Here is a 57,671-nt window from a genome sequence, read left to right on the forward strand (position 1 = left end):
CAGCGCCGCCGGGCCGTCGAAACGGACACCAGGCGGCAAGGCTCACCGACGGTCGCACACTACTCGACCAAGCCCGGACGGCCCGCCACCGGGGGGCCGCAGCCGGTCGGAAAGCAAACTCCCGGACAACCGGACGATACCGTTCGGAGTGTGGATTACACAGGCGATCCGGCCGCGGAGCCGATATACCTCGACGCCGCGAGCGCGGCACCGCTGCATCCGGTGGCCCGCGAGGCTCTTCTCGCGTCGCTGACCGACGGCTGGGCGGATCCCTCGCGCCTCTACGCGGCCGGGCGGCGGGCCCAGCAACTACACGAGGCGGCCACCGGGGTGGTCGCCGAGATCCTGGGGGTACGGGCGGACGAGCTCACCTTCTGGCCGTCGGGCACCTCCGCCGCGCAAGCCGCTGTCCTCGGCGGACTCGCCGGCCGGCAGCGGGCCGGCCGCACCCTGGTGCACTCGGCGATCGAGCACTCGGCCGTGCTGCACGCCGCCCGCACCACCGAGGCGGCCGAGGTCGGCGTGGACCGGCTCGGCCGGCTCGACCTGGACGCCTGGGGCCGGGCCGTGTCCGCGCCGGGTGTGGCCCTGGCGAGCCTGATCAGCGCCAGCCACGAGGTCGGCACGGTGCAGCCGGTGGACGCCGCGGCCGAGCTCTGCGCCGAGGCCGGCGTGCCGTTGTTCGTGGACGCGGCCCAGACGGTCGGGCGGTCGCCCGTACCCCAGGGTTGGTCGCTGCTCAGCGCGAGCGCCCACAAGTGGGGTGGCCCGCCCGGGGTCGGTGTCCTGGTGGTCCGCAAAGGTGTGCGGTGGATCTCACCGCTCCCCCAAGATGATCTTTATCGCCCTCGCCCGGCGGGGGCGCCGGACCTGCCGGCGATCGTCGCCGCGGCGGCCGCCCTGCGTGCCGTCGTGTCGCAGGCGCAGGCCGAGGCGGTGCGGCTGGGCGCGCTGGTGGACCGGATCCGGGACCGGGTCGCCGCCACCGTGCCGGATGTGGAGATCGTCGGTGACCCGGTGCGGCGGCTGCCGCACCTGGTCACGTTCAGCTGCCTCTACGTGGACGGCGAGGCCCTGCTGCACGCCCTGGACCGGCACGGGTTCGCCGTCTCGTCCGGCTCCTCCTGCACGTCGTCCACGCTGCGGCCCAGTCACGTGCTGGAGGCGATGGGGGTGCTCAGCCACGGCAACGTCCGGGTCTCGCTGCACCGGGACACCACGCCGGAACACGTGGAGCGATTCCTCGCGGTGCTGCCCGGTCTGGTCGCGGACATCCGGAAGGAGGCCGGCCTGTGATCACGCTGGACTGCCTGGGCCAGCGCTGCCCGCTACCGGTGATCAAGCTGGCGAAGGCGATACCCGGCGTGCCGGTGGGTGCGGTCGTCCGGGTGCTCGCGGACGACCCGGCCGCAGCCAACGACATCCCCGCGTGGTGCCGCATGAAAGGGCACGAGTTCGTCGCCGGCCACGGCCATCAGTTCGACGTCAGGCGGGTGGGCTGAGGTACGACACGACCTGCGGGACGGGGTCCTTCGCGAGGAAGGTGTCGACGACCAGGCGGGGACCCAGGTAGGGCTCGTACTCCGCCTGGCGCTCCAGCACCCGGACCCAGTCGGGGACGCCCTCGTGGTCGCGGGTCGCGTAGCGGGCCTCGACCCGGCGCCGGTGCTCGGCGTCGTCGCCGCACATCACCTCGACCACGCGCAGCGGCACCTCCATCCGGTCGGCCAGGTCCACCCAGAGCTGGCGGGCCGACCGGACCGGGTTCACCGCGTCGATGATCACACTCTGACCGATTTTGAGCTGCTCCTCGGCGAGCGCGGCCACCACGCCGTAGGCGGCGAACCCGGGCCGGTGCTCCTGCACGCCGTAGCGCTGGAGCGTGAAGTCGACCGTGTCGACCGCGAGCACCGACGCCCGGAGCTCGGCGGCGACCTGCCCGGCGAGGGTGCTCTTGCCGACGCCGGGCAACCCGGCGAAGACCGCTAGAACCATGGTGCTTTTCCTACGTTCTACTCGGGCAGGTGCGGCGTGATCTCGGCCGCGGCTTCCTCGCCGTACGCTGCCGCGAAGCGCTCGGTGAAGTCGGGCGTCCGGATGTCGTACTCCTGGGTGCCGACGGTCTCCAGCACCAGGGCCGCGACGAGCGAGCCGACCTGCGCCGACCGCTCCAGGCCCAGACCCCAGGAGACACCGGCGAAGAAGCCGGCCCGGAAACCGTCGCCGACGCCCGTCGGGTCCTCGCCGGTCACGTCCGGGACGACCGGCACGTGAATCCGCTCGATCGACTTGCCGGTGATCTCCACGCCGTCCTTGCCGAGCGTGGTGACCCGGATCTTCACCTCGTCCAGCACCTGGTCGGAGGTGAGGCCGGCCTTGGTCTCCAGCAGCGACCGCTCGTACTCATTGGTCATCAGGTATTCGGCGCCGCGGATCAGGCTCAGCACGTCGGAGCCGTCCATCCGGGCGAGCTGCTGCGAGGGGTCGGCGACGAACGCGTACCCCCGGGCCCGGCACTCCTGCGAGTGGCGGATCATCGCGGCCGGGTCGTTCGCCCCGACCAGCACCAGGTCGAGGCCGCCGGCCCGCTGGTTCACCGGCGCCAGCTCGATGTTGCGGGCCTCGGCCATCGCCCCGGCGTAGAAGGAGGCGATCTGGTTGAGCTCGTCGTCGGTGGTGCAGACGAACCGGGCGGTGTGTGCGACGTCGCTGACGTGCACCGAGTCGCAGTCCACCCCGTGCCGCTCCAGCCACGACCGGTAGTCGGCGAAGTCGGCACCGACCGCACCGACCAGGATCGGCCGCAGGCCCAGCTTGCCCATCCCGAAGGCGATGTTCGGTGCCACTCCGCCGCGCCGCACCACCAGGTCGTCGACGAGGAAGGAGAGCGACACCTTGTGCAGCTGGTCGGCGATGAGCTGGTCGGCGAACTTGCCGGGGAAGTGCATCAGATGGTCGGTGGCGATCGAGCCGGTGACGGCGATCTTCATTTCGGCCCTCGAGGATAGGAAACAGGGGGCTGTTACGCCCTGAGACTACCGGCCGAGGAAGCACAACAGGCCGCCCCGTGGACGGGACGGCCTGTTGGTCGAGCGTTTTCGATCAGTGGAACGAGTCGCCGCAGGCGCAGGAGTTCTGCGCGTTCGGGTTGTCGATCGTGAAGCCCTGCGCGTCGATGCGGTCCGCGAAGTCGATCGTCGCGCCCGCCAGGTAAGGAGCGGACATCCGGTCCACGACTACCTCGACACCGCCGAAGTCGTTCACGACGTCGCCGTCGAGGGAACGCTCGTCGAAGAAGAGCTGGTAACGCAGGCCGGAGCAGCCACCGGGCTGTACGGCGATGCGCAGGCGCAGGTCGTCGCGCCCTTCCTGCTCGATCAGGGCCTTGACCTTCACCGCGGCGACGTCGGTGAGGGTGACGCCGGTCGGGGCGGTCGCCTCGGTCGACTCGGTGTGCGCTTCAGTGGTCACTAGGTATCTCCCTGCCAGGTGCGGTCACATGTGCCGTACAGGCCAACGCTAACCCCATTCGCCAGGATTCCCAATCTCGGGCATCACAGATCACCGGCTCCACTGCTCCGCCAAGCGTCCGGAAAGTTCGCGCAGGCCGCGCGCCGGTTCGGCGAGGGCCCGCTCGACCGACCCGAAGTGCTCGACGAGGGTGTAGGTCTCGGTCACCCCCGCCGCCGCGGCCTCCCGGTGCCCGGTCTCGTTGCGACCGGCCAGCACCACGCAGGGCAGCCCGCGGTCCCGGGCGCCGGCCGCGATCCCGGCGACCACCTTCCCGCGCAGCGACTGGTGGTCGAACGAGCCCTCCCCGGTGATCACCAGGTCGGCCGCGTCCAGCTCGGCGTCCAGGCCGATCAGATTCGTGACCAGGTTGATACCCGAGGTCACCCGGCCACCCAGCGCGATGAGTGCGGCACCCAGCCCGCCGGCCGCGCCCCCGCCCGGCTCGGTGGTCAGCCCGGTACGCCCGAACGCGGTCTCCAGCACACCGGCGAAGTGCTCCAGCGCCGCGTCCAGGCGCAGCACGTCCTCCCGGGAGGCGCCCTTCTGCGGGCCGAAGACGTTGCTGGCGCCGTGCAGGCCGGTCAGCGGGTTGTCGACGTCCGTCGCGGCGACCAGGCCGACCTGCCGCAGCCGGGGCTCACCGGCCAGTCCGGCCGCGGTGATCAGCGGGCCACCGCCGTAGGGCAGGGCGTACCCGGCCGCGTCGACCGGACCGGCGCCGAGCGCGGCGAGCATGCCGGCGCCCGCGTCGTTCACCGCCGACCCGCCCAGCCCGACCACGACCTCGGCCGCGCCGGACTCCACGGCGGCGGTCAGCAGCAGGCCCAGGCCGTACGAGGTGGTCACCCGGGGGTCACGTTCGGCCGCGCTGAGCAGGTGCAGACCGCACGCCTGGGCGCTCTCCACGTACGCGGTGGTGCCGGCGAGGAGGATCTCCCCCGCCGCGGGCCGGCCGAGCGGGTCGACCGTGGCGACCGGGATGCGCCGGCCGTCCAGCGCGGTCGCGAGCACTTCGACGAAACCCGGGCCGCCGTCGGCGAGCGGGCGGCGGACGAGAACGTCATCGGGGACGGACCAGCCCTCGGCGACAGCATCGGCGACGGCGGGAGCGGAAAGGGTGCCGGCGAACTTGTCCGGACAGATCAGTACGCGCACCCCGCGAGTGTGGCAGCACACCCCGTCAGCCCGCAGCCACCGAACCGGCGCTGTGCGAATATGGCTGGCGTGACGTCGACCTGGACCGAACCCTCGAACACCCCGCTGGCCCTGCTCCTGCTCGGTAAGGGCACCGACCCGGCGAGCGAGCGCGGCGTGGACTGCCCCGGCGACCTGCCCGCACCCAGCGACCCCGGCCTGGTCGCCCGGGCCCGTGCGGCCAAGGAGAAGCTCGGCGAACGGGTGTTCGTTCTCGGTCACCACTACCAGCGTGACGAAGTGATCCAGTTCGCCGACGTCACCGGTGACTCGTTCAAGCTGGCCCAGCAGGCCGCCGCCCGCCCGGACGCCGAGTTCATCGTCTTCTGCGGTGTGCACTTCATGGCCGAGAGCGCCGACATCCTCACCACGCCCGACCAGAAGGTCGTGCTGCCCGACCTGGCCGCCGGCTGCTCGATGGCCGACATGGCCGTCCTCGGGCAGGTGGAGACCGCCTGGGAGCACTTCCAGGACCTCGGGATCGCCGACGAGATCGTCCCCGTGACGTACATGAACTCCTCGGCGGACATCAAGGGCTTCGTCGGCCGCAACTCCGGCGTGGTCTGCACCTCGTCGAACGCCAAGCGCGCGCTCACCTGGTCGTTCGAGCAGGGTTCGAAGGTCTTCTTCCTGCCCGACCAGCACCTGGGCCGCAACACCGCGGTGCTCGAGATGGGCTTCGACCTCGACGACTGCGTGCTCTACGACCCGCACAAGCCCCAGGGCGGCCTGACCGACCAGGAGCTGCGCGACGCCCGCATGATCCTCTGGCGCGGGCACTGCTCGGTGCACGGCCGCTTCACCCTCGACAGCGTGCGTGAGGTGCGCGAACGCGTCCCCGGCGTGAACGTGCTGGTGCACCCGGAGTGCCGCCACGACGTGGTGCGCGCCGCCGACTACGTCGGCTCCACCGAATACATCATCAAGGCCCTGGAGGCCGCGCCGGCCGGTTCGGCGTGGGCGGTCGGGACCGAGCTCAATCTGGTACGGCGACTCGCGCTCGCCCACCCCGACAAGCAGATCATGTTCCTCGACCGGGCCGTCTGCTACTGCTCGACGATGAACCGCATCGACCTGCCGCACCTCGTCTGGGCGCTCGAGGAACTGGTCGCCGGGCGCGTCCCGAACCAGATCACGGTGGACGAGAAGACCGCTCGCGAAGCACGCGTCGCCCTCGACAAGATGCTCGCTCTTCCGTGACTGTCGGTAACCAGTTGAATCCACCCGCGCGGTGGACTGCTTAAGGTTGCCTTAGTCAACGGCGATCAACGGCGTTTCGTGTGCCTCTACGACTGGCGTAGTTGTCACTCAGCGCTATGCTTCCCCGGTTGCAGAATCGGGTACCCCCGCCCTCGCTCTGCCCCCTCGTACACCGGGCGTCCTTGTCGCCCGCCGGCTGGAGGTTACGTTGACCGACGATGTCCTGATCGTGCACGGTGGAACGCCGTTGCAGGGTCAGATCCGCGTCCGTGGCGCCAAGAACCTCGTTTCCAAGGCGATGGTCGCCGCCCTCCTGGGCGAGTCACCGAGCCACCTTTTCGACGTACCGCGAATCCGTGACGTCGAGGTCGTCCGCGGCCTGCTCGAACTGCACGGTGTGAAGGTCAGCGACGGCGCCGAGGACGGCGAGATCGTGATGGACCCCACCAACGTGGAGAGCGCCAGCACCGACGAGATCAACGTGCACGCCGGCTCCAGCCGCATCCCGATCCTGCTCTGCGGGCCGCTGCTGCACCGCCTCGGTCACGCGTTCATCCCGGACCTCGGCGGCTGCCACATCGGGCCGCGCCCGATCGACTTCCACATCCAGGCGCTGCGCGAGTTCGGCGCGGTCGTCGACAAGAGCCCCGAAGGCATGCACCTCAGTGCCCCGAACGGCCTGCACGGCGCCAAGCTGGAACTGCCCTACCCGAGCGTCGGCGCCACCGAGCAGGTGCTGCTCACCGCGGTCCGCGCCGAAGGCGTCACCGAGCTGCGCAACGCCGCCATCGAGCCGGAGATCATCGACCTGATCTGCATCCTGCAGAAGATGGGCGCGATCATCACGGTGCACACCGACCGGGTCATCGAGATCCAGGGCGTGCCCCGGCTGCACGGCTACAGCCACAAGCCGATCCCGGACCGGATCGAGGCGGCCAGCTGGGCGGCCGCCGCGCTCGCCACCCGCGGCGAGATCGAGGTCGTCGGCGCCCGCCAGGCCGACATGATGACGTTCCTGAACGTCTTCCGGTCCATCGGCGGCGAACTGCAGATCACCGACGACCGGGTGGCCCGGCCGGGCGTGACCGGCGCCGAGGGCGGCATCAAGTTCTGGCACCCGGGCGGCGAACTGAACGCCGTCGCGCTGGAGACCGACGTGCACCCCGGCTTCATGACCGACTGGCAGCAGCCGCTGGTCGTGGCCCTGACCCAGGCCCACGGCATTTCGATCATGCACGAGACGGTGTACGAGCAGCGACTCGGTTACACCCAGGCGCTCAACCAGATGGGCGCCACCATCCAGGTCTACCGGGACTGCCTCGGTGGCACACCCTGCCGCTTCGGCCGCCGCAACTTCATGCACTCCGCGGTCATCGCCGGCCCCTCCAAGCTGCACGCCGCCGACCTGGTCATCCCCGATCTGCGCGCCGGCTTCGCGCACCTGATCGCCGCCCTGGCCGCCGAAGGCACCTCGCGGGTCTACGGCGTCAACCTGATCAACCGCGGCTACGAGGACTTCGAGGGCAAACTGGCCGCTCTCGGCGCCCACGTCGAACGACCCTGAGCTGCAGCTTAGTCACGATCAACGGCGCGGTGTGTGACACACCGCGCCGTTTGGCTACGCTGCTGTCGTGTCCCCGCTGTTTCGCCGCAAGCCAGCCGACGTCGCCCCCACCCAGGTCGTGGAGGAGGTGAGCGCCACCGAGCCCCGGCCCAAGAACTACACGCCCAGCAAGAAAGAGCTGGGTGTGGTCACGCCGAAGCGGGTGGCACCCGGGCGCCGGGTGCAGGACAAGGCACCGGAGAACCGCAAAGAGGCCTACAAGCAGATGCGCGAGCGTCAGCGGGCCGAGCGGGCCGAGGCCAACGAGGGCATGCGCAACGGCGACGAGCGCTACCTGCTCGCCCGCGACCGCGGCCCGGAGCGCGCCCTGGTCCGCGACATCGTCGACTCCCGCCGCACGGTCGGCTCCTGGTTCATCGCCGGCGCCGTCGTCGTCCTGATCGGCTCCTCGGTGCCCAACCGCGCCATCCAGAACCTCAGCACCCTGATCTGGGCCGGCCTGGCCCTGGCCGTCCTGGTCGACAGCATCCTGATCGCCCGCAAGATCAAAAAACTGGTCCGCGAACGCTTCCCGCAGACCACACAGCGGATGGGCTCCCTCTACCTGTACGGCATCATGCGCGGCCTCACCTTCCGCCGCATGCGGATCCCCAAGTCAAAGGTCGAGTACGGCGACAAGATCTGACCCGCCGACTCCCCCGCTCTCCCCGGCAGCGCCGCCCTCGTGCGGCGCTGCCGGCGTCTCAGCCCCGCACAGCTCCGACCCAGCCGGCCTCACATCGCTGGCAGCGCGTCCGCCCTTGGCACTCCCGGCGACTCCTCGCGCTACCGCGGGCGCTCCTGTCCCTCCCGGGCCTGTTCGACACCGGTGGCCCCCAACGCTGCCAAACCTGGCAGCGCCGCTTCCCGTCGCTGCCAGACCGGGTAGCGCCGCTTCCCGTCGCTGCCAAACCGGGCAGCGCAGCTGACGCTTCCGGCGCTGCCAAACCGGGCAGCGCAGCTGACGCTTCCGGCGCTGCACGGCGCTGCTTGGCGCTGCCGGCGCTCGAAGCGGCTGCCGGAGTTCCACTCTCCGGCGCCACCCCTCCTTCCCAGGCCCGGCTGTCGCTGGCGGTTGCCCGAGAGCGCTCTCCAGCAACCACCGGTGACAGCCGGACCCGGTCGGCTGTCACTCACGGTCGCTCCGACCACCTCTGAGGCAGCCACCCGTGACAGCCGCACCCGCCCAGCCGTCACCCACGGTCGCTCCAACCACCTCTGAGGCAGCCACCCGTGACAGCCACACCCGCCCAGCCGTCACCCACGGTCGCTCCAACCACCTCTGAGGCAGCCACCCGTGACAGCCACACCCGCCCAGCCGTCACCCACGGTCGCTCCAACCACCGCTGAGGCAGCCACCCGTGACAGCCACACCCGCCCAGCCGTCACCCACGGTCGCTCCAACCACCTCTGAGGCAGCCACCCGTGACAGCCGGACCCGGCCGCCTTGATGACGACGATGCGGATGATGTCGCACCCAGCCGGTGATCCGGGGCACTGAGCGGAGAAGGTAAGCCCCGTTGGATTGCAGTGCGGCAAACGCTCAGGGAAGGCCGGCAAGGCGCAGCAGGGCCGTCACGCCAGCAGCGGCGACCACGACCACCACGAAGGGCGCCTTACGCCAGGCCAGCAGGCCGCCCACCAGGACACCTGCGGGGCGGGCCACGCCGGCGAAGTCGCTGCCCGCCATCAGGGCGGCGGTGGCAGCCAGGGCTGTGAGCAGGGCGGCAGCCGCCATGGGGAGTAGGCGTTGCAACTGGTCGGAGAGTTCGAGGCGGTCCCGCAGGAGTACGCCGCTGAGCCTGGTGGCGTAGGTGCCGGCCGCCAGGGCCAGGATCGCCGCGATCAGCATGCGGGCCGCCAGGTGTCCGGGACAGGACGGTCCGAACGCAGGCCGGGGCGAGGGCGCAAAAAGCCGGACCGGAGTCGAGGAACCGGGGAACCGGAATCGAGACGAGGAGACAAGGAGCCCGAACCGGGGCGAAGGGGCAAGGAATCGGAGCCGGGACGAGGAGACAAGGAGCCGGACCCACGATGAGCAGGCAAGGAGCCGGGACCGGGATGAGCAGGCGAGGAGCCGGAGGCGGGACGAGCAGGCTGGGAGCCGGGGCGGCCGGGGCGCAGGGGGCCGCCGGGGCGGAACAGCACGAGCAAGCCCAGCAATGCGCAGAGTACCGGCAGGCCGGCGGGCAGGACTGGGGTCAGCGCGACGGCGAGGGCGGCGCCGGTCAGGGCTACCAGCCGGGTCTCGCGGTCGCGCAGGGCGGGGAGGATCAGGGCGATCAGGCCGGCCGGGAAGGCGGCGTCCAGGCCGAGCGTGTCCGGGTTGCCGACGGCTCCGCCGAGGGCGACGCCGAGGACGGTGCCGATGTTCCAGCTGATGAAGAGGGTGGTGCCGACCAGCCAGTAGACGCGGCGGCGCCGGGCCGGGTCGGTTTCGGCCAGGGTGAAGGCCACGGTTTCGTCGGTCATCAGGTGGCTGCCGAGGAGGCGGTCCCGCAGGCGGGTGCCGAGGGTGCCGGACACGGCCAGGCCGAACGGCAGGTGACGGGCGTTGAGCAGCAGGCCGGCGAGGACTGCCGCGACCGGGTTGCCGGCGGCGAACAGACCGACCGCGAGGAACTGGGCGCCCCCGGCGAAGACGACCAGGGACATCAGGACGGGGGTCCAGGGTGGCAGCCCGTACGCGATCGCGATGGCACCGAAGGAGGCACCCACCGCGACCATTGCCGCGGCCAGCGCGCCCGCGTCCCGCAGTGTTCGTTTCGGCGTACTCATGTTCGTTACGATGAACGAGGTCGATACCGTTCGTCAAACCGAACAACCCGTCCGATGGAGCGAACATGCATCAGCCGGCACCGCCGCTGGCCGTCATTGCCGCAGCCCTGCGCCGGGAACGGGACCGCGCCGGCATCTCGCTCACCGAGCTGGCCCGCCGTGCCGGGCTGGCCAAGTCGACGCTGTCGCAGCTGGAGGCCGGCACCGGCAACCCGAGCATCGAGACGCTGTGGGCGCTCGGGGTGGCCCTCGGCATCCCGTTCAGCCGGTTGGTCGAGCCGCCTTCCTCCCCGGTACGCGTGATCCGCGCCGGCGAGGGCCCTCGGGTGCGCGCCGACCGGGCCGAGGTGACGGCCACCCTGCTGGCGACCGGTTCGCCGGGCACCCGGCGCGACATCTACGTGATGGAGCTGGAGCCCGGGGAGCCACGGGCGGCCGAGGCGCACATCCCGGGCAGTGTCGAGCACATGGTGGTGGGCGCGGGCCGGATCCGGACCGGGCCGGACGGTGAGACCGTCGAGGTGGGTCCCGGTGACTACGTGACGTTCCCCGGGGACGTGCCGCACCGCTACGAGGCCCTGGAACCGGCCTGGGCCGTCCTGATCATGGAGCACCGCTGACGTAGCGGCACAAAGCACCACCGCTCCAAGCACCACCGCTCCAAGCACCACCGCTCCAAGCACCACCGCTTCAGGCACCACCGCCCGCGTAGAGGCGGGCCACCACGTCCTCGATGTCCGGTTCCAGCAGGGACAGGTCGCGCACCCCGACCGCCGACACCAGCCCCGCCACCGCCGCGCCCGCGCCCGCCGACTCCAGGGCGAACGTGACCCGGTGCCGGCCCGCCTCGACCGACGTGAGCACCGCGCCGGGCAGCGTGAAGTTCTCCGGCAACGGCCGTTCCAGATCGGCGACCAGGGTGCGCCGGGAACCGTACCGCTCGTGCAGCGCCTCGATCGTCCCGTCGTGCACCACCCGGCCGTGGTCGATCACCACGAGGCGTTCGCAGAGCCGTTCGATGTCGGCCAGGTCGTGCGTGGTCAGCACCAGGGTGACGTCGCCGGTGGCACCGAGTTCGGCGAGGAACGCGCGGACCGCCTGCTTGCTGACGACGTCGAGGCCGATCGTCGGCTCGTCCAGGAACAGCACCTCCGGGCCGTGCAGCAGGGCCGCGGTGAGCTCGCCACGCATCCGCTGCCCGAGCGAGAGCTGCCGGACCGGCGTGTCCAGGAAGGCGTCCAGGTCGAGCAGGGCGCGGCAGCGCCGCAGCCGGGCCTCGTGGTCGGCGGACGGCACCCGGTAGATGTGCCGGAGCAGGGCGAACGACTCGCGCAACGGCAGATCCCACCAGAGCTGGGACCGCTGGCCGAAGACCACGCCGATGCGCAGCGCCAGCCGGGTGCGCTGCGGCACCGGGGCCAGCCCGCACACCGACACCTCCCCCGCGGACGGCATCAGCACCCCGGTCAGCATCTTCAGCGTGGTGGACTTCCCGGCACCGTTCGGGCCGATGTAGCCGACCATCTCACCGCGGTCGATGCGCAGACTCACCCCGTCTACCGCGGTGACGACCCTTTTCTCCCGGCGGAGGCGGCCCGCTTTGACCCGTACGGTGAAATCTTTCCGTAGATCCTGCAATTCGATCATGATCCGGTGCTCCGGTATTGACGGATGCCGGCGCGCCAGACGCCGGTGGCGACGGTCGCCGCGAGGAGCGCGACGAGCGGGGAGAGATAGCCTGCCCAGCCGGGCAGGCCCAGCGGATCGGTCCGGCCGAGCAGCGCCAGCGCCGGCTGATAGGCGACGAAGGCGAAACCGAGGGCGTACGCGAAAAGGCCGCGGAACCATTCGCCGTAGACCGTGATGGGGTACGAGGTGAAATCGCGCCCGCCATACGTGAAAGCGGCGCCCATCTCTCCCGATTCGACCCACCAGAACGCCAGTGCCGCACTGATCACGAAGATCGATCCGAAGAACGCGGCCGCCGCGCCGGGTGCGAGTGCCACCAGGGCGACCCGGGCCGGCGTCCAGTCGATGTCGTTGATCGCGATCGCCCCGCCGAGCACGGTGAACCCGAACACCACCCGCAGCGCCTTGCGCAGCGGCAGATCCATCAGCAGCAGCTGCGGCAACGCCGGTAGCGGCCGGACCAGGACGGCGTCCAGGGTTCCGGCACGCACGTACACCTTGAGCCGGTCCACATTGCCGACAAGCATGTCGGCCAGGGCGAACCCGGCCGAGCTGATCCCGACCATCAGCAGCGCCTGCTCCAGGGTGAACCCGCCGACCCTCGGCGTCGCCCGGAACAGCACCAGCACGGTCAGCACGTCGAAGACGGTGGCGCCCATGTTGCCGGCCACCTCCACCAGGAACGACGCCCGGTAGCTGAGCACCGAACGGGCCTGGGCGCCCAGCAGGGCCGCGTACGCCCGCAGTTCACCCACCCTGCTCACCCACCCTGCACCACCAGCTTGCGCTCGGCCCGGCGCTGCACCAGCGCGGCCAGCGACAGCGCCAGCACCGCCCAGCACGCCTGCACCCCGACGAGCCCGGCCTGCAACCCCGGCGGATCCCGCTCGGCGATCACGTCGAGCGGGGCCTGCAACAGGCTGGGCATCGGCGTACCCAGCCAGAGCGTCACCGTCATCCACTCCGGAAGCAGGCGCAGCGGGAAGTAGAGCCCGCCGAGCACGCCGGCACCGAGCGTCCACAGCATGATCGGGCCGCGGGCGTCGTGCAGCCAGTACGCCGTGGCGTTCACGACATAGCGGCAGCCGAAACAGATCACCACGGCCAGGACCACGGAGAGCAGGAAGAGCGGCACGGTCTGCCATCGCGACGGTACGTGCAACGGGAAGAACACGGCACCGGCCAGCAGCGGCGGGCCGAACCGGGTGAGCATCGCGTGCAAGGCCCGGCCCAGGTCAGCGGCGAGATAGGCGGGGACCGGCGCCACCGGACGTAACAGGTCGGCCGCGATGTCACCGGTACGGATCCGCTCGGCCAGTTCGGTCCAGCCCCACAACCCGATCACCGCGAGCAGCCCCTGGCCCACCCAGACGTACGTGGCGAGCTGCTCGGCGTCGTACCCCGCCGCCCGCTGCGTCCCCGTGCCCGCCACCACCGCGAGCAGCACGTAGCAGCGCAGGAAGCCGAAGACTATGTTGGTGAACGATCCGGCTATGGTGGCTTGCCGGTAGGTCGAGTATCTCCGGAAACCCGACCCGATCAGCACACCGAAAGTAGTGGCCGAGCTGCGGAACGGACGAAGTCGAGAGATCGTGAGCACCCTGGCGTCGATCCGGTCCACGCCGTTAATCTCCTCTCGAAACCCCCGCAGTGGAGCCGGGCGACTCTAACCCGGTCCCCGGCCGGCCACGGCACGATTTTGGACAAGGTGGAGTACGCCGTGACGGAGAGTTGCCAACTGCCGGGCCGCCCGCTGGCCGCCCGATGAACGGTTGGAGCTCCCGGCCGGGCCCGGACAGCTGGGACGACGAGCCGGCGTGGGTCTACGAGATCACCTGGGAGTGGGAACCGCTCCCCGGCCAGCGCTATCCCGGCGATCCGGGACGCCGCAAGGCCGTGCACACCCCGGTCTACGAGGCGTCACGCCCCGGCAGCGCACCGGTCAGCGCAGCCCCGATCAGTGCCGCACCCGTCAGCCCCGACGCCGACGGGCGGGGACGTGGGCGCGCCACGGTGGGCCCCGCGCCGGTTCCGGCACCGTCCTGGCCCGCCCCTCAGGGGTACGAGGAATCGCGCGGCCCGCGTGACGAACCGTCCTGGAATCGTCCCGCCCACATGCACGACCGGGTGAACGAGTGGCCGGCCGACTCCGGCCCGCACGGTGCCGCCCGGCCCGGAATGTCTTCTTCGCCGGTCTCACCCGGTCGCCCCTCATCTGATCCGTCCCAGCAGGGTCGCGGCGGTGTGCCGCCGCAGGGGCACGGTCCCCGCTCCGGCGGGCCCGGCCATCACGGTGGCGGGCCGGTGCCGCCTGGTTCTTGGCCGGCGCCGCCCATGCCGCCCGGCTCCGCGCCGCCGCCCGGATCGGGGGCGCCTCCTATGCCGCCGCCTGGATCGGGGGTGTCGCCTTCCATGCCGCGTGGGTTCGGGCCCTTGCCGCAGCGTGATCCCGGTCGGGGTGGGGCGGTTCCGCCGCAGCATGCGGGCGGGCCGGGGATGCCGCCGGCTCCGGACAACAGGTTCGGTCAGGGCCCGCCGGGGCGCTTTGGCTCGCCCGGTTCTTCCGTTTCTTCCGGTTCTTCCGGTTCTTCCGGTTCTTCCGGTTCTTCGGGCTTCTCCGGTTCTTCTGGTTCCTCGGGTTCCTCCGGCAGCCCGGGGGTGTCTGGGGCCGGCTCCTATGGGCGTCCGTCGCAGGATGCCGGCCACCGGGAGCCGGGCTTCCCGGGTCGTCGGCCCGGGCCGGATCAGCACGGGCTTCGCCCCGCTTTCGACCAGCACGGCCGTCCCCTGGCGGACCCGCGCCCCGCCCTGGACCAGCACGGTCGCCCGCTGCTCGACCCGCGCCCCGCCCTGGACCAGCACGGTCGCCCGCTGCTCGACCCGCGCCCCGCCCTGGACCAGCACGGTCGTCCGCTGGCTGACCTGAACCCGCATGGCCATACCCAGCCTGACCAGCGGCCTGAGCTGGACCAGTACGGCCGGCCCGTACCCGCCCACGGCCAGCGCCCCGCGCCCGACCCGCAGGGGCGCCCTTCGCTCGACCCACAGGGCCGCCCTTTGCCCGAGCGGCACCCGTCACGGCAGGCCCCGGACGGCCGTCCCGCGCCGGGTCCGGTCTCGCCGGGCGGTTCCGCCTACGGCAGTGCCCGGCCGGCGCCGCCCGAGGCTTTCCCTGCCTACACCGACCCCCACGCCCCCCGCGACGTCCGTGGTCCCGACGCGCCCTTCGAGCTGCGGCCGGTACCACAGGAACGCCACGCTCCCACCCAAGCCCGCCCCACACCGCAACCGACCCGCGTCACGCCGCAGCAACCGATCCGGCCGGCCGCCGCCTATCCCCCGGCCGCCGGCCCGGTGTCCGGACCCGCAGGCCACGGCGTCCACCCGGCTTCCGGCGCCGGCGACCGGGGCGTGCACCCAGCCTCAGGACCTGCTGCCCCGGGTGTGTACCCAGCCTCCGGTCCTGCTGCCCCCGGCACGCATGCGGCCTCGGGACCTGTGGAACAGCCGATATCCGGGCCCGCCGGTCACGGCATTCACCCGAGCTCCGGGCCCGGCGGTCCCGGCTTCCACCCGAACACCGGGCCGGGACGGCCGGTTTCGGGCCCCGCTGGTTCCGGCATTCACCCGGACGCCGGCACTGGTGTGCAGCCGGTATCAGGCCTCGCCGGTCACGGCATTCACCCGTTCTCCGGATCCGGCGCTCACCCGGCCTCCGGACCCGGCGCTCACCCGGCCTCCGGACCCGGCGCTCACCCGGCCTCCGGATCCGGCGCTCACCCGGCCTCCGGACCCGGCGCTGATCCGGCCTCCGGGCCGGGCGGTCCTGGCTTCCGGCCGGACGCTGGGATCGCGCGGCCGGTCTCTGGCCCGGCCGGTCAGGGCGTGCCCTCGGACGCCGGGCTCGCGCAGCCAATTTCCGGGATCGCGGGACCCGGCGTCCACGCCGGGGCGCCGGGGTCCGGGGCGGCCGCTGCCGGGTGGGCGGAAGAAGGAGCGGTACGGGCCGACGAGCGCTTCCAGCCGGGTCCGCAGGATGGTGAGGAGCGGACGCAGCCGATCCGCGTACGCCAGGCTGATCTCGCAGGGGTCCAGGTCGATCTTGCGCAAGGCTTCGAACACACTCAGGTGATCGATCCGCGGCCGTCCGGTCAGCGGCCTGAGGGTCTCGGTGACCGCGACCAGGCGCCGAAATCGCCGGAATCGCCGGGGTCGTCCGGCGAGTCGCCTCGGGCGGCGCACGCTGCGGCGCCGAAGACTGATGGCTCCGGAGTGCCGGGTCCGGCGCGCCACGGGGCGCCGGCCGAGACGGGTGGGCGGCCTGGGTCGCACGCCCGGGCCGAAGAAGGGTCCGCGGAGGCCGGGGCGCGGCGTTCCGGGGCGCCGATGGGATACCGGGCCGACGCCGTACCGGTTGCCGTGCCGCCTCCGCCGGCGGAGTTCCCCGCTGAGATCGAACCGGGACAGCCGCACGGTCTTGGCTGGCTGCTGTCGATGAGCGGGCTTGGAGCGACCACGCCGGTTCCGGCACCCGAGCCCGAGGTGGTCGAGGAGCCGGAGGCCGTCACCGAGGTACGGCCGCAGGGCTGGTTCGCGCCCGCCGTCGATCTGGACGACGAACCTGCCGCGGCGGACTCCGACCAGGAGACCGCCGCCGTCCCGGCGTTGCCCGCCGCTGAGGGAGCCGGCGCGACGGGTGGCGCTACTGAGGGAGCCGGCGCGACGGGTGGTGCCGCTGCCGAGTCGCTGGAGAGCGCCGAGCCGGTCCAGGTTGACGCGGGCGGCGAGCAGCTGACCGATTCTGCACAGGCCGATGCTGAGCTGGATGCGGACGGGTACGACTCTCATGAGCCGGACGCTTCTCAGCCGAACATGTCACGGCTGGACGCCTCGCAGCTTGACGCTTCTCAGCCTGACGCCTCCCGGCCTGACGCTTTCCGGGCTGACGTCTTCGGGTCGAACGCTTCTCAGTTGGGCGCCTCTCCGTCGGGCGACCTTCAGCAGGTCGCCGGTGGGCCGATCGATGAGGACGCCGACCTGCCGCCGGTGGTGGAGGACTTCGCCGCTCGGGAGCCGGGCCGGATGGGGTTGGCTTCCGAGGAGGCGACCGCTGAGGAAGCGGTGGGCTCGGTACCGGATGCCTTCCCTCCGAACGCTTCTGATGATCCTGATGCGGCTCCGGCCTTCAGGGACGCCGGAACTCTGGCGGCGGGCGATGATGAGCTGTACGGGGTCGTGCCGGCTACGGGCGGGCCGATTGTCGAGGAGCCGGTCGGTGAGGTTTCTGCTGACCGGGGGCTGCCGGTGGGCGAGTTGCTCGCGCCCGAGTCGGATGCCGACGAACCGGACGCTGACGAGACAGGTGCCGACGCGCTGAATGGTGACGTGCCGGGTGCCCAAGCACTGGTCGGTGATGAGCCGGGTGCCGACGGGCGGGCTTTCGGCGAGCCGGGTGCCGACGCGCTGGACGGCGACTCGCTGAGTGGTGACGTGGTGGTCGCCGACGCGTCGTATGGTCCTGTGCCGGCTGCCGATGCGCTGGGTACCGACGCGCCAGATGATGACGTGTTGGTTGTCGATGTGCTGGTCACCGGAGATCTGATCTCCGAGCGGCCGGGGGCCGGGGCGCATGTCGCGGACGTACCGGTGGCAGCCGAGCCGGCCGCCGAAGAATCGGTTCCTGGCTCACTGGTCGCGGATGAGTTCATCGCGGACGAAACGGTTGCAGACGGCACCGGCAATGAGCGGCCGGTCGCAGACGACACCCGTACTCCGGAGTCGGTCGCAGACCGCACCGGTACTGAGAAGCTGGCCGCTGATCGCACAGACATCGGCGAGGCTACGGCGGGCGACACGGGTACCGACGAGCCGGATGCTGACGAGCTCGTTGCAGGCGAGCCCGTTGCAGGCGACGCGCGTGCGGATGGGGCGGGTGCTGGTGAGCCGGATCCTGCTACCGACGAGATCGGCAGCCGCGCCGACGAGCTGGCCGGCAGCGCAGATCAGCTGGTCGCGGATGGCGATCACGAAACGGTTGGTGGCGAAGGTCTGAACGGTGCCGGGGTCGACGGTCTGGAGTCGGCACCGGTACGGGTCGAACCGCACGACCCGGCCCCCGGAGCGGTGGCAGATGCTGAGCGGACGGACGTAGCGGACACGGATGAGCCGCTGACCGAGCAGCTTCCGGGCGGGACTGTGAGCGCCGGCGAGGAGCCGGCCACCACGGTCATCGTCGCGCCCGAGGCCGAGCAGGCGACCGTGGTGATTCAGACTGCGCTGACCGAGGCGTTTCCTGATGCGGGGTCGGCGCCTACTGCCCATCTCGTCGCTGTGACGCGGGGTGTGGGCGGGGCTGGTGCTGAGGAGGCTACCGAGCTGATCACGACGGGCGATCCGACCGTGATCATCGCGGAGCCGGCCACTGAGTTGATCATCCCGGCTGAGACCGAGCCGGCGACCGAGCTGATCACCGCTGCCGATACCGAGCCGGCCACGGAACTGATCATCGCCGCCGGCACCGAACCCGCCACCGAGTTGATCACCGCTGCCGCCGCCGAGCCGGCCACGGAACTGATCACCGCCGCCGACACCGAGCTCATCACGCCGACTGACAGTGAACCGGCCACCGAGCCGATCACGGCCGCGAAGGGCGACCCGGGCCCGGCGGACGAGCCGGGCGCGGAGGACGAGCCGGGCGCGGCGGACGAGCCGGAGGCGGGGGTGGCCACGGCGGCCGGGCCCGCGGTATTGGCTATGCCATTGATGTCCGGAAGCGATCGGAATCCCTCCGACGAGCCTGTGTCGCGCGATCTGCCCGTACAGAAGCCTGTCCGGCAGCGCCGCGACCAGCGCGCCGCCGGTGATCGCCGGCGGGCCGACCCGGAGCAGATTTTGGCTTCGTATCCCTGGAACTTCGATCCGCAGACCCTTCGTGAGCAGGTGGACGACCCGGACCGGCTGTGGGATCTGAGTGATCGGCTCACGGACCGGCTCGAGTTCGCCGAGCGGAACAACGTGCGGGCCGGGCTGCTGGGGCTGCGTGCCGTGGTGTCGCGGGTTCTGGGCGAGCTGGACGAGGCGCTCGCGGATGGGCGTGAGGCGTTGCGGCACGCTGAGGCCAGCGGGGAGCTGCGACCGATTTCGATCGCTCAAGCGCGGCTGGCACAGGTGTTGCAGTGGCGCGGTGAGTTCGCCGAGGCGGACGAGCTCTACGCGCGGGCGGACTCGCTGGAGCTGCCGTCGCGGACCCGGGCGGAGATCTTGGAGCTGGCCGGGCGGTCGGCGTTCGAGCAGGGGCGCTACCTGGAGGCGGTGAACCACTTCGAGCGTGCGCTCGACGTGCGGCAGGGCGGTGACCCGGAGCTGGTGGAGCGGATCGAGCTGGCGCTCGACACGATCTCGAAGCGGACTGAGGACGGCGGCTGGGGGCCTTATCCGCGGACCCGCGAGGAGCTGCTGGGGCGGCCGGCGACGCCGATGCCGCTGCGGGATGACGGCACCGGTCTCTGGGGGTACGCGGCCGCGGTCGAGCCCCGCTACGCGGAGGTGCAGCCGTTCACCGAGGGCGTGGCTTGGGTGCGCCGTCCCGACGCGACGGCGTGGGAGCTGATCGACCCGGCGGGTGCCGTCGTCATCGGCGCGGACGCGGGCTACCTGGTGGCCCGGCCGTTCGCCGAAGGGCTGGCCTGGGTGAGCCGGGACACGCAGGGCGGCCAGGTCGCGATCGACCGGGAGAACCGGACCGTGGTGCCCGGTGGTTTCGAGGACGCGCGTCCGTTCCGGCACGGGCTGGCGCTGATCCGGCAGGGTGGCGTCTGGGGTGCCGTCGACCGGGACGGGCGGGTCGCGGTGCCGCCGCGGTACCCGGCGTTCGCGACGACACTGCACACCGGCGGCGACGTGGACGGTTTCACCGGTGAGGGCCTCGCCGTGGTCGACGCGGGTGACGGCCTGCTCGGCGTGCTGGACCGGACCGGGCGGATCGTCGTGGAGCCCGGGTACCGGGCCGTGGTGATCCACCCGTCGGCGTTCCTGGTGGCCGACGAGGCGGGCCGCTGGGGTGCGCTGACCCGGGCCGGCGAACCGCTGGCCGACCTGACGCACCCGGACCGGGCGGCCGCGGCCGCCGCCGTCGTCGAGGAGGCGCGGCCCGTCCTGTAGCGGTAGAACTGGGTCATGGAACACCGTCATCTCGGCAGGTCCGGCCTGCTGGTCAGTGAGATCGCCTACGGCAACTGGATCACCCACGGCTCCCAGGTCGAGGAGGAGGCCGCGCTCGCCTGTGTGCGCGCGGCCCTCGACGAGGGCATCACCACGTTCGACACCGCCGACGTCTACGCCGGCACCCGCGCCGAGGAGGTGCTGGGCCGGGCGTTGAAGGGTGAGCGCCGCGACGGCCTGGAGATCCTCACCAAGGTCTACTGGCGGACCGGGCCCGGCGCCAACGACAGCGGCCTCTCCCGCAAACACATCATGAAGTCCATCGAGGGCTCGCTGCGCCGGCTCGGCACCGACCACGTCGATGTCTATCAGGCGCATCGGTACGACCACAGCACACCGCTCGAGGAGACCATGGAGGCCTTCGCCGACGTGGTGCACGCGGGCAAGGCGCACTACATCGGGGTGTCGGAGTGGACGGCCGCCGAGATCCGCGCGGCCCGGGCGCTCGCCGACGACCTGCGGATCCGCCTGGTGTCGAACCAGCCGCAGTACTCGATGCTGTGGCGGGTCATCGAGGCCGAGGTGGTGCCGGCGTCGCAGGAACTCGGCCTCGGGCAGATCGTCTGGTCGCCGCTGGCGCAGGGTGTGCTGACCGGCAAGTACCGGCCGGGTAAGCAGCCGCCGGCCGGTTCCCGGGCCACCGACGACAAGTCCGGTGCCGGGTTCATCGCCCGCTGGATGGGCGACGAGGTCCTCACCGCGGTGGCGCGGCTGCGGCCGCTCGCCGATCAGGCCGGGCTCACCATGGCCCAGCTCGGCGTGGCCTGGGTGCTGCAGAACCCGAACGTCTCGGCGGCGATCATCGGCGCGTCCCGGCCGGAGCAGGTCCGGGACAACGTGCGGGCGTCCGGGGTGGTGCTGGACGCCGGCCTGCTGGCGGCGATCGACGAGATCGTGGGCCCGGTGGTGACCCGCGATCCGTCGCTGACGTCCAGCCCCGAGAAACGTCCCTGACAGACCGTCCTTGAAGACGGTCGGTGAGTGACCGTTACTGCCAGAACCTCATCAGGTCGAACCCGAGGGCGTAGAGCCACGGGTCGACGCCGATCAGCCCGGCCAGCCAGTTGACCAGCTCGTAGAAGTAGTCACCGACCTGGGTCTGCCACAGCAGCAGGAACAGGACCAGGAAGCCCCACGGTGCCGCGAGGTTCCAGGCGCGCTGGTAGGCCGGGCTGAACCACGGCGAGATGATGCTGCCGCCGTCCAGGCCGGGCACCGGCAGCAGGTTCAGGATGCTCGCGGTGACCTGCAGGAACGCGACGAGGGCCAGCGCCGCCCAGAACTCCAGGTGGCCGGTGTCGCTCAACGAGTACTGCCCGCCGACGACCGGGGACAGCTCGGGTGCCAGGCCGGCCAGGAACGGCACCGCCACGACCAGCGCCAGCACGATGTTCGTCAGCGGACCGGCCAGGCTGATCAGCGAGTCCTTCAGCCGGCTCTGGATGTACCGGTGGTCGACCCAGACCGCGCCACCGGGCAGGCCGATGCCGCCGAGGATCACCACGATCACCGGCAGCACGATGGAGAGCAGCGGGTGCGTGTACTTCAGCGGGTTCAGCCGCAGGTAACCCCGCTCGGCGACGCTCAGGTCACCGGAGAAGTAGCCGGTGACGGCGTGCGCGTACTCGTGCAGGCAGAGCGAGATGATCCAGCCCGAGATGACGAAGAGAAATACGTCGATCTTGACGTTGCCGAAGCGGGACCACGTCATGAATCCGCTGACCGCGAAGACCGCGACGATCCCGACGAAGATCGGGCTCGGAAGGAACGCGTTGCGGGGCGTACGGGTGTAGACCGGTTCGTAGGTCACGTCAGTCCGCCGGGAGCAGACTCATCCGGTAGTCGACCCGGTCGTCCTCGACCAGCACGACCGTCGTGACCCCGGCGCCCTGCAGCTGCCGCCACTCCTGCCCGATCCAGGACTCGGCGTCGGCCTGACTGCTGAACGACTCGGCAGGTCCCTCGACCGGCTTTCCGTCGACGTCCTCGTACCGCCAACTCCACGGCATTGAGCCGCCCCCTCACGTCGTACGTCGGTGGGCTTCCACCCTACGGCGTCTGCGCGTGCGGACCGGCTCTAAGGTACGGGGCATGTCCGAAGATCGGTGGAACACGGTCCTGGTTCTCGGCGGGATCCGCTCCGGCAAATCCGCGTTCGCCGAGTCCCTGGTGGCAGACGCGCCGTCGGTACGGTACGTCGCCACCGCGGCCGGCGGCGAGGACGATCCGGAGTGGCGTGCGCGGATCGAGGCGCACCAGCGCCGGCGCCCGCAGTCCTGGTCGACCGAGGAGACCGGTGCCGACCCGGCCCGGCTGACCGCCCTGCTCACCGACGCGAAGCCGGACGACACGCTGCTCGTCGACGACCTCGGCGGCTGGGTCGCCGCGGTGCTCGACCCGGCCCGGCAGCCCAACGACGACGAGGCCGACGTGGCCGCCCTGGCCGACGCGGTCCGGGCCTGCACGGCCCGGGTGGTTCTGGTCAGTCCCGAGGTGGGCCTGTCGCTGGTGCCGGTCACGCCGGTGGGCCGGGCGTTCACCGACGCGCTGGGTGTGACGAACCAGGCACTCGCCGACGCCTGCGACGGCGTGGCGCTCGTGGTCGCCGGTCAGCCGACCTGGCTGAAGCGGACGACGCCCGCGACCCGGCCGAAGCCGAACCCCGCGCCCTCGTCGGCGGTCGCCACGCCGCCCCCGCCCGCCGTGGTGGAACCGCTCATCGAACCGCCGGCCGCCGACACGCCGCGAGCCGCGGAAACTCCGGCTTTGGACACGCCGCAGGCGGGGCATGCGCAGGCCGCGGAGGCCCCGGCGCTCGCCGAGGTGCTGCACGAGTCCACGATGACGCTTCCGCTCGTCGCGTCAGGACTCACCGAGATCGCCCCCGGCATGGACCTGCCGCTGCCGAGCGCCGACGCCGGCCCGGACGCCCGGGAACGCCTCGGCACCGTCGACCTGCCCGGCGCCGGGCTCGGCGCGTTCGCCGAGGCGATCGAGTTCGCCGCCGCCACTCAGGACACCACCACGCCCCGCCCCTGGTCGGCGCCCCGGCTGGTGCTCGTCACCGGCACGCACGCCGGTGGCGCCGCCGCCGGCACCGACGCCGCGGACGTGGCCCGCCGCATCGCCGAGGCCGAGCGGGGCACCGGGCTGCTGGGCCGGCTCGCCGGCCAGGCCGGCGCGGACCTCGCCGTGCTGCACGCCGGTGACGCGGGCGCCATGGAGGACGGTCCGGTCACCGACGACGACGCGGTCGCGGTCGCGATGCGGCAGGGCTGGCAGCTCGCCGACGCCGCCGCCGACGCCGGCAAGGACGTGATCGTGCTGGCCGGCCTGGGCACCGGTGTGGACGCCGTCGCCACCGCGGTGCTCGCCGCCACCACCGGCGCCGAGGCGGTCGCGGTGCTCCCCCGGGTGCTTCTGCCCGGCGGCCGGTTCGACGACCACGCGTGGATGGTGCGCTGCGCCGCGGTACGCGACGCCCTGCACCGCATCCGCCAGGAATCCCGCGGCGCCACCGACATCCTGCGCGAACTCGGCGGCCCGGACCTGGCCGTGGCCACCGGCGTACTGCTCGGCGCGGCAGCCCGCCGGCTCCCGGTGCTGCTGGACGGCCCGCTCGGCATCGCCGCCGGCCTGGTCGCGCGAGACTTGGCGAGCCAAACCCGGCACTGGTGCCTGCTGCCCGAGGAGGGCACGCTCGCGCTGGTCCGGCAGGGCGCCGACGTGCTCGGGCTGACCCCGGTGCTGCGGACCGGCCTGGACCTGGGCGAGGGCGCCAACGCGCTGGCCGTACTGCCGGCCCTGCGCACCGCGATCGGCGTCGCCGCGGCGCTTCCGGTGCACCCCGCCCTGCTGGCCGACCAGACGGTCGACGACTCCTTCGGCACGAACCCGCCCGCCCCCGCGGCCCACGACTACGTTGGCGCGCACCCGGGCGAACCCGCGACCGACGGGCCCGGCGACGCGCATCCGGGCAGGCCCGCCGCCGAGCCGGGTGTTTGACGGGCTGCGGCTGGCGGTCACCACGCTGACCGTTCTGCCGGTGCGGGCCGGTCGCTGGGACCGGCCCACGGCGGCGGTGGCGATGTCCCTGGCCCCACTGGTGGGTGCGGCCCTGGGCCTGGCGCTGGCGGCGATCAACGAGGGCCTGCGGTGGCTCGGCTCGCCGGCCCTGGTGGCGGCGGGCGTGGCGGTCGCGGCGGGCGCGCTCCTGACCCGCGGGCTGCACCTGGACGGGCTGGCCGACACGGTGGACGCGCTCGGCTCGTACCGGTCCGGCCCCGACGCCCTTCAGATCATGAAAAAGGCCGACATCGGCCCGTTCGGGGTGGCCGCTGTCGCACTGACCGCCCTGATCCAGGCCGCCGCGCTCACCACGAGCGGCCCCTGGACCATCGTGACCGCGTGGGCCGCCGGCCGGCTCGCCATCACGATCGCCTGCCGCCGCGGGGTGCCGGCCGCCCGCCCGGAAGGGCTGGGCGCCATGGTGGCCTCGAGTGTGCCGACCCCGGTGGTGCTGGCGGCCGCGGCCGCCGTCGCCGGTCTCGCGGCGGCGGCGACACCGGGCCGCCCATGGCAGGGCCCGGCCGCGGTGCTGCTGGCAGGCGCCGTCGTGGTCCTTCTGGTGCACCATTGCGTACGCCGCTTCGGCGGCACAACCGGCGACGTCCTCGGCGCGTCCGTAGAGGTGGCGACGACGGTGACACTCATCGCCCTGACGTTCGACTGACCACAGCCCGGAGCCCGACGACTGCCACCACCCGAAGGCCGACGGCCGCCAGCCACCACCGCCGGAAGCCGAAGGCCGCCACCGCCACCGCCACCGAAGGCCGACAGCCGCCACCACCGCACGGAGACCGCCACCGCCACCACCGTGCGAAGGCCGCCACCGCCACCCGAAGGCCCGACGGCTACCTCTCAGGCGGTGACCGCCGCCCGGAGCCCGGCCGCCCGTTACCTTTTGATCATCAGCAGCCGACACCACCCGCGCTATCAACCCCGCGCGACCCGGTTCTGGCCCCAGCGGCGGCGCCGGACGAGATGTTGATCTGCTAGCGCTACGAAATCGCTGTGATCATGGACCTGAAACCGCGATTTCGTAGCGCTAGCAGATCAACATCGCCGCGCGGACGCATACCGGCCACCGCCCGGAGGCCGACCGTCGTCCGGAAGCCGCCCACCGCCCGGGCCAGCCACTGCCCGGGCCAGCCACCGCCCGGGCCAGCCACCGCCCGGACCAGCCACTGCCCGGGCCAGCCACCGCCCGGACCAGCCGCCGGCGCTGCCCTCAGCGGACCGAAGGGTTCACGAAGGGGAGCTTGACCAGCTTCGCCTCGACGCGGCGGCCCCGGATGTCGATCTCGACCGCGTCACCCTCGGTGAGGCCGGCCCCGGTGTCGAGCAGGGCCAGCGCGATGCCGACCTTCTTCGTCGGCGAGAACGTGCCGCTCGTGGTCTCGCCGACGGGACGCTCCCCCGCGTACACCGTCATGTGCCCGCGCGGGATCCCGCGCCCGACGATCTCGAGGCCGCTCAGCCGGCGCCGTGGCCCGGTGGCCTTCTCGGCGAGGAGCGCGTCGCGGCCCCAGAAGGCCGGCTTGTCCCAGCCGACCGCCCAGCCGGAGCGGGCCTGCACCGGGGTGATCTCCAGGGAGAGCTCCTGGCCGTGCAGCGGGTAGCCCATCTCGGTGCGCAGCGTGTCGCGGGCGCCGAGGCCGCAGGGCCGCACCCCGGCCGCGATCAGTGCGTCCCAGACCGCACCCGCGTCGTCCCAGCCGGTCACCAGCTCGTAGCCGTGCTCGCCGGTGTAACCGGTCCGGCAGACCACCAGGTCGGCGCCGTTGAGGGTGGCCGCGTCGAACGACATGTAGTCGTGGCCGGTCGGCAGGCCCAGCGCGGCGAGCACGTCGGCCGACTGCGGGCCCTGCACGGCGAGCACGGCGTGCGAGCGGTGCTCGTCGGTCACGGTGATCCCGGCCGGCGCGGCCGCGGTGAGCCGGCGCACCACCTCGGCGGTGTTCGCCGCGTTCGGGATGAGGAAGACGTGATCGTCGCCGTGCAGGTAGGCGATCAGGTCGTCGACCACGCCGCCGTTGTCGTCGCAGCAAAGCGTGTACTGCGCCTTGCCGGGCCGGATCCGGCCGAGGTCGTTGGTGAGGCAGGAGTTCACGAAAGCGGCCGCACCGGCGCCGCGGACCCGGGCCTTGCCGAGGTGCGACACGTCGAAGACGCCGGCGGCCTCGCGGACCGCCGCGTGCTCGCGCAGGACGCCACCGCCGGCGTACTCCAGCGGCATGTCCCAGCCACCGAAGGCGGCGAACTTCGCGCCCAGGGCGGCGTGGCGTTCGTGCAGCGGGGAGTGCAGAAGCTCGGCAGACATGAGACTCAACTTACCGGTGACCTTGGGTCTGGTTAGAGTCGCGGGGACAGCACAGTGATTTCCCACCAGCCGGGAGCGCGCCCACCGGTGGCGCCCGGCCCCGACGTCCCGGAGTGCCCGAGTGACTCAGCCCAGCCTCAGCCTGGTCGACACCGACCCGGCCGAATTGGCGGTCGACGCCATTGTGATCGGCCTGCACAGCCAGCCCGAGGAGGACGGCGCCCTGCTGCCCGCCGCCGGCGCGGAGAGCATCGCCGCCGCGTTCGACGGCAAGCTGACGGCGACGCTGGCTCTGCTCGGGGCGAGCGGCGCCGCGGGTGAGGTGACGAAGCTCGCCACGCTCGGCACGATCGCCGCTCCGCTGCTGGTCGCGGTGGGTCTCGGTGCCGAGCCAACCGGTCCCGCCCCCGACCTGGAGACACTGCGCCGGGGTGCCGGCGCAGCGGTCCGCGCCCTCGCCGGCAGCCGTACCGTCGCGGTGGCCCTGCCCCCGGCCGACGACGCCGAGGCCGGTCCGGTGCTGCGCGCCGTGCTGGAGGGCGCGATGCTCGGCGGCTACCGGTTCGCCGGTTACAAGACGAAGCCGCAGAAGGGCCGCCGTGAGCCGGTCGCCGAGCTCCAGTTGCACGTGCCGGACGCCTCCGACGCCGCCGCGCTCGCCGAGCTGCGCCGCGCCGAAGTGGTGTCCCGGTCGGTGCGGCTGACCCGGGACTGGGTCAACATGCCGCCCAACGAGCTGCGCCCGGCGCGTTTCGCCGACCTGGTCGCCGAGGCCGCCACCGAGGCCGGCCTGGGTGTCGAGGTGCTCGACTTCGAGCAGCTCAAGGCCGGCGGGTACGGCGGCATCGTGGCGGTCGGCCAGGGTTCCGAGGCGCCGCCGCGGCTGGTGAAGCTCACCTACACCCCGGAGGGCGTGACCGACCCGAAGCGGGTCGCGCTGGTCGGCAAGGGCATCACGTTCGACACCGGTGGCCTCAGCATCAAGCCGGCCGCCGGCATGTGGGAGATGAAGTCCGACATGGCCGGCGCGGCCGCCGTCGGCGCCACGATGCTGGCCATCGCCGCGCTCAAGCCGGGCGTCGCCGTGTCGGGTTACCTGGCGATCGCGGAGAACATGCCGTCCGGCTCGGCGTACCGGCCGGGTGACGTGATCACCATGTTCAACGGCAAGCGGGTCGAGGTGTTCAACACCGACGCCGAGGGCCGGATGGTGCTGGGTGACGCGATGGCCCGGGCCTGCGCCGACGGCACCGACTACCTGTTCGAGACGTCCACGCTCACCGGCGGCCAGGTGATCTCGCTGGGTAAGCGGATCGCCGGCCTGATGGGCTCGGACGAGGCCACCACGCTCGTCGAGGCGGCCGGTGCCGCGGTCGGCGAGCCGGCCTGGCGGATGCCGCTGCCGGACGACGTGCGCAAGGGCATGGAGTCGGAGATCGCCGACATCTGCCAGACCAACGCGAACCTGGACCGGGCCGGGCACATGCTGCAGGGCGGTGTGTTCCTGCGCGAGTTCGTCGCCGAGGGCGTCGAGTGGGCGCACATCGACATCGCCGGCCCCAGCTACCACACCGGCGAGGCGACGGGTTACTGGACCAAGGGCGGCACCGGCGTGCCGGTCCGCACCCTGCTCGAACTGGTCGGCTCCCTCTAGACGGACGACGACACGCCCGGCCTGGTTCTCAGGCCGGGCGGCGCTTCTGCCGTTCGTTGTAGTCGCGCATCCGCTGCGGGTACCCCATGAGCTTGATGTCGTAGATCGGCAGCGACAGCTGGTGCGCGAACCGGCGGGCGATCTCCGGCGACTCGATCCGCCGCCTGGTCCACTCGCCGTCGTGTGCGACGAGCAACACGGTGGTCTCGGTCACGGTGGTCTGCGGTTCGATGAACGCCTCAACACCACGCCGGGAGCGCACGAATTCCGTAAGATGCTCGAGATCGGCCTGGTTGACCAGCCGGCCACCGGGGCCACCCGAACTTCGACGTCGCCGGAACCAAGCCACTGCGCCTCCCCACACGAGATCCGTCAAGCGTACGGCGACGCGCCGAGTCTGAGGGCACCTGACTGCATTGACCGGGTCCGCAAGTGACAAGATGTCCTTGACGGGACTGTGACCGTTTCCATTGTGTGACCCACACGGAGACGATGCGACCACTGGAGTCAACGTGAGCCAGCCCAACGGCGGAACCTTCGACATCGTCATTCTCGGCGCCGGCAGCGGTGGGTACGCGGCCGCGTTGCGTGCGGCCGAACTCGACCTCTCGGTAGCCCTGATCGACAAGGCTGAGCTGGGGGGCACCTGCCTCCACCGCGGCTGCATCCCGACCAAGGCCCTGCTGCACGCGGCCGAGATCGCCGACCAGACTCGCGAGAGCGAGCAGTTCGGCGTCAAGGCGGACCTCGTCGGCATCGACATGGCCGGCGTGAACGCGTACAAGGACGGTGTGGTCGGCCGTCTCTACAAGGGCCTCACCGGCCTGCTGACGCACAACAAGAACATCACCGTGGTGTCCGGCGAGGGCAAGCTCGTCAGCCAGGACACCGTCGAGGTGAACGGTCAGCGCTACACCGGCCGCAACGTCATCCTGGCCACCGGTTCCTACTCGCGCTCGCTGCCGGGCCTCGAGGTCGACGGCAAGCGCGTCATCACCAGCGAGCACGCGCTGCGGCTGGACCGGGTCCCGTCGTCGGCCGTGGTGCTGGGCGGCGGCGTGATCGGCGTCGAGTTCGCCAGCGTCTGGAAGTCGTTCGGTGCGGACGTCACCATCGTGGAGGCTCTGCCCCGCCTGGTCGCCGCCGAGGACGAGGACATCTCGAAGCAGGTCGAGCGCGCCTTCCGCAAGCGGAAGATCAACTTCAAGGTCGGCAAGCCGTTCGAGAAGGTCGAGCACACCGACAACGGCGTGCGGGTGACCATCGCCGGCGGCGAGACCGTCGAGGCCGAGGTGCTGCTGGTCGCGGTCGGGCGTGGCCCGACGACCGCCAACCTGGGGTACGAGCAGCAGGGCATCACGCTCGACCGGGGCTTCGTGATCGTCAACGAGCGCCTGCACACCGGCGTCGGCAACATCTACGCCGTCGGCGACATCGTGCCCGGCCTCCAGCTCGCGCACCGCGGTTTCCAGCAGGGCATCTTCGTCGCCGAGGAGATCGCCGGGAAGAACCCGGCCGTGATCGACGAGGCCGGCATCCCGCGCGTCACCTACTCCGACCCCGAGGTCGCCTCGATGGGTCTCACCGAGGCCAAGGCCAAGGAGAAGTACGGCGCGGACAAGGTCTCGACGTACAACTACAACCTGGGTGGCAACGGCAAGAGCCAGATCCTCAAGACCGCCGGCTTCGTGAAGCTGGTGCGGGTCAACGAGGGTCCGGTCGTGGGCGTCCACATGGTCGGCGCCCGGATGGGTGAGCTCGTCGGCGAGGCGCAGCTCATCTACAACTGGGAGGCCTTCCCGGAGGAGGTCGCCCAGCTCGTGCACGCCCACCCGACGCAGAACGAGGCGCTGGGCGAGGCTTTCCTCGCGCTCGCGGGCAAACCGCTGCACGCGCACAGCTGATTCCAGCGATTCCATCGTTCATAAGGAGTTTGGGGAAAAATGCCGGTATCGGTAACCATGCCGCGGCTGGGTGAGAGCGTCACCGAGGGCACCGTCACCCGGTGGCTCAAGCAGGAGGGCGAGCGCGTCGAGGCGGACGAGCCGCTGCTCGAGGTCTCCACCGACAAGGTCGACACCGAGATCCCGTCGCCCGCCGCGGGCGTGCTGTCCCGGATCGTCGTGGGCGAGGACGAGACCGCCGAGGTCGGCAGCGAGCTTGCCGTCATCGCCGGTGACGGCGAGGACGCCGGCTCGGCCGCGCCCGCGCCCGCCGAGGAGCCGGCCGCCGAGGCGGAGCCGGAGCCCGAGCCCGCCGCGCTGACCACGCCGTCGACCGAGAAGCCGGTCGAGGAGGAGACGCCGGCGCCGCAGACCGCGGCACCGGCCGGTGGTGCCGCCGAGGGCACCGCGGTGAAGATGCCGGCGCTCGGCGAGAGCGTCACCGAGGGCACCGTCACCCGCTGGCTGAAGCAGGTCGGCGACACCGTCGAGGCCGACGAGCCGCTGCTCGAGGTCTCCACCGACAAGGTGGACACCGAGATCCCGTCGCCCGTCGCCGGCACCGTCCTGGAGATCAAGGTCGCCGAGGACGAGACCGCCGAGGTCGGCGCGGAGCTTGCGATCGTCGGCACGCCGGGCGCCGCCCCGGCGCAGTCGGCGCCGAAGCCCGAGCCCACGCCGGAGGCGAAGCCCGAGCCCAAGCCCGAGCCCGAGCCCAAGCCCGAGCCCAAGCCGGAACCGAAGCAGGAGGCCCCGGCCCAGCCCGCTCCGCAGCCGCGGATCGAGTCGGCGCCGGCACCGGAGATCGGCGGGTCCTACGCCACGCCGTCCCCGGAGGCCGAGACCAAGGGCACCGAGCCGAAGCAGCCGGCACCGGCGCAGCCGGCCGCCCCGGCCGCCGAGACGGTCAAGGCGAACGGCGCCGGCGACGCCGGTTACGTGACGCCGCTGGTCCGCAAGCTGGCCGCTGAGAAGGGCGTGGACCTGTCCTCGCTGACCGGCACCGGCGTCGGTGGCCGGATCCGCAAGCAGGACGTGCTCGACGCCGCCGAAAAGGCCGCCGCCGCCAAGACCGCGGCCGCCGCTCCGGCGCCGGCTGCCGCCCCGGCCGCTGCCGCCCCGGCGGGCAAGCCGGCCGCCAAGCCGGAGCCGAGCCCGCTGCGGGGCCGCACCGAGAAGCTCACCCGCATCCGGGCCACCATCGCCCGGCGCATGGTCGAGTCGCTCCAGGTCTCGGCGCAGCTCACCACGGTGGTCGAGGTGGACGTCACCAAGATCGCCAACCTGCGGAACAAGGCGAAGGCCGACTTCCAGGCCAAGCACGGCGTGAAGCTCACCTTCCTGCCGTTCTTCGCCCTGGCCACGGTCGAGGCGCTCCAGCAGCACCCGGTGGTGAACTCCTCGATCGACACCGAGGCGGGCACCGTCACCTACCACGGCTCCGAGCACCTCGGGATCGCGGTGGACGCGCCGAAGGGCCTGGTCGTCCCGGTCATCAAGGACGCCGGTGACCTCAACCTGGCCGGTCTGGCCAAGCGCATCGCGGACGTCGCGGAGCGGACCCGGAACAACAAGATCGGTCCGGACGAGCTGGGCGGCGGCACCTTCACGCTGACCAACACCGGCAGCCGGGGTGCGCTCTTCGACACGCCGATCATCAACCAGCCGCAGGTCGGCATCCTCGGCCTCGGCGCGGTCGTCAAGCGCCCGGTGATCGTCAACGACCCCGAGCTGGGCGAGATCATCGCGCCGCGCTCGATGGTCTACCTGGCGCTCAGCTACGACCACCGGATCGTGGACGGCGCCGACGCGGCACGCTTCCTGGGCACGCTGAAGGAGCGTCTCGAGGGCGGCCACTTCGAGGCGGACCTCGGTCTGTAAGCGACAGCGGTAACGATCGGGGGTGCGCCGGAAGGCGTACCCCCGGTTTTGTTTTGCGATGAGAGATCTTCGGGAAAGAATCACCTCATGCGCATCGTCATGGCCGGAGCATCGGGCTATCTGGGTACCCGGCTCGCGGATCGGCTGCGGCAGAGCGGCCACGAGATCACCCGGCTGGTCCGCCGGCCGACCGACCGTCCCGGCGAGGCCACCTGGGATCCGGCGCAGGGCCGGCTCGACCCGGCCGTGCTGGCCGGCGCGGACGCGGTGATCAACCTGGCCGGCGCGAACATCGGCGACCACCGCTGGACGGCACGCTACAAGCGGGTGCTGCGGTCCAGCCGGATCGACACCACGGACACCATCGCCCGGACCGTGAAGCAGCTGCCGGCGACCGACCGCCCGCGGGCGCTGCTGCAGTCCTCGGCCACCGGGTGGTACGGCGAGACCGGCGAGACCGCGGTCACCGAGGAGGCGTCCGCGGGCACCACCTTCCTCGCCGACCTGTGCCGGGTCTGGGAGGCCGCCGCCCGGCCCGCCGAGGACGCCGGTGTCCGCGTGGTGCTGCTGCGCACCGCCCCGACGATCGACGCCGCCGGCTCGTTGCTCAAGCCGCTGATGCTGCCGTTCAAGCTGGGCGCCGGCGCCCGGATCGGCGGCGGCCGGCAGTGGATGGCCTGGGTCGCGATCGCCGACTGGCTCAACGCCGCCGAGTTCCTCCTGGAGCGGGAGGACGTGGCCGGCCCGGTCAACGTGGTCGGGCTGGAGCCGGTGCGCAACGCCGACTTCACCAAGGCCTTCGCCCGGGAGCTGCGCCGGCCGGCTCTGCTCGCGGTGCCCGGCCCGGTGCTGGACGTGGCTCTCGGCGAGCTGGCCGGTGAGATCCAGCGCAGCCAGCGGGTGCTGCCGGGGGTGCTGTCGGGTGCCGGGTTCGCGTGGACGTACCCGACGATGCAGTCCGCCCTGGCCGCCGCGCTGCGACCCGGCCAGGAGGCGGTCCGCTGACCGGACGCCGGGAAAGCCCGGAAATGGGCCGACCGGCGGGAAAAGACCGGAAGCTGACCGGACGCCGGGAAAAAGCTGAGGATTGGCCGTGAAGGAGGCGATGGCCCCCTGAGCCCGACGAAGCTCTTGCTAACCTGCGCCTGATGTCCGTCGCCGCCCCCGCCCCCGCCGCGTCCGCCGATCCCCCGTCCGACCCCGCGGCGCCACCGCCCAGATCGCGGCCGTGGCGCGCCCATCTGACCGTCGCGGTGATCGCGCTCGGGCTCGCCGTCTACGTGACGAACGGGCTGTGGCGCGACCCGTACGGCAACGTGCTCTCCGACAATGTCGGTGACCAGGCCTGGTTCGAGTGGCTGCTGGGTTACGGCGTGCAGACGCTGAGCCAGGGCTCCGACCCGTTCTTCACGCAGCTGATGAACGCCCCGGTCGGCGTCAACCTGGCCGCGAACACGTCGATCACGGTCTACACTTTGCTGTTCGCGCCGCTCACGCACCTCGCCGGGCCGCCGGTCACCTTCGTGACCATCCTGACGCTCAACCTGGCCGTCTCCGCGATGGCGTGGTACCTGTTCTTCGGCCGCTGGCTGGTCCGCAACGCCGGTGCCGCCGCCCTGGCCGGTCTCTTCTGCGGGTTCGCCCCCGGCTTCATCGCGCACGTCAACGGCCACCTGAACTGGTCGGCCGGCTGGGTCGCGCCGTTCGTGCTCTGGCGCGTGCTGAAGCTGCGCGAGCCGGGCCGCTGGCTGCGCAACGGCCTGCTGCTCGGCCTGGCGCTGGCGGTCGGCTTCTCGATCGCGCCGGAGGGCCTGTTCTACGTGGCGATCGCCTGCGGCGTCTTCATCGGCACGTGGTCGCTGGCCCGGGCGGTGCGCGACGAGGCCAAGGCGGCGTTCTGGACGGTCGTGCGGGCGCTCGGCGTGGCCGCCGGTGTGGCCGGGGCGCTGCTGTCGTACCCGCTGTACATGCACTTCGCCGGCCCGCAGACGTTCACCGGCACCGGCTTCAACCAGCGGTACTTCGTGGAGGACGTGGCGGCGTACCTGTCGTACCCGAGCCGGTCCTTCGCCGCCCTCTTCGGTCTCGGTTCGGATCTGGGTCCCAACCGCACCGAGGAGACGTCCTACTTCGGCCTGCCGCTCGTCGTGCTGATGGCCGTCACGCTCGTGCTGCTGTGGCGCCGGGCCGACCCGGGGCGCCGGGCCACCCTGCGCGCGGTCGCCGTCACCGGCCTGGTGTTCCTGGTGCTCTCCTGGGGCCCGCGGCTGAACTGGATGGGCGAGGAACTGGGCCTGCCGCTGCCGTACGCGGCGCTCGCCCGGCTGCCGCTCTTCGACTCGGCGCTGCCGCTGCGGTTCGCGCTGGCCGTGGTGGGCGTCTTCGGCATCCTGCTGGCGCTCGTCGTCGACCAGCTGCTGGACCACCGGATCTCCGCGCCGAACACCCGGACGGCGCTCTGGGCGACGATCGTGGTGAGCCTGATCCCGATCTTCCCGTTGCCGGTGCGCCACCAGGAGCGCGCGCCCGAACCGGACTTCATCGCCGACGGCACCTGGCAGCGCTACGTCTCCGAGAACGGCGTGCTCACCGCGCTGCCGTTCGCCCTCAACGTGCACGCCGACGGGCAGCGCTGGCAGGCCTACACGATGGCCCGCGGCGGCCCGCAGTTCCGGATGCCGGACGGCTACTTCCTCGGCCCGATGGTCAACGGCGAGGAGGGCAAGAAGCTGATGGGCCGGATCGGTGCCCCGCCGCGTGCCACCGACTGGCTGTTCACCCGGGCTGCCCTCTACGGCTACGTGCCGAGGCTCACCAACGCGGACCGGGAGCGGGCCCGGGCCGACTTCGCGTACTGGGGTGTCGAGGCGGTCTTCCTGGCCGACGAGATCACCGGGTCGGATCACCGGGTGCTGTTCCGGCAGGCCGTGCAGACGGCCGCGGTGGGGCTGCTCGGCGAGCCGGAGCGGGTCGGTGACGTGCTGCTCTGGCGGATCCGCCCGGGAGTGGACCCGGTCGACCGGTGAGTACGCTTGCGGCTGTGACTACTGAGGTGCTGTCCGTCCTCCGCCCCGGCCTGGTCGACTACGTCGAGGCCTGGGAGGAGCAGAAACGTGTGCACGAGGCGGTCGCCGACGGTTCCCGGCCGGACACGATCCTGCTGCTGGAGCACCCGAGCGTCTTCACCGCCGGCAAGCGCACCGAGCCCGCCGACCGGCCGTTCGACGGGACTCCGGTCGTCGACGTCGACCGCGGCGGCAAGATCACCTGGCATGGGCCGGGTCAGCTCGTCGGCTACCCGATCCTGAAGCTGCCGGACCCGGTCGACGTGGTGGCCTACGTGCGCCGCGTGGAGCAGATGCTGATCGACGTCTGCGCCGAGTTCGGCGTGGTGGCCGAGCGTGTCGAGGGCCGCAGCGGCGCCTGGGTCCGGGCCACCGACGGCGGCCTCGACCGCAAGATCGCGCAGATCGGCATCCGGGTGGCCCGCGGCGTGACGCTGCACGGCTTCGCGCTGAACTGCGACTGCGACCTCTCCAACTTCAGCCGCTTCGTCCCGTGCGGCATCCGGGACGCCGACGTCACGTCGCTCAGCGCCGAGCTGGGCCGGCCGGTGCCGGTCGCCGAGGTGCTGCCCGTGGTCGAGCGACACCTGCCGGCGCTGTTCTGATGGCGCTCTACCGGGAACCCCGTGACAAGCGGGTCTTCGTGCCGCGCAAGAGCGGTGGCGTGGTGCTCAACTTCGGGCACCCCATCGCCTGGGCCATTCTGGTCTGCACGACCATCGTGCCGTTTGTCATCGTGGCCGCGGTGACGCTGGCGGTCGTGCTCTGAGTCGTGCCATGCCATCGCAGGGGGGACGGCCGAGGCCCTTCTGCGGTACGGGTGGACGCGTCATCCGTACCGCAGAAGGCTCCCGTCAGGGCGCGAGCCGGTGCAGGTCCCGTGGGAAGGCCGTCACCTCGCGCACGTTGGCGGCGCCGGTCAGGCGCGCCACCAGCCGTTCCAGGCCGATCGCCCACCCGCCGTGCGGCGGCATGCCGTACCGGAAACCGTCCAGATAGCCCTGGTAGGGACCGAGCGGCTCACCGGCCGCGGTCAGCGCCGCCACGTAGTCGTCGTAGCGGTGCAGCCGCTGGCCGCCGGTGACGATTTCCAGGCCGCGGAAGAGCAGGTCGAACCCGTTGGAGTACGCCGGGTCCGGCGACGGATGCGTGTAGAGCGGCCGTTTGCGCATCGGATAGCCGGTGACGTAGACGAATGCGGAACCGTGTTCCCGCAGCGCCCATTCACCCAGCGCGCGCTCGTCGGCGGGCGCCAGGTCCGGTTCGTCCGGCGCCGCGCCCGCGATCCGCAGCGCCTCGGTGAAGTGCACCGCCGGGATCTCGGCCGGCACCTCCGGCACGGCGAACCCGGTCCGGCGGGTGATCTCGGCGAACATCCCGGTGAGGGTCCGCGTCAGTGCCGCCATCACGTCGCGGTGGTCGGCGATGAAGCCCATCTCCGCGTCGAGGGAGGTGTACTGCGCGAGGTGCCGGGCGGTGTCGCTGGGTTCGGCCCGGAACACCGGCCCGGTCTCGAAGACCCGTTCGAAGACGCCGACCATCAACTGCTTGTAGAACTGCGGCGATTGCGCCAGATAGCCCGGACGTCCGAAGTAGTCCAGTCTGAAGACGGAGGCGCCGGACTCGGTCGCCGACTCGACGATCTTCGGGGTCTGGATCTCGACGAAGTCCTGGGCCTCCAGCGCCGACCGGAACCCGGCGGTCGCGGCCGCCGCGATCCGCAGCGCCCCGGAGCGGGCCGGATGCCGCAGCGCGAGCGCGGCATGGTCCAGCTGGGCGGGCAGGCCGGCGGCGAGCGCGGGCCGGTGCAGTTCGAACGGCAGCGGCTCGGCGACGTGGCTGAGCACCCGGATCTCCGGAGTGGTCAGCTCGACGCCGCCGGGCGCCTGCTCGTTCGCGGTGACCATCGCGGTCACCTCGACGACGCTGCCCTCGGTGAGTTCTCCGGTGCGTTCTTCGCTGAACTCGCCCGGCGTGAGCACCACCTGGCTGAACCCGGCGGCGTCGCGGACGATCAGGAACGTCACCGACTTGAGCCGCCGCAGGCGGTGCACCCAGCCGGCGACGGTGACTTTCTCGCCGGCGTGCGCCGGCAGGGACGTGGAGACGGTGCGTTGCATGGCGGGTTACCTCCTCGGGATCTGCAACGCGGCCCCAGGGAGGTGTGGGCGAGCGGGATCCTCGCGGTGCCACCACACCTTCGCGCTCTTCTCGAGCGCCTCTTGTCGTGCGCGGCTCAGGGGTGTCTTCACGCTCCGCCGCACGGGCCACCATCACAGCTACCGGTGGCTCTCTCGGCCGGCGAATCGAAGCGTTACTCGGTCCCATCACTGCCGTGACAGGGAGATTAACGGGACGCTTCCGGGATACGCACGCGAATTACCGGCCCTTCGTGACGGCCGTCACAGGAACCGCCACGTGAGCCTCGTCGCCCATGCGTCCCGCCGCGCCCGTGCGGGCGTATCTTCGGGTTGTGACCATTGCTCCCGAGGGCCGCCGCATGCTGCGCATCGAGGCGCGGAACGCTGAGACTCCCATCGAGCGGAAGCCGCCGTGGATCAAAGTCAAGGCGAAGATGGGCCCCGAGTACACCGAGATGCGCGGGCTCGTCCAGAAAGAGGGACTGCACACGGTCTGTCAGGAGGCCGGCTGTCCCAACATCTACGAATGCTGGGAAGATCGCGAGGCCACCTTCCTGATCGGTGGCGACCAGTGCACCAGGCGCTGTGACTTCTGCCAGATCGACACCGGCAAGCCCGCCGAGTTCGACGCCGACGAGCCCCGCCGGGTCGGTGAGTCAGTCGCCACCATGGGCCTGAAGTACGCGACGGTCACGGGCGTGGCCCGCGACGACCTGCCCGACGGCGGTGCCTGGCTCTACGCCGAGACCGTCCGGCAGATCCACAAACTCCAGCCCGGCTGCGGCGTGGAGCTGCTGATCCCCGACTTCAACGCCGACCCGGACCAGCTGGCCGAGGTCTTCGGCGCGGCGCCCGAGGTGCTCGCCCACAACGTCGAGACGGTTCCGCGCATCTTCAAGCGGATCCGCCCCGGCTTCCGTTACGAACGCTCCCTCGACGTGATCACGCAGGCCCGTGCGGCAGGTCTGGTCACCAAGAGCAACCTGATCCTCGGCATGGGTGAGGAGCGGCACGAGATCTCGGCCGCGCTGCGCGACCTGCACGCGGCCGGCTGCGAGCTGATCACCATCACGCAGTACCTCCGGCCCACCCCGCGGCACCACCCGGTGGAGCGGTGGGTCAAGCCGGAAGAGTTCGTCGAGCTGCGTGACGAGGCCGAGCAGATCGGTTTCGCCGGCGTGATGAGCGGGCCCCTGGTCCGGTCGTCGTACCGGGCGGGCCGGCTCTACAAGCAGGCCCTCGAAGCGCGCGGCTGACCGGCCGGTCCGACCTTCGCCAGAACCCCCGGGGAGCCGTGCGGCTCCCCGGGGTTCTGCTGTCACTTCTTCTTCTTGGCCTTCTTGCTCTTCTTCCCGGCGGGCGCCGCCGCGGTCGTCGCCGGCTCCGCCGACGGCATCAGCAGCTTGCCGAACACCAGCACCAGCGGCGCGATCCACGCCCACCAGGGCACACCGGAACCCGGCCCGAACAGGCCGTCGACCACCTGGTAGCTCACATCGAGAGCGTCATCCATAACGTCCTCCGCGGGGTTGAGGGGCAACGGCCCTCATCATCGGCGCTCCCCCGCCGGGTCTTTAGGAATCCAGCAGGCCCAGCCGGCGGGCCACCGCGGCCGCCTCGACCCGGTTGCTCACCTCCAGTTTCGCGATGATCCGGGAGACGTGCACGCTCGCCGTCTTCGGCGAGATGAACAGCTCCCGGGCGATCCCGCTGTTGCTCTGCCCCTCCGCCACCAGCCGCAGCACCTCCCGCTCCCGGGCGGTAAGCACCTCGGACCCGCCCGCCCGCTGCCCCGGCACCACCACCGCCGGTCCGGACCGCACGCCGGGCCGCAGCCCGAGCCGCCGGCCCAGCGTGTCGGCGGCCGCGACAAGCGGACCGGCGCCCAGCCCGGCGGCGATCTCGACGGCCTCGGCCAGCGCCTCGGACGCGGCCTGCCGGTCGGCGGCCACCGCCTCGGCACCGGCCAGCAGCGCCCCGGCCAGCTGATGGAGCTGACCGTCCGCCCGCCAGGCCCGGGCCGCCGCCCGCCAGAGGTCACCGTCGCCAGCGGAGCGGCGCGCCGTCACCTCGGCGGCGCAGGCCCGCTCCGCCGGGTAGCGGGCCGGCAACGCGTCCGCCACCTCCCGGATCGCCTCGTGCAGGTCGTCGTCGGCGACGCCGGCCGCCGCCACGAGAAGCGGCCAGCCGTATCGGGGGCGCTCCACGACACCCGGGTCCCGCACCGCGCCCCGGGCCACGGCCCGGGCACCGGCCATGTCACCTGCCGCGTGGGCCGCCACGATCCGCAGCTCCAGCAGGCTCACCCGATGCTCGGCGGTGAGGAACGGCCGCGCCAGGAACCCGGTGGCCCGGGTGACCAGGGCCACCGCACCGTCGTGACCGCGAGCCAGCCGGATCCGGGCACGCAACCGCAGCCACGCCACGGCCAGGACGCCGGGCGGGTCCTGCCGGGCCGCCTCGGCGAGCCGGGCGTCCGCCTCGTCCCACCGGCCCAGGGCCATCAGCGCCTCGGCGTAGTTCGCCATCAGGTAGACCCCGGTGGTCCGGCTCACCCCGACCCGGTCGGCGTGCGGGATCCCCTCGGCGGCAGCCGCCGCCGACTCCTCGTATCTGCCCAGCTCGAACAGGGCGTCCGAGATGTTGACCAGGCCCTGGGAGAGGTTCGGCACGTCGCCGGAGGACCGGGCCCGATCGACCGCCCGCAGCATGTCCGGCATCGCCTCCTCGACGAGGATCCGCCCGCCGCAGACCTGGCCGAGGGTGATCTCGGCGGCCACCTGCGACGCCTCGTCACCGAACTCGGCGGCGGCCGACCGCACCTCCTGCCCGATCCGGGCCGCCTCGGCACCGTCGATGCCGGCGATCTGGTAGGCCACGTCGCCGAGCAGTTTCAGCCACGGCAGGCCGCGCGGCGCCAGCCGGAGCAACCGGTAGGCCTCGCGGGTCTCCCGCTCGCCGTCCGTCTTGCCCGCGTTGCGCAGCAGTTTCGCCCGCCGGATCAGCAGCCGCGCCGCCCGCAACGGCTCGGCCTCGGCGTCGAGGTCGCCGAGCGCCGCCCGGGTCAGGCTCAGCGCCCGCATGTGGTCACCGGACTGGATCGCGACGAGCGCCGCCTCCTCCAGCAGGTCCAGCTGGGTGGTGCCGAGCAGGGTGGCCGCGTCGGGCACCTGCTCCCACAGCTCGAGCACCCGGTCGAGCAGCCGGGCCTGCTCGGCATGGGCGAACCGGCTGCTCGCCGACTCGGCCGCGCGGCGAGCCGCGACGAGCGCCCGCGGATGGTCGTGGGCCGCGTGCCAGTGGTGGGCGATCTCGGCCGGCGCCCGCTCCATCGAGATCAGCTGCGGCTCGGCCTCCAGCGCCTCCGCGTATCGCGCGTGCAGCCGGGCGTGCTCCCCGGGCAGCAGGTCGTCGTGCACCGCCTCGCGGACCAGCGCGTGCCGGAACTCGTAACCCTCGTCGGGGTCGAGCACGATCAGCCGGGCCGCGATCGCGGCGCGCAGCGCGGACTCCAGCGCCGTCTCGTCCATCCCGGCGACCCGGGCCAGCAGCTCGTGGCCGAACCGGGTGCCACCGACCGCCGCCACCCGCAGCACCCGCTGCGACGGCTCGGGCAGCTGGTCGACCCGGGAGAGCAGCAGGTCGCGCAGGGTCTCCGGGATGTCACCGCACCCGGGGTCGCCGGACGCGGCGAACTGCTCGATGAAGAACGGGATGCCCTGCGCCCGCTCGCAGACCGTGTCGACGGTCGGCGGGTCGGGCTCGGTGCCGAGCAGGTGACCGAGCAGCTCGGCGGTGCCGTCGCGGTCCAGCCGGTCGAGCTCGAACCGTTGCACGCCGCGGACCCGGTCGAGCTCGGCGAGGAACGGCCGCAGCGGATGGCCGCGGTGCAGCTCGTCGGTGCGGTACGTCGCGACGAGCAGCAACCGGCGCACCCGCACCGACCGCAGCAGGAAAGCGATCAGGTCACGGGTGGACCGGTCGGCCCAGTGCAGGTCCTCGATCATGAGCAGCACCGGACGCTCCTCGGCGAGCCGGCCGAAGAGGGAGCCGACCAGCTCGAACAGGTGGCCCCGGCGAGACTCGCCGTGCTCCTGTGCCGGGCCCAGCTCGGGCAGCAGCCGGGCGAACTCGGCCTCCCGCCCGTCGAAGACGGCCCGCCCCTCCCGCCGGACCAGCTCCCGCAGCGCGGCCGCGAACGGCGCGAACGGCAGGCCCTCCTCACCCAGCTCCAGGCAGTGCCCGACCAGGATGCGGACCGGCTCGTCGCCGAGCGACCGGCAGAACTCCTCGATCAGCCGGGTCTTGCCGACCCCGGCCTCGCCGCCGACCAGCACGGCCGACGGCTCGTCGCCACGAACCCGTTTCAGTGCCTCGTGCAGCGTGGCCAGGTCGGCCTCGCGGCCGACCAGGACCGTGCTGTGGGCACCTACTGCCATGGGGTCGAGCATGCCATGCGGGTACGACAGGCCGGCCGTACCGATCACGGCGCCGACCGCCGCTTCAGGCGCGGCCATCGAGGGGACCGGCCGGGCCGGACGGAGCGGGCCAGCCGGTACGCCTCGGCTTCGCGTACCAGCTCCTGCGACTGGCGGCGGATCAGATCGAGCTGGATCTCGGGGTTGGTGAACGGGATCATCACGCTGCTCCTCGCGGTCGGTGTCTCGCCTGGTGTCTCGCTTGCAACACCGACTCTTCGCGTGAAGGCAGCCACCGGGCATGGGGACGGAGCCGCATTCCGTGGCACCCGCCGTCCTTACTCCGGCCGTCCGGCGCCTTACTTCGCGCCACCGAGGTGCCCGGGCCGCCGTAAGGTACCTGAGCCCCACTACACTTTGCGGCTATGGCAAAGCCCCAGGAGAAGGTGTCGTTTCGCGAGCGCCTGAAGCAGATCGGCCAGGTGTTCTCGTTCACGGCGAAGCAGGACAAGTGGTTCGTCCCGCTGGTCATCGCGGCGGTTGCGATCCCGCTGGCGCTCACCGTGCTCGTCGTGCTGCTCACCGGGAGCTGGGTCTGGGTCCCGGTCGGCATCCTTCTCACGATGCTGGCCGTGCTGATCGTGCTCAACCTGCGGTCCAACACCGCGATGATGAACGTGGCGGAGGGCCAGCCCGGCGCCGCAGCGTCGCTCATGGAGAACATGCGCGGCGACTGGCGGGTGCGCCCGGCGGCGAGCTCCACCACCCAGTTCGACATGGTCCACGTGGTGATCGGCCGCCCCGGCGTCATCCTGCTCGCCGAGGGTGACCCGCAGCGCGTCAAGGCCCTGCTGGGCCAGGAGCGCCGCCGCCTCGTCAAGGTCATCGGCAACGCGCCGCTCTACGACTACGTGATCGGCTCCGACGAGGGCCAGCTGCCGGTCCGCAAGCTGCGGTCGACCATGCTGAAGCTGCCGCGCAACCTCACCGGCAAGGACGTCAACGCCCTCGACAAGCGCCTCGGCGCCCTGATGGCCCGTCCGCAGATGCCGAAGGGCGCGATCCCGAAGAACATGCGGCCCAGCAAGGGCGCGTTCCGCCAGCAGCGGCCCCGCTGACCCGCACGGGTTGCGCGTGCCCGCGGCAGGCTCAACCCGGAACCCGCGGCACGCGCGACCCGGAAGAGGACATCGACAGGCGCCTCCATGATCGGCCCGGGAAGATAGCCTCGGCGTACGCCTTCCCGAAGGAGTCGCGCCCGTGGTCAGCACCCTGGCGGTCCCCGGCACCTACCCCACCCTGCGCGACGCTCTCGAGGTCGCACCGGACGGCGCGGTCATCACGCTGGCGCCGGGCACCTACCGGGAACGGCTGGACCTGACCGGCCGCACCCTGACGATCCGGGGCAGCGGGGCGGACGACGACGGGGCGTCGATAACGGCGTCCGGCCTGGACGGCCCCGCCCTGTCCAGCACGAACGGCGACGTTACGGTCGAGGACGTGACGATCGTCGCCGGCGACTACCCGGCCGTGACGGTCACCGGCGGCCGCCTCACGCTGCGGCGGTGCGAGCTGACCGCGGGCTACGGCGCCGGGGTGCAGGCGACCGGTGGCGCCACGGTCGAGGCGTCCGGGACGAGGGTGGTGCGTGCCCAGCACGGTTTCGTCTTCTCCGACGCCGGTGGCACCGTGGATTCGTGCGAGGTGCGTGGCGTCTCGGACGACGGGGTGATCGTGCGGCTGGGCGCCGACCCGGTGCTGCGGGGGACGACGGTGGCGGACTGCGGTTACCGGGGGATCTACGTCTACCAGGCGGGACGGCCGGTGATCGAGCGCTGCGAGGTCTCCGGAACGGGCGGCGCGGGCATCGTGGCGGCGCACGGCAGCGCACCCCGGATCGTGGAGACCTGGGTGCATCAGACGGCGGGGTCGGGCATCGTGGTCGGCCCCGGCTGCACGGCCGTGGTCGAGCAGTGCCGGGTCGAGCACACCGCCGAGCCGGCCGTGGACGTCGACCCGTCGGCCACCGCCGCCGTGACGTTGAGCGAGAACGCCGGGCTGCCCCGGTCGACGGGCGCCGGTCAGGACGCCGCCGAGGTGGACCGGCTGCTCACCGAGCTGGATTCGATGATCGGGCTGGCCGGCGTCAAGGGCGAGGTCCGCGCGCTGATCGACGAGATCCAGGTGAACGAGTGGCGGCGCGGCGCGGGCCTGTCGGTCGGGGCGGTCAGCCACCATCTGATCTTCACGGGCGCTCCCGGCACGGGTAAGACGACCGTCGCCCGCATCTACGGCCAGTTGCTGAAGGCGCTGGGTGTGCTGCCGCACGGGCAGTTCCGGGAGGTGTCCCGGCGCGACCTGGTGGGGCAGTACATCGGGCACACCGCCGAGAAGGCCACCTCGGTGTTCGAGGCCGCGATGGGCGGCGTGCTCTTCATCGACGAGGCGTACACGCTGGCCCGGGCCGGTGGTGCGGCAGCCGATTTCGGCCAGGAGGCGATCGACACCCTGGTGAAGCTGATGGAGGACCACCGGGACCAGGTGGCGGTGATCGTCGCCGGGTACACCCGGGAGATGGCCGACTTCCTGGACGCGAACTCGGGTCTGGCGTCCCGGTTCGCGAAGACGCTGGAGTTCGAGAACTACGGCCCGGACGAGCTGGTGCGGATCGCCGACCGGATCGCCCGCAACGACGACTACGTGTTCGCCGCGGGTGTGCCGACCGCGTTGCACGAGCACTTCTCGGCGGTGGAGCGGGACCGCAACTTCGGCAACGCCCGGGAAGCCCGCAAACTGCTCGAAGGCATGCGCAAGGCCCAGTCGGGGCGGCTGCGGGCGATGGGCCGGATGCCGAGCCGCGACGACCTGCGGACGCTGATGCTCGACGACCTGCGCGCCGCGACCCGGTGACGATCATGACTACGCCGCTAGGATGGTTCCACTACGGACGGTAGGGGGCGGATGTGGCACTTCAAGGGCGGCAGCGCACCGGGCCGCAGCAGCGCCGGCCGCCTCCGGGCCCGGGTCCGGCTTCGGGTCCGCCTCCGGGTCCGGGACCGACGGTTCGGCCGGTGCCCCGCCGCGGCCACCTGGGCCCGTTCGGCCTCGCCCGTATCCTGACCATCGAGGGCGCGCTACTTCTGATCATCGGCGCCGCCACCCAGGGCCTCGTGCCCGCTCTGATCACCACGGTGGCCGCCGCCTCGGTGCTGGCCGTGGTCCTGGCCCGCAAGCAGGGCCGCTGGTGGCTGGAGCACCGCTCGCTGACGAGCGACCACCGCCGGCGCCGGGCGGCCCGCCGCGAGGTGGAGCAGGGCCCGGTCCTGGCCGCGCTGCGCACGATCGCGCCCGGCCTGACCGTCCACGACCGCGACGACCGCACCGGTGTGGCCCGCGACGAGTCCGGCTGGTTCGGTGTGGTGGCCCTCGACCCGCCCGCGCCTGTCCCGCTGGAGACGCTCACCGCCCAGCTGGCCGCGACCGAGCAGCCCGGCATCACCCTCGAACTCGTCACGCACACGGTCCCCGCCCCGAGCCCGGACCTGCCCGCCGCGTCGCCGGCCGGCGCCTCCTACCGTCAGCTCGCCGCGACGATCAGCCCGGCCCCGGTTCCCGCACATCGCGAGGCGACCGTGAGTGTCCGGGTCGACGCCCGGGCGCTGGCCGAATCCGTTCAGGACCACACCACCGACCCGGAGTCCGCCGCCACGCTCACGGCCGCGCTCACCCGCAAGGTCGCGACAAATCTGCGCCGGCTCGGCGTCACCGGCCGCGTCCTCGACTCCGCGGAGCTGCTGGCCCTGCTGGCCCGCTCCTGCGACGTCGAAGCCGGGCCCGAAGCGGTGGACGAGGAGTGGACCCACTGGCGCTCGAACCATCTGGTGCACCGGACCTACTGGCTTGAGACCTGGCCGAATTCGATCACCGAGATCGGCCCGCTGTTCGCCTGGGCCGCGACCGCTCCCGCCGCCCGGACCACCGTCGCGCTGATCGTCGGCGCGAGCACCGGCGACGACCCGGCGATCCGCGCCTTCGTCCGCCTCGCCACCCGCCCCGGCGCCGGCTGGGAAACCCTCGACCGGGTGCTGCAGGAGGGGGTGCGCCGGGCCGACGGCGAGCTGCGCCCGCTCGACGGCGAGCACGGACCCGCGACCTACGCGACGGCACCGACGGGAGGCGGGGCGGGATGACGGACGACCCCTACGGTACGAGCAATCGCGCACCAGTGGCTCGTCAGAGGGATTCCGGCGACCCGCCCCCAACGGCATCGCAGAACACCGCCTCCACCGGCGAGAACCCCGCGCACCAGCCCGCCCGGTCACCGCACCCACCGGCCCGCGGCTCCGTCCCGCCCCCGGCCACCGCACCCCGGACCACCACGCCGCCGCCGGGCCCGTACCCGCCGGCTCAGGCCGCCCCCACCGGTCCAGCGCCCGCACCCGCACCGCATACCGCCGGCCCGTTCGCCACCGCGCAACCACACCTCGCCGACCCGTTCGCCACCGCGCAGGCGCTCTCCACCGGCCAGGCCGGGTCCACGGCCGCCACCGCTCCCCCGGTCACCGGCACGCCGCTGGCCCGCCCACCCGGCCCGCACCATCCCGGCCGCCCACCCGGGGACCCGCCCTCACCGTCCGCACCGGACCGCACCGGACCGTCGGGCCGGACCTCCCGGCTGCGCATCGGCTGGCACACGGTGCCTCGGGCCGCCCTGCGTGGTGTCGCGCTCGTCCCGCCGACCGGCGCCGGTCTGCTGCTGGGCCGTGATCAGCAGCAGGTACCCGTACCCCTGCGGATCTTCTCGCCCGGCTCGCACCGCATCGTGCTCGTCGGTGGTGTCCGGGCCGCCCAGCTGTTGATCTTCCGGGCTTTCTCGATCGGTGCGCGGGCCCTGGTGGTGACCACCGAGCAGCGCGCCTGGGCGGGGTTCGGCGAACGCGCCACCGGGCAGCACAACCGGCTCACCGTGCTCGGTGGCGAACCGACAAGCCTCCCGCCGGGCACCGCGCAGACCCCGTCCCTGATCGTCCACGACCTCGGCGTGACCGGCCCGGCCACCGCCCCACCGCTCGGCCCGTGGTCCACCCAGCTCACCGTGCTGCGGCAGCTGGACCGCCCGGGCGTCGCGGCGCTCCAGGAGGCGGAGCTGACCCTGCTGCAACGGCTCGGCGGCGACGAGGCGACCCTGGCCGCCGCGACCCTGCGGCTGGACCAGCAGAACGGTCAGCTGCTCCCCTTCATGACCGACGACATGATGGCCCTGATCGGCGACGGCCCGGCCCGTTTCGTCTTCCTGAACCAGACCGGCATCGAGCTGCAGTACGTCGGCCCGCCCATGCGCTGACCCGCACCGGACGGGGTGCTCGGGAACGGCTCAGCGCAGTGGTGGGGTCCAGGCCAGCTGGACCAGCCGGGCGCCGTGCTTGCGGGTCACCATCCAGGCCCGCCCCGGCGGCAGGACCTGCGGTTTCAGCTGGCCGAAGAGCGGGCCTTCCTCGCGCGGGCCGGACATCATGATGCCCGGTGAGGCCAGCTCGCGGATCCGGCCCGGTATCGGTTCGAACAGCGACCGGCTCGCGCCACCGATCCGCCGGGTGATCACCACGTGCAGGCCGATGTCGCGGGCCTGCGGGAGGAACTCGACGAGCGGTTGCAGCGGCGCCTGCCCGACCAGGTCGTAGTCGTCGATCAGCACGTACAGCCGGGGGCCTTTCCACCAGCTGCGGTCGGCGAGCATTTCCGGCGTCACGTCGGGGCCGGGCAGCCGTTCCCGCATGGCGACCGCCACCTGGTTTATCAATTCGGTGGTGACCTGCGCGGACGTCCCGTACCCCAGGGTGTGTTCGGGTCCGACGCAGCCGAGCAGGCTGCGCCGCAGGTCGACCAGGAGGATCCGGGCCTGCGCCGGGGTGTGGCTCGCCGCGATCGACCGGGCGAGGCTGCGCAGGAACGAGCTCTTGCCGGACTCCACGTCGCCGAAGAGCATCGCGTGGGGTTCGGCGTCGAAGTCGAGCCAGACCGGCTGCAGGTCGGTCTCGGCGATGCCGATCGGGAGACGTTCGCCCTCGGCGGGCGGCAGCATGTCGTACGGCAGTTCTGCCGGCAGCAGCCGCACCCGGGGCGCGGGGGCGCCGGTCCACTGCTCGGTGGCGTGTTTGACCAGTTCGGCCACGGCGTCGCCGAGGTCGTCGACGCGCTGTTCCCGGTCGATCCGGGGCAGCGCCGCGAGGAAGTGGTAGCCGTCCGGGGTGAGGCCGCGGCCCGGCGTGGAGTCGGGCACGTTGACCGCCTCCCGCCGGTTGATCACCGAGTCGCTGGGTTCGCCGAGCCGCAGCTCGAGGCGGGTGCCGAAGACGTCGCGGATCTGCGGGCGGATGTCCATCCAGCGGTTCGTGGCCGCCAGCACGTGGATGCCGAACCCGAGGCCGCGGTTGGCGAGTTCGTGCACGGTGGATTCCAGGTCCTCGAACTCGGCCCGCAGCGTGGCCCAGCCGTCGACCACCAGGAAGACGTCACCGAACGGGTCCTCGGCGAACCGGCCCTGCGCCTTGGCCCGCCGGTACGCCGCCGCCCCCTCGATGTTCTGCCGGGCGAACAGGTCCTCCCGGGCCCGCATCAGGCCGTGCAGTTCGGCGATGGTCCGCCGCACCCGGTCCACGTCGCGGCGCGTCGCCACACCGCCGACGTGCGGCAGGTCGGCGAGCGCGCCGAGCGGGCCACCACCGAAGTCGAGGCCGTAGAACTGCACCTCCCGCGGCGTGTGGGTGAGCGCGAGCGAGGCGATCAGGGTGCGCAGCAGGTTTGACTTGCCGGACTGGGCGGCGCCGACCACGACGACGTTGCCGCCGGCGCCGGCCAGGTCCAGCCAGAGCGGGTCGCGGCGTTGCTCGTACGGTTTGTCGACCATCCCGCCGAGCGCGTGCATCGCGCCGAACCGGTCCGCCGCGTCCACGGTGAGCCCGCGTTCCGGCAGCGTGACCACCGGCGGCAGCATCTGGCCCAGGGTGGGTGCGGTGTCCAGCGGCGGCAGCCACACCTCGTACGCCGGGGTGCCCTGGTCCTCCATCTGCCGCACCAGCACCTCGAGCAGGGTGTCCCCGACGATCCTGTCGTCGCCCGGATCCTCCGTCGTCGTCGCGGGCTTCTCCGCGCGCTGCGGGACGGCGTAGAAGGTGGAGAAGTCCCGGACCGGGTTACCGGCACGCAGCCCGCCGGCCACCGGGGCGCCGTCGCGCCGGACCGGACCGGAGACGTAGGCCGCCTTCAGCCGGATCAGCCCTTCGGTGCCGGTGCGCAGGTAGCCGTGGCCGGGCGAGCGGGGCAGCTCGTACGCGTCCGGCGCACCCAGCACCGCCCGGCTCTCCATCGACGAGAACGTGCGCAGGCCGATCCGGTACGAGAGGTGCGACTCCAGCCCGCGCAGCCGGCCCTCGTCCAGTTTCTGCGAGGCGAGCAGCAGGTGGATGCCGAGCGAGCGTCCCACGCGTCCGATCTGGACGAACATGTCGATGAAGTCGGGCCGGGCGCTGAGCAGCTCGGAGAACTCGTCGACGATGAACAGCAGACTCGGCAGCGGCGCCAGCGGCACCCCCGCCGACCGGGCCCGCTCGTAGTCCCGCTGGGACGCGTAGTTCCCGGCCTTGCGCAGCAGCTCCTGCCGCCGGTTCAGCTCGCCGGCGATCGCGCCGAGCATCCGGTCGACGAGGGGCAGCTCGTCCTCCAGGTTCGTGATCATCGCGGCGGTGTGCGGCAGCCGGTCCAGGGAGGCGAACGTGGCCCCACCCTTGAAGTCGACGAGCACGAAGTTGAGGATCTCCGGGTCGTGCGTGAGCCCGAGCGCCAGCACCAGCGTGCGCAGCAGTTCCGACTTGCCTGAGCCGGTCGCGCCGACCAGCAGGCCGTGCGGCCCCATCCCGTCCTGCGCCGACTCCTTGAGATCCAGCTCGATCGGCCGCCCGTCCAGGCCGACCCCGATCGGCACCCGCAGCCGGTCCCGGTTCGGGCGGCTGGCCCAGAGCTCGGTCAGGGCGATCGTGTACGGGTCACCGACGTCGAGCAGCTCGGCCAGCCCCATGTCCTGGGACACGGCCGGCTGATCGGCGAAGGAGGCCGCGGAGAGCCGTAGCGGTGACAGTTCGCGGGCCAGCACCTCGGCCTGTGCCACTTCCAGCGCGTCGGCGCGGCCCACGTCGGTGGGACCGTCCATCGTGGTGCCGGTGACCGAGCCGTCGGCCGCGATGTCGAGCACCACCGAGCTGTCGTCGAGCAGCCGGGGCGGCGGCACCGACAGGTCGATGAGCGTGACCCCGGCGACGCCGCCCTCGGTCATCAGGTGGTCCGACCCGGCCGTCGACCCGCCGTCGATGATCACCACCACGTGCGGGCCGCCGCCCGGTGCGCCGGACGGGTCGAAGCGCGGCCGGTTCACCAGCACGTCGTCCAGCATCGCCTCCAGCGCCGGCACACTCGGCGCGACAAGCCGGACCGGGCCGACCGCGTCCGTCTTGCCGGGGTGCTGCGCGTGCGGCAGCCATTTGATCCACTCCCAGCCGGCCCGCCGGTCGTCCGGGACGCAGACGCCGAGCCGCAGGTCGTCGGGGGCGTGGAAGACCACCGTCTGGGCGATCAGCGCGCGGGCCAGGTCGTGCGCCGGCCCGTCGGCGCCGCGCACGTAGATGTGCGAGAAGTCGCGCAGGGCCACCGAGACCGGCAGGTCGGGAACGATCGAGTAGGTGCTGACGAACCGCCGCAACGCCATCGCGCAGAGCGGTTCCAGCTCGTCCACCGGCCGGGTCTGCGGCGGCACCAGCCGGGTCGCGACCTCCTGCGGGCCGACCGCGATGCGTACCACGGTGAAGTCGGCGTCGCCGCGCCGGCGCTCCCAGAGCCGGCCGCTGTCCGGAAAGGACCAGAGGGTGCCCGGGTCCGGGTTGCGGTAGTAGAGCGCCTCCCGCTGCTGCCGGATGGTGGCGCGCAGCTGGGCCCGCAGCTGGGAGAGGTGGCGCAGGTACTGACGGCGGGCCTCGATCATCTCGCGTTTGCCCGGGCCGGTGGTGTTCATCGCCATCATGCCGATCATGCCGAGGATCGAGACCCCGTACATCGCGCCGGCCACGTAGGTGATCGGGCCACCGCGCTGGGCGCCCATCATCATCGCCATCGCACCGGCGCCCGCGGCCATCGGCAGGATCATCAGCATCCGGGTCCAGCCCTTGCCGGTGGGCGGTGGCACCTCGGGCGGCGGGTCGAGGAGCACCTCGCCGGTGGGCATGACGGGCGCGGGCCGGCGCGGCGGGCGCTTGATGATCGTGACGGTCACACTGGGCTCCCCGGTGGTGACGGATCGCATCAATGCTATCCGTCCACGCCGGATCTTTTCGCCACCCATTCGTGGCGGTGGATCCTGCTACGTTGTCCGGGTGGGCCCGTCGCAGGAGGTGACCTTGTGACCGCACCGAGTAGTCCCAGTCTGGCCCGGGTGACCGTCGCCGCGCCGACCCGCCGGATGGACCTCGCCCTGCCGGACAACATGCTCGTCGCCGAACTGCTCCCGCACCTGCTGCGGCACGCCGGAGGCGACCTGGGCGAGCCGGCCGAGCGCCACGGCGGCTGGGTGCTGCGCCGGGCCACCGGCACGATCCTGGAACCGGGCCGCAACCTGGCCGCCCAGGGTGTGCGCGACGGCGAACTGCTGCATCTCGACCCGGCCCGGGAGGACTGGCCCGAGCTGGCGTACGACGACGTCGTCGAAGTCATCGCCGCCGGCGCCCGCCGCGCCGGGCGCACCTGGAGCGACCGGGCCACCCGCCGCTGCGGCCTCGCGGTCACCGCGGGCGCGCTGCTGCTGGGCCTGGGTGGCCTCGCCGCCGACGGTCCGCCGTGGACGGTCACGGCCGTCGCCGCGCTGGTCACCGCCGTGGTCCTGACCGCGCTCGGCATCCTGCTGTCCCGGGCGTTCGGCGACGCGAACGCCGGCGCGATCGTCGCCGCCACCGCCCTGCCCTACGCGTTCCTGGGTGGCGCCTGGCTGCTCTCCGCACCCGAGATCGGCGCGCCCGGCCTGCTGCTCGGCTCGTCCGTCATGCTGGTGCTCAGCGCGCTCGGCCACGTCGGGGTGGCCGGCCTGACCAGGCTCTTCGTGGCCGGCATCGCGGCCGCGCTGATCGGGCTGCTGGCGGCGCTGCTGGCCCTGGCCGGCATCTCCGCCGAGGGTGCCGCCGCGGTGGCGCTGACCGCGGCGATCGGGCTGCTCCCGGCCTACCCGGTGCTGGCCGGCCGGCTCGGCCGGCTGCCGTTCCCGCAGCTGCCGAACCGGGCCGAGGAGATCCTCGAGGACAAGCCGGCACCCCGCCGGGAGGACGTCTTCACGGCCGTGGCCCGGTCCGGCGAGGCGCTCACCGGCCTGCTGATCTCCGCCGCCCTCTGCAGCTTCGTCGCGATGAGCTTCCTGGCACTGTCCGGTCCTGGCGTCTCCGCCGTCCTGCTCATGGTGGCCGCCGTCGCCGCCCTGCTGCTGCGCGCCCGCCTGCTGCCCACCCCGCAGCAGCGCATCCCGCTGCTGGTGGCCGGCTTCGCCGGGCTGGCCGGCCTGGGCGCCGGTCCGGTGCTCACCGGGGCCGTGCCGGGCCTGGCACTGCTCGCCGGTGCCCTGCTGACCGCGGCGATCGCGCTGCCCGCGGCGCTGCGGTTCAGTCGCCGGCCGCCGTCGCCCTACCTGGGCCGGGCCGCCGACATCCTGGACATCGTGGCGATCATGGCGTTGATCCCGCTGGCCTGCGGGGTGATCGGCGTCTTCGACGAGGTCCGCGGCCTGCTCGCCGGGATCGGCGGCTGAGACCGTGACGTCCCGCCGCGACCAGCTCCAGTCCTACCAGTTCATGAACCAGCGGGTGATCTCCGCGTTCGTGGTGCGCGAGACCGACCCGGCGCAGTCCCCGCTGCGCCGCGGCATCGGTGCGCTCTTCGCCGGACTGATGGTCGCGGTCCTGGTCGCCGCCGGCTTCGGGATCTACGGCGTGTTCACCCGCACCGGCCCGGACCGCTGGCAGACCGACGGTTCCGTGGTGGTCGAGCGGGAGACCGGCGCCAGCTTCGTCTACCTGCGCGACAAACTGCATCCGGCGCTCAACCTCACCTCGGCGAAACTCGCCGCCGGCCGGCCCGCCCCACAGGTGTTCCGGATCGCCGCGAAATCGCTCACCGGCGTGCCCCGCGGCGTGACGATCGGGATCGCCGGCGCCCCGAGTTCGCTGCCCGAGGCGAAACAGCAGGTCCGTCTGCCGTGGACGATGTGCGCGATCCCCGGCGACCAACCGTCGGCGGTGCTGGTGGTGGGCGGCACCGGCCCGCCGGGCGCCGCGCTCGGTGACCGGGCGCTGCTCGTCGCCGGCGACGGGGGCGGCGGCGCCAACCTGGTCTGGCAGGGCCGCAAACACCTGATCCGCAACGCCCGGACCACGGTGGCCGCGCTGTTCGGCGCGGTGCAGCCGACCCGGGTCGGCGTCGCCTGGCTGAACGCGCTGCCCGCCGGCGCCGACATCGCACCCGTCGACGTCGACGACCGCGGCCAGGAATCGGACGCCGCGGCCGCCTTCGACAACGGTGACGTGCTCGTCGTCGAGACCGGCAGCGGCCGGCAGTTCTACCTGGTCCTCGCGGACCGGCTGGCCCCGATCACCCCGCTGCAGCAGGCGGTGCTGGCAGCCGCGTTCCCCGGCGAGCCGCGGCAGATCCCGGTGAGCGACCTCGACCCCGACGCCGTCCAGGACCTCGACCCGGGCGCGGACCCGGCCGTGCAGGGCCCGAAAGAGGTTCCGGCGCTGGCCACCGTCGCGGCGGGCGAGACCGGGTGCGCGATCACCCGCGACGCGGCGGCGCCACCGGACGTGACGGTGGGCGGTCCCGCCGCCGATCTCGCCGCGGCCGTGCCGACGGGCGGCGCGACCGGGGGCGGCGGACGGGCGCTCGCCGACGCGGTCCAGGTGCCGGGCGGGCGGTTCGCGCTGGTCCGGGTCGCGGGCGGGCTCCAGCTGATCACCGACGCGGGGGTACGCCACCCGCTGTCCGACCCGGATGTCGCGGCACTTCTGGGTTACCCGCCGGAGACGGCGATCGACGTGCCGGCCGCCCTGGTGAACGCGGTCCCGGCCGGTGTGACACTGGATCCGGCGGAGGCCGTGAAGCCGGTCCCTCCGACAGCGGAGTAAGGGTCGCGTCGTGCTCCGGTGCTATCCGGTTCGGTCTTCCAGCAGCATCACCGGTGGGCCGGGTTCCAGCGGCTCCTCGCGTACCGGCAGCGCCGGCGCCAGCCCCGGCCGCCACTGCTGACGGCGACTGCGCCGGATCGCGGCCGTGACCAGCCCCACCGTGATCACCAGCATCCCGGCCACCCCGACACCGGCCAGCGCGACCGCCCGCCGCCGGCTCTCCGCGGCCGTGTCCGGCAACGGCGCCACCTCCACCCCGGGCACCGGCCGGCGCTCCGGCGCGGCCAACTGGCCGGTGATCGCCGCGTACGGGTCGACAACTCCCGCACCGAACGCCGGTCCCGCGGGCGCCGGCACCGCCGTACCGGTCAGCAGGCGCACCGACTCCCGTACACCCAGATCCGGCCGCCGGTCGTGCAGCAAGGCCGCAGCCGCGCCGGCGAACCCGGCCGCCACCGCCGTACCGGTCACCTCGACCGCACCCCGCCCGGTCTGCAGCACCGGCACCGCCACCCCCGGCGCCACCAGGTCGACGAAGTCGCCGCGCTGCGAGTCCGGCCAGATCCGGCCGGTCCGGTCGATCGCCCCGACACCGAGCACGTCCCGGTACGCCGCCGGGTACGGCGTCGGATTCCCCTCGTCGGCCGCACCCAGGTCCCCGGCGGCCGCCACCACGACCACCCCCTCGTCGATCGCGGCGGCGACCGCCTGCTCCAGGTCCGGGTCGTCGCGGTAGACCGGCGTGGCCACCACGATCACGTCGGCGCCGTCCGCCACCGCCTGGCCGATCCCGGCGGCCATCGCGTCCGGGTCCGGCTCGGAACCGGCCGGATCGTCGAGCTGCACCCGGACCGGCAGGATCCGCGCGCCCGGCGCCAGCCCGGCCACGTCGGCGTCGCCCTCGTCGGTGCGCCCGGCGACAACCCCGGCCACCTGCGTGCCCGTACCGGTGCAGTCCGCGTCCGCCGCACCACCGTCCACCGTGTCCACACCGCCCAGAACCCGGTTCCGCAGTTGCGGCTGCCCGGCGTCCACCCCGGTGGAGAGGATCGCCACCCGGGCGCCGGTGCCGTCCGCGACGGTACCCAGTTCACCGGCCCGGAGCAGCGCCCGCGGCCAGGAGGCCGGCACTTCCGCCTCGCCGGGTTCGGCGCAGTTCACGCCGGGGATCGCGGCGGCGGGCGCGGGCGCGAGCAGGACCGTGACGGCCAGGCCGGCGGCGGCGGCGGCGGCGGCGAGGTTCCGGTATCGCATGTTGTCAGCTCCTGATCCTTCCGGGGCCTTCGTGCTTCCGGGCCTTCGTGCTTCCGGGCTCTCGTGCTTCTCCGCCTCCGGGGACGGAAGCGGCCGCCGGTTCGCACCGGCGGCCGGTCATCGGTTCCGTTCGGCCGCGCGTCACATCCCCGCGGCGATCTGCTGATCGACCTGCTGCATGCGCTCGGACGAGGCACCCAGCCGTACGCCGACGTTCGCCAGCGCGCTCTTGATCTCGGTGGCGCCCTGGTTCCACTTCTGCCGCGCCTCGTCGCAGGCGGTGCCGGCCGCGCCGGTCCAGTCGGCGGCGAAGAGCTGGGTGAACGCCGTGTACAGGTCGTTCAGCTGCTGGTCCATCTGGTTCTGGAACGTGTTGATGGACGCCGAGGTCTCAGCGATCTGGCCGAAGTTGTAGGTGATGTTCATGGTCGGTCTCCCCGATCCCGGTCGCGGGCACTCAGCCGCGAAGGATGCTGACGACGGACGTGTCGGCGCCGGCCCCGGCACCGCGGATCGACTGCGCGGCCTCTTCGTCGTTCACGCCGTAGGTGGTGGACGCGGCGGACATCTTGCCGCCCAGCTCGTTGAGGGCGCTCATGATCTTCGACAGGCCGTCGTTGAGCTGGACCGAGACGTCCTGGAGCGCGTTGTTCGCGGTGCCGGCGAAAGCCCCGCCGCTGAGGGCCTGGATCTGGCCCATCAGCCGGTTCATGCCCTGCGAGATGTTCTGACCGGTGTCGTCGCAGCGCTGCGCCATCGCGGTGAGCTGCTCCTGTGTGGCATGGACTTGCCCGATACCTGCCATTGCCCTGGCTCCCCGGTTCTCGAAAGTGGGTTATGCCCTCCCGTACGCCGGCCGGACGGCCACGGTTCGAACCGGTTCCCGGAAGAGTGCGTACTCTCCAGCGTCACCCGCTCACAGCGAGCAACAGTGAGCATGATCAATACGGGGAGGCGACAATGGGTACCGGGAACCCCTATCCGGACCAGACCTCGGCGAACTCGGCGACACCATGGCTGCGCGGCGGCCCGCCGGTGAACGTCGATCTCGACGGGCTCCGCGAGTACGCCCGCCTCCTGGCGAGTCAGCAAGCCGACATAGCCGCACGTTCCGGTCATCTGGCTCCGCTGAGCGAGATGCCCGCCGGCGCCTTCGACGGCGACGTGCTCGGCGAGGCCGACGCGATCCGGGCCGGCCTGATGGCGAACGCCGCCGAGCTCAGCACCTACCTGGGCAAGCTCGCGGAGTCGCTGGGCAACGTCGCGAACGCCGCCCGCACCATCGCCGAGAGCTACCGGACCGGCGACGCCGTCTCCGCGGCCTCCCTGAACGACGTGCTGTTCGCGTTCGGCGACAAGGATGCGCCCCGGCCGGCGGGCCTGCCGGAGAACCTCGGCACCACGTACCTGGAGCAGCAGCTGTCCGGCACGGCCGCGCCCCCGCCGGCGAACAGCGCCACCTGGCAGGAGGGTCCGGTCACGCCGGTCTCCGCGTACCAGAGCCTGCAAACCTCGATCGGCCCGAACGGCGAACGCCGCGAAGTGTCCACAGTGATCGCACCGGGCGGCGTCACCACGGCCACGACAAGGGTTTTCGACCGCAACGGCGAGACGGTCACCTCTTCCGTCACCCGCACGAGCAGCCGCACCGACGGACCGGTCCGGGCCACGACGGTGGAGACCTTCGGCGCGGACGGCGAGCTCACGGCCACGACCGAGACCCGGGAGCGGTACGAGGGTACGACCGTCACCGAACGCACCACCGAAACCGTGGACGCCGAGGGCCGCACCACCGCCCTGACCACGGAGAAAGTGGACCCGGCGACGCTGGGCAGCACGACCAGCACGTACCGCCCCGGTGACGGCGGCCTGCTCGAGGAGACGAACCGGGTGACGACCGGTCCCCGTACTCCCGGCCCCGTTGTGAACGGCTGATCCGGTGGGCGAGTACTGGGGCGCCACCGCCGACCCGAACTACGGGTACAGCCCGTACAGCGGCCAAACCCGTTACGGCACACACCCGCCGTCGCAGATCCCGTTCTCCGCGCCGCCCGGCCCCGCCAACCCCCTCACCGTCGAAGCGGTAGCCACGAAGATCCGCAACCTGCACCCGGAACAGATGGCCGCCCTCGCCGACCAGTGGCAGAATGCCTGGTCCTTCCTGGCCGACGTCCGCAACTTCGTGGTCCAGCAGAGCACCGTCCTGCAGGACGAGCACTGGCAGTCCCCCGCCGCGCGCGACGCGTTCCTGCGCCGAGGCCCCGGCGAAGCGCTGACCTACCTGGACGTCTGGATGGACGCCGCCCAGAACAACGTCACCGCCCTGCGCCACCTGGTGAACGTCTCCCTGGACGCCCGCCGCGACATCGACCAGCTGACCGCCCGCTACGAACAGGAACTGCGCGCCGCCCAGAACGTCACCTTCGGCGAAAACCTGGGCTCCTTCCTGACCAGCGGCGTCAGCTGGAACGCAGCCCGAGCCGAAGAGATCGCCGAGGACCAGCAGGAAATCCGCGAACGCTACCGCCGC

The 57,671-nt window shown here is 72.4% G+C and carries 51 protein-coding genes (1 of these 51 only partly in view); 27 read left to right on the plus strand and 24 right to left on the minus strand.

All coding sequences use genetic code 11. The features are described 5' to 3' along the window. Positions 1 to 150: 150 nt before the first annotated feature. Together LPA41_RS27710 and LPA41_RS27715 are read left to right on the plus strand one after the other, a co-directional pair. Positions 151 to 1,296, plus strand: a complete 1,146-nt coding sequence (locus tag LPA41_RS27710) for an aminotransferase class V-fold PLP-dependent enzyme (protein ID WP_229073827.1) — start codon at positions 151 to 153, stop codon at positions 1,294 to 1,296. Further along, entirely contained in the window at positions 1,293 to 1,502 is a 210-nt protein-coding gene (locus tag LPA41_RS27715) for a sulfurtransferase TusA family protein (RefSeq protein WP_229073828.1), read from the plus strand. The genes LPA41_RS27710 and LPA41_RS27715 overlap by 4 nt, the downstream gene beginning before the upstream one ends. On the opposite strand, the gene LPA41_RS27720 is transcribed toward LPA41_RS27715, so the two are convergent. From LPA41_RS27720 to LPA41_RS27735, 4 genes are all read right to left on the minus strand, one after another. Then, positions 1,486 to 1,995 (minus strand): ATP-binding protein, encoded by a 510-nt coding sequence (locus LPA41_RS27720; RefSeq protein ID WP_229073829.1) that lies wholly within the window; start codon positions 1,993 to 1,995, stop codon positions 1,486 to 1,488. The genes LPA41_RS27715 and LPA41_RS27720 overlap by 17 nt on opposite strands. Positions 1,996 to 2,012: 17 nt before the next feature. Next, positions 2,013 to 2,990 (minus strand): carbohydrate kinase family protein, encoded by a 978-nt coding sequence (locus LPA41_RS27725; protein WP_229073830.1) that lies wholly within the window; start codon positions 2,988 to 2,990, stop codon positions 2,013 to 2,015. A 112-nt stretch (positions 2,991 to 3,102) separates the two neighbouring features. Next, positions 3,103 to 3,471, minus strand: coding sequence for an iron-sulfur cluster insertion protein ErpA (gene erpA / locus LPA41_RS27730; RefSeq protein WP_014441527.1), 369 nt, complete (start codon positions 3,469 to 3,471; stop codon positions 3,103 to 3,105). 90 nt (positions 3,472 to 3,561) lie between these two features. Beyond that, positions 3,562 to 4,668 carry a glycerate kinase gene (locus LPA41_RS27735; RefSeq protein WP_229073831.1) on the minus strand — a complete coding sequence of 369 codons (1,107 nt, stop codon included), beginning with the start codon at positions 4,666 to 4,668 and terminating at the stop codon, positions 3,562 to 3,564. 60 nt (positions 4,669 to 4,728) lie between these two features. Between LPA41_RS27735 and nadA the strand changes: the two genes are divergently transcribed. The 3 genes from nadA to LPA41_RS27750 all read left to right on the plus strand — a co-directional run bounded on the left by nadA (position 4,729) and on the right by LPA41_RS27750 (position 8,156). Next, positions 4,729 to 5,907, plus strand: a complete 1,179-nt coding sequence (nadA, locus tag LPA41_RS27740) for a quinolinate synthase NadA (protein WP_229073832.1) — start codon at positions 4,729 to 4,731, stop codon at positions 5,905 to 5,907. Positions 5,908 to 6,115: 208 nt separating this feature from the next. Then, a complete protein-coding gene (murA, locus tag LPA41_RS27745; protein ID WP_306469668.1) occupies positions 6,116 to 7,471 on the plus strand; it encodes a UDP-N-acetylglucosamine 1-carboxyvinyltransferase in 1,356 nt (451 codons plus the stop codon). Positions 7,472 to 7,538: 67 nt separating this feature from the next. Continuing rightward, positions 7,539 to 8,156, plus strand: a complete 618-nt coding sequence (locus tag LPA41_RS27750; RefSeq protein ID WP_229073833.1) for a DUF3043 domain-containing protein — start codon at positions 7,539 to 7,541, stop codon at positions 8,154 to 8,156. Positions 8,157 to 9,053: 897 nt separating this feature from the next. Here the strand turns inward: LPA41_RS27750 and LPA41_RS27755 are convergent. Both LPA41_RS27755 and LPA41_RS27760 read right to left on the minus strand, forming a co-directional pair. Then, positions 9,054 to 9,362, minus strand: coding sequence for an AzlD domain-containing protein (locus LPA41_RS27755; protein ID WP_229073834.1), 309 nt, complete (start codon positions 9,360 to 9,362; stop codon positions 9,054 to 9,056). After that, complete coding sequence (locus LPA41_RS27760; protein WP_229073835.1) at positions 9,356 to 10,288, minus strand: AzlC family ABC transporter permease; 933 nt, start codon at positions 10,286 to 10,288, stop codon at positions 9,356 to 9,358. Before LPA41_RS27760 ends, LPA41_RS27755 begins: the two co-directional genes overlap by 7 nt. Positions 10,289 to 10,353: 65 nt before the next feature. Between LPA41_RS27760 and LPA41_RS27765 the strand changes: the two genes are divergently transcribed. After that, the gene (locus tag LPA41_RS27765; protein ID WP_229073836.1) at positions 10,354 to 10,908 is read left to right on the plus strand and encodes a helix-turn-helix domain-containing protein; all 555 of its coding nucleotides are present in this window, start codon (positions 10,354 to 10,356) and stop codon (positions 10,906 to 10,908) included. A 70-nt stretch (positions 10,909 to 10,978) separates the two neighbouring features. Here LPA41_RS27765 and LPA41_RS27770 read toward each other — a convergent pair whose 3' ends face one another. The 3 genes from LPA41_RS27770 to LPA41_RS27780 are packed head-to-tail and all read right to left on the minus strand — an operon-like array spanning position 10,979 to position 13,589. Continuing rightward, entirely contained in the window at positions 10,979 to 11,935 is a 957-nt protein-coding gene (locus LPA41_RS27770; RefSeq protein ID WP_229073837.1) for an ATP-binding cassette domain-containing protein, read from the minus strand. Next, complete coding sequence (locus LPA41_RS27775; RefSeq protein ID WP_229073889.1) at positions 11,932 to 12,732, minus strand: ABC transporter permease; 801 nt, start codon at positions 12,730 to 12,732, stop codon at positions 11,932 to 11,934. Before LPA41_RS27775 ends, LPA41_RS27770 begins: the two co-directional genes overlap by 4 nt. A gap of 5 nt (positions 12,733 to 12,737) precedes the next feature. Further along, a complete protein-coding gene (locus LPA41_RS27780) occupies positions 12,738 to 13,589 on the minus strand; it encodes an ABC transporter permease (RefSeq protein ID WP_374238218.1) in 852 nt (283 codons plus the stop codon). A gap of 1,083 nt (positions 13,590 to 14,672) precedes the next feature. On the opposite strand from LPA41_RS27780, the gene LPA41_RS27785 reads away from it, so the two are divergent. Then, positions 14,673 to 14,903 (plus strand): hypothetical protein, encoded by a 231-nt coding sequence (locus LPA41_RS27785; protein WP_229073839.1) that lies wholly within the window; start codon positions 14,673 to 14,675, stop codon positions 14,901 to 14,903. 731 nt (positions 14,904 to 15,634) lie between these two features. Here LPA41_RS27785 and LPA41_RS27790 read toward each other — a convergent pair. The 3 genes from LPA41_RS27790 to LPA41_RS27800 are packed head-to-tail and all read right to left on the minus strand — an operon-like array spanning position 15,635 to position 18,082. Beyond that, a complete protein-coding gene (locus LPA41_RS27790) occupies positions 15,635 to 16,825 on the minus strand; it encodes a hypothetical protein (protein ID WP_229073840.1) in 1,191 nt (396 codons plus the stop codon). 27 nt (positions 16,826 to 16,852) lie between these two features. Beyond that, positions 16,853 to 17,608, minus strand: a complete 756-nt coding sequence (locus LPA41_RS27795) for a hypothetical protein (RefSeq protein ID WP_229073841.1) — start codon at positions 17,606 to 17,608, stop codon at positions 16,853 to 16,855. Positions 17,609 to 17,662: 54 nt separating this feature from the next. Next, positions 17,663 to 18,082 carry a hypothetical protein gene (locus tag LPA41_RS27800; protein WP_229073842.1) on the minus strand — a complete coding sequence of 140 codons (420 nt, stop codon included), beginning with the start codon at positions 18,080 to 18,082 and terminating at the stop codon, positions 17,663 to 17,665. 90 nt (positions 18,083 to 18,172) lie between these two features. On the opposite strand from LPA41_RS27800, the gene LPA41_RS43070 reads away from it, so the two are divergent. Next, a complete protein-coding gene (locus LPA41_RS43070; protein ID WP_229073843.1) occupies positions 18,173 to 20,137 on the plus strand; it encodes a WG repeat-containing protein in 1,965 nt (654 codons plus the stop codon). Positions 20,138 to 20,152: 15 nt separating this feature from the next. Further along, complete coding sequence (locus LPA41_RS27810) at positions 20,153 to 21,151, plus strand: aldo/keto reductase family protein (protein WP_229073844.1); 999 nt, start codon at positions 20,153 to 20,155, stop codon at positions 21,149 to 21,151. Between the two features lie 34 nt (positions 21,152 to 21,185). Here the strand turns inward: LPA41_RS27810 and LPA41_RS27815 are convergent, their stop codons facing one another. After that, positions 21,186 to 22,007: a site-2 protease family protein gene (locus tag LPA41_RS27815; protein WP_229073845.1), complete on the minus strand. Its 822-nt coding sequence runs from the start codon at positions 22,005 to 22,007 to the stop codon at positions 21,186 to 21,188. 1 nt (position 22,008) lies between these two features. Continuing rightward, positions 22,009 to 22,206, minus strand: coding sequence for a hypothetical protein (locus LPA41_RS27820; protein ID WP_229073846.1), 198 nt, complete (start codon positions 22,204 to 22,206; stop codon positions 22,009 to 22,011). 82 nt (positions 22,207 to 22,288) lie between these two features. Here LPA41_RS27820 and LPA41_RS27825 point away from each other — a divergent pair, with 82 nt between their 5' ends. Together LPA41_RS27825 and LPA41_RS27830 are read left to right on the plus strand one after the other, a co-directional pair. Next, positions 22,289 to 24,202, plus strand: a complete 1,914-nt coding sequence (locus LPA41_RS27825; protein ID WP_229073847.1) for a bifunctional adenosylcobinamide kinase/adenosylcobinamide-phosphate guanylyltransferase — start codon at positions 22,289 to 22,291, stop codon at positions 24,200 to 24,202. Further along, on the plus strand, positions 24,195 to 24,929 hold the full coding sequence (locus LPA41_RS27830) for an adenosylcobinamide-GDP ribazoletransferase (RefSeq protein WP_229073848.1): 735 nt from the start codon (positions 24,195 to 24,197) through the stop codon (positions 24,927 to 24,929). Before LPA41_RS27825 ends, LPA41_RS27830 begins: the two co-directional genes overlap by 8 nt. A 558-nt stretch (positions 24,930 to 25,487) precedes the next feature. Here the strand turns inward: LPA41_RS27830 and gcvT are convergent. Continuing rightward, complete coding sequence (gene gcvT, locus LPA41_RS27835; RefSeq protein ID WP_229073849.1) at positions 25,488 to 26,579, minus strand: glycine cleavage system aminomethyltransferase GcvT; 1,092 nt, start codon at positions 26,577 to 26,579, stop codon at positions 25,488 to 25,490. A gap of 121 nt (positions 26,580 to 26,700) precedes the next feature. Between gcvT and LPA41_RS27840 the strand changes: the two genes are divergently transcribed. Beyond that, positions 26,701 to 28,233, plus strand: a complete 1,533-nt coding sequence (locus tag LPA41_RS27840; RefSeq protein WP_229073850.1) for a leucyl aminopeptidase — start codon at positions 26,701 to 26,703, stop codon at positions 28,231 to 28,233. 28 nt (positions 28,234 to 28,261) lie between these two features. On the opposite strand, the gene LPA41_RS27845 is transcribed toward LPA41_RS27840, so the two are convergent. Next, positions 28,262 to 28,582 (minus strand): hypothetical protein, encoded by a 321-nt coding sequence (locus LPA41_RS27845; protein WP_229073851.1) that lies wholly within the window; start codon positions 28,580 to 28,582, stop codon positions 28,262 to 28,264. A gap of 163 nt (positions 28,583 to 28,745) precedes the next feature. On the opposite strand from LPA41_RS27845, the gene lpdA reads away from it, so the two are divergent. The 6 genes from lpdA (at position 28,746) to LPA41_RS27875 (ending at position 35,891) form a co-directional block, all read left to right on the plus strand. Continuing rightward, a complete protein-coding gene (lpdA, locus tag LPA41_RS27850) occupies positions 28,746 to 30,137 on the plus strand; it encodes a dihydrolipoyl dehydrogenase (RefSeq protein WP_229073852.1) in 1,392 nt (463 codons plus the stop codon). A 39-nt stretch (positions 30,138 to 30,176) separates the two neighbouring features. Beyond that, complete coding sequence (sucB, locus tag LPA41_RS27855; protein WP_229073853.1) at positions 30,177 to 32,057, plus strand: 2-oxoglutarate dehydrogenase, E2 component, dihydrolipoamide succinyltransferase; 1,881 nt, start codon at positions 30,177 to 30,179, stop codon at positions 32,055 to 32,057. 87 nt (positions 32,058 to 32,144) lie between these two features. Beyond that, the gene (locus LPA41_RS27860) at positions 32,145 to 33,062 is read left to right on the plus strand and encodes a TIGR01777 family oxidoreductase (protein WP_229073854.1); all 918 of its coding nucleotides are present in this window, start codon (positions 32,145 to 32,147) and stop codon (positions 33,060 to 33,062) included. 143 nt (positions 33,063 to 33,205) lie between these two features. Continuing rightward, on the plus strand, positions 33,206 to 35,083 hold the full coding sequence (locus LPA41_RS27865; protein ID WP_229073855.1) for a DUF2079 domain-containing protein: 1,878 nt from the start codon (positions 33,206 to 33,208) through the stop codon (positions 35,081 to 35,083). Between the two features lie 14 nt (positions 35,084 to 35,097). Next, a complete protein-coding gene (lipB, locus tag LPA41_RS27870; RefSeq protein WP_229073856.1) occupies positions 35,098 to 35,727 on the plus strand; it encodes a lipoyl(octanoyl) transferase LipB in 630 nt (209 codons plus the stop codon). Then, positions 35,727 to 35,891: a peptide ABC transporter substrate-binding protein gene (locus tag LPA41_RS27875; RefSeq protein WP_229073857.1), complete on the plus strand. Its 165-nt coding sequence runs from the start codon at positions 35,727 to 35,729 to the stop codon at positions 35,889 to 35,891. The genes lipB and LPA41_RS27875 overlap by 1 nt, the downstream gene beginning before the upstream one ends. 85 nt (positions 35,892 to 35,976) lie before the next feature. Here LPA41_RS27875 and aspS read toward each other — a convergent pair whose 3' ends face one another. Next, complete coding sequence (gene aspS / locus LPA41_RS27880; RefSeq protein ID WP_229073858.1) at positions 35,977 to 37,242, minus strand: aspartate--tRNA(Asn) ligase; 1,266 nt, start codon at positions 37,240 to 37,242, stop codon at positions 35,977 to 35,979. A gap of 314 nt (positions 37,243 to 37,556) precedes the next feature. Here aspS and lipA point away from each other — a divergent pair, with 314 nt between their 5' ends. Next, positions 37,557 to 38,519, plus strand: coding sequence for a lipoyl synthase (gene lipA, locus LPA41_RS27885; RefSeq protein ID WP_229073859.1), 963 nt, complete (start codon positions 37,557 to 37,559; stop codon positions 38,517 to 38,519). A gap of 62 nt (positions 38,520 to 38,581) precedes the next feature. Here the strand turns inward: lipA and LPA41_RS27890 are convergent, their stop codons facing one another. From LPA41_RS27890 to LPA41_RS27900, 3 genes are all read right to left on the minus strand, one after another. Further along, positions 38,582 to 38,776 (minus strand): hypothetical protein, encoded by a 195-nt coding sequence (locus LPA41_RS27890; protein ID WP_229073860.1) that lies wholly within the window; start codon positions 38,774 to 38,776, stop codon positions 38,582 to 38,584. 61 nt (positions 38,777 to 38,837) lie between these two features. Beyond that, positions 38,838 to 41,702: a helix-turn-helix transcriptional regulator gene (locus LPA41_RS27895; RefSeq protein ID WP_229073861.1), complete on the minus strand. Its 2,865-nt coding sequence runs from the start codon at positions 41,700 to 41,702 to the stop codon at positions 38,838 to 38,840. 44 nt (positions 41,703 to 41,746) lie between these two features. After that, on the minus strand, positions 41,747 to 41,902 hold the full coding sequence (locus LPA41_RS27900; RefSeq protein ID WP_229073862.1) for a hypothetical protein: 156 nt from the start codon (positions 41,900 to 41,902) through the stop codon (positions 41,747 to 41,749). 204 nt (positions 41,903 to 42,106) lie between these two features. Between LPA41_RS27900 and LPA41_RS27905 the strand changes: the two genes are divergently transcribed. The 4 genes from LPA41_RS27905 (at position 42,107) to LPA41_RS27920 (ending at position 47,025) form a co-directional block, all read left to right on the plus strand. Next, on the plus strand, positions 42,107 to 42,799 hold the full coding sequence (locus LPA41_RS27905; RefSeq protein WP_229073863.1) for a DUF4191 domain-containing protein: 693 nt from the start codon (positions 42,107 to 42,109) through the stop codon (positions 42,797 to 42,799). Between the two features lie 142 nt (positions 42,800 to 42,941). Next, a complete protein-coding gene (locus LPA41_RS27910) occupies positions 42,942 to 44,591 on the plus strand; it encodes a right-handed parallel beta-helix repeat-containing protein (protein ID WP_229073864.1) in 1,650 nt (549 codons plus the stop codon). A 161-nt stretch (positions 44,592 to 44,752) separates the two neighbouring features. Further along, positions 44,753 to 45,871, plus strand: a complete 1,119-nt coding sequence (locus LPA41_RS27915) for a type VII secretion protein EccE (protein WP_229073865.1) — start codon at positions 44,753 to 44,755, stop codon at positions 45,869 to 45,871. Between the two features lie 35 nt (positions 45,872 to 45,906). Further along, complete coding sequence (locus LPA41_RS27920; protein WP_229073866.1) at positions 45,907 to 47,025, plus strand: hypothetical protein; 1,119 nt, start codon at positions 45,907 to 45,909, stop codon at positions 47,023 to 47,025. A gap of 30 nt (positions 47,026 to 47,055) precedes the next feature. Here LPA41_RS27920 and eccCa read toward each other — a convergent pair whose 3' ends face one another. After that, complete coding sequence (gene eccCa / locus LPA41_RS27925; RefSeq protein ID WP_229073867.1) at positions 47,056 to 51,000, minus strand: type VII secretion protein EccCa; 3,945 nt, start codon at positions 50,998 to 51,000, stop codon at positions 47,056 to 47,058. Between the two features lie 126 nt (positions 51,001 to 51,126). Between eccCa and eccD the strand changes: the two genes are divergently transcribed. Further along, complete coding sequence (eccD, locus tag LPA41_RS27930) at positions 51,127 to 52,515, plus strand: type VII secretion integral membrane protein EccD (RefSeq protein ID WP_229073868.1); 1,389 nt, start codon at positions 51,127 to 51,129, stop codon at positions 52,513 to 52,515. A 4-nt stretch (positions 52,516 to 52,519) separates the two neighbouring features. Continuing rightward, positions 52,520 to 53,887, plus strand: a complete 1,368-nt coding sequence (eccB, locus tag LPA41_RS27935; RefSeq protein WP_229073869.1) for a type VII secretion protein EccB — start codon at positions 52,520 to 52,522, stop codon at positions 53,885 to 53,887. A gap of 21 nt (positions 53,888 to 53,908) precedes the next feature. Here eccB and LPA41_RS27940 read toward each other — a convergent pair whose 3' ends face one another. From LPA41_RS27940 to LPA41_RS27950, 3 genes are all read right to left on the minus strand, one after another. Then, complete coding sequence (locus LPA41_RS27940) at positions 53,909 to 55,141, minus strand: S8 family serine peptidase (protein WP_229073870.1); 1,233 nt, start codon at positions 55,139 to 55,141, stop codon at positions 53,909 to 53,911. 141 nt (positions 55,142 to 55,282) lie between these two features. After that, positions 55,283 to 55,567: a WXG100 family type VII secretion target gene (locus LPA41_RS27945; RefSeq protein ID WP_229073871.1), complete on the minus strand. Its 285-nt coding sequence runs from the start codon at positions 55,565 to 55,567 to the stop codon at positions 55,283 to 55,285. A gap of 31 nt (positions 55,568 to 55,598) precedes the next feature. Continuing rightward, positions 55,599 to 55,946 carry a WXG100 family type VII secretion target gene (locus LPA41_RS27950; RefSeq protein WP_229073872.1) on the minus strand — a complete coding sequence of 116 codons (348 nt, stop codon included), beginning with the start codon at positions 55,944 to 55,946 and terminating at the stop codon, positions 55,599 to 55,601. Positions 55,947 to 56,101: 155 nt separating this feature from the next. On the opposite strand from LPA41_RS27950, the gene LPA41_RS27955 reads away from it, so the two are divergent. Next, on the plus strand, positions 56,102 to 57,076 hold the full coding sequence (locus LPA41_RS27955; protein WP_229073873.1) for a hypothetical protein: 975 nt from the start codon (positions 56,102 to 56,104) through the stop codon (positions 57,074 to 57,076). Between the two features lie 4 nt (positions 57,077 to 57,080). Then, positions 57,081 to 57,671 carry part of the coding region annotated (locus LPA41_RS27960; protein ID WP_229073874.1) for a hypothetical protein on the plus strand (this coding region is incomplete at its 3' end). The annotated region continues 207 nt past the right edge of the window, so 591 of the 798 annotated nt are shown.

Origin of the sequence: Actinoplanes sp. DH11 (assembly GCF_020873875.1) — a bacterium.
Lineage (GTDB): Bacteria > Actinomycetota > Actinomycetes > Mycobacteriales > Micromonosporaceae > Actinoplanes.

Coding starts and splice junctions, on each gene's coding strand:
- LPA41_RS27720 (WP_229073829.1), bottom strand. CDS start 1,995: ATGGTTCTAGCGGTCTTCGCCGGGTTGCCCGGCGTCGGCAAGAGCACC.
- LPA41_RS27725 (WP_229073830.1), bottom strand. CDS start 2,990: ATGAAGATCGCCGTCACCGGCTCGATCGCCACCGACCATCTGATGCAC.
- nadA (WP_229073832.1), top strand. CDS start 4,729: ATGGCTGGCGTGACGTCGACCTGGACCGAACCCTCGAACACCCCGCTG.
- LPA41_RS27755 (WP_229073834.1), bottom strand. CDS start 9,362: ATGCTGATCGCGGCGATCCTGGCCCTGGCGGCCGGCACCTACGCCACC.
- LPA41_RS27760 (WP_229073835.1), bottom strand. CDS start 10,288: ATGAGTACGCCGAAACGAACACTGCGGGACGCGGGCGCGCTGGCCGCG.
- LPA41_RS27765 (WP_229073836.1), top strand. CDS start 10,354: ATGCATCAGCCGGCACCGCCGCTGGCCGTCATTGCCGCAGCCCTGCGC.
- LPA41_RS27770 (WP_229073837.1), bottom strand. CDS start 11,935: ATGATCGAATTGCAGGATCTACGGAAAGATTTCACCGTACGGGTCAAA.
- LPA41_RS27785 (WP_229073839.1), top strand. CDS start 14,673: ATGCCGGCCACCGGGAGCCGGGCTTCCCGGGTCGTCGGCCCGGGCCGG.
- LPA41_RS27790 (WP_229073840.1), bottom strand. CDS start 16,825: ATGAGAGTCGTACCCGTCCGCATCCAGCTCAGCATCGGCCTGTGCAGA.
- LPA41_RS27795 (WP_229073841.1), bottom strand. CDS start 17,608: ATGCGCCCCGGCCCCCGGCCGCTCGGAGATCAGATCTCCGGTGACCAG.
- LPA41_RS27810 (WP_229073844.1), top strand. CDS start 20,153: ATGGAACACCGTCATCTCGGCAGGTCCGGCCTGCTGGTCAGTGAGATC.
- LPA41_RS27820 (WP_229073846.1), bottom strand. CDS start 22,206: ATGCCGTGGAGTTGGCGGTACGAGGACGTCGACGGAAAGCCGGTCGAG.
- LPA41_RS27825 (WP_229073847.1), top strand. CDS start 22,289: ATGTCCGAAGATCGGTGGAACACGGTCCTGGTTCTCGGCGGGATCCGC.
- gcvT (WP_229073849.1), bottom strand. CDS start 26,579: ATGTCTGCCGAGCTTCTGCACTCCCCGCTGCACGAACGCCACGCCGCC.
- sucB (WP_229073853.1), top strand. CDS start 30,177: ATGCCGGTATCGGTAACCATGCCGCGGCTGGGTGAGAGCGTCACCGAG.
- LPA41_RS27860 (WP_229073854.1), top strand. CDS start 32,145: ATGCGCATCGTCATGGCCGGAGCATCGGGCTATCTGGGTACCCGGCTC.
- LPA41_RS27865 (WP_229073855.1), top strand. CDS start 33,206: ATGTCCGTCGCCGCCCCCGCCCCCGCCGCGTCCGCCGATCCCCCGTCC.
- LPA41_RS27875 (WP_229073857.1), top strand. CDS start 35,727: ATGGCGCTCTACCGGGAACCCCGTGACAAGCGGGTCTTCGTGCCGCGC.
- aspS (WP_229073858.1), bottom strand. CDS start 37,242: ATGCAACGCACCGTCTCCACGTCCCTGCCGGCGCACGCCGGCGAGAAA.
- lipA (WP_229073859.1), top strand. CDS start 37,557: ATGCGTCCCGCCGCGCCCGTGCGGGCGTATCTTCGGGTTGTGACCATT.
- LPA41_RS27890 (WP_229073860.1), bottom strand. CDS start 38,776: ATGGATGACGCTCTCGATGTGAGCTACCAGGTGGTCGACGGCCTGTTC.
- LPA41_RS27895 (WP_229073861.1), bottom strand. CDS start 41,702: ATGGCAGTAGGTGCCCACAGCACGGTCCTGGTCGGCCGCGAGGCCGAC.
- LPA41_RS27900 (WP_229073862.1), bottom strand. CDS start 41,902: ATGATCCCGTTCACCAACCCCGAGATCCAGCTCGATCTGATCCGCCGC.
- LPA41_RS27905 (WP_229073863.1), top strand. CDS start 42,107: ATGGCAAAGCCCCAGGAGAAGGTGTCGTTTCGCGAGCGCCTGAAGCAG.
- LPA41_RS27940 (WP_229073870.1), bottom strand. CDS start 55,141: ATGCGATACCGGAACCTCGCCGCCGCCGCCGCCGCCGCCGGCCTGGCC.
- LPA41_RS27945 (WP_229073871.1), bottom strand. CDS start 55,567: ATGAACATCACCTACAACTTCGGCCAGATCGCTGAGACCTCGGCGTCC.
- LPA41_RS27950 (WP_229073872.1), bottom strand. CDS start 55,946: ATGGCAGGTATCGGGCAAGTCCATGCCACACAGGAGCAGCTCACCGCG.
- LPA41_RS27955 (WP_229073873.1), top strand. CDS start 56,102: ATGGGTACCGGGAACCCCTATCCGGACCAGACCTCGGCGAACTCGGCG.